Genomic DNA, 57671 nt, shown 5'->3' with positions numbered 1-57671 from the left:
CGGTCGCCATGATCCCATTCCTGCTTGCATCGATCCTGTTCTCGTTTTTCGGCCTGCAGCGCCGGAAATGGCAACAAGGCGGACAGGATTGAGGGGAAGGAAACGAACATGAGCATTACCGAACAGACCAATCCGCATGTACTGACCGACGACGCGCAGGGCATGAGTTATCTCAACCGGCTGCCGCGGCGCATCGTCGTTTTGTACCTGCCGCTTGCGGTATTCGTCTTCGTGCTGCTGTTCCCGTTCTACTGGATGGCGATCACCGCGGTGAAGCCAAACTCGCAGCTCACCGACTACAGCAATTTCAGCCCGTTCTGGGTGGTTCAGCCGACGCTCGACCACATCAAGTATCTTCTGTTCGAGACGTCCTATCCGGGCTGGCTATGGAACACACTGGTCGTTGCGGTTTGCGCGACGGCATTGTCCCTTGTGGCATCGGTCCTCGCCGCCTACGCCATCGAACGGGTGCGGTTCTCCGGGTCCCGCCCCGTCGGACTGTTGATCTTCCTCGCCTATCTCGTACCGCCCTCCATCCTTTTCATCCCGCTGGCGGTGATCGTCTTCAAGTTCGGTATCTATGACACCAAACTGGCGCTGATCTTCACCTACCCGACCTTCCTCATTCCCTTCTGCACATGGCTGCTGATGGGCTATTTCCGCTCGATCCCGTTCGAGCTTGAGGAAAGCGCGCTGGTGGACGGCGCATCGCGGTGGCAGATTCTCGTGAAGGTCATATTGCCGCTGGCGGTACCCGGACTGATCTCGGCAGGTATTTTTGCCTTCACTTTGTCCTGGAATGAGTTCATCTATGCGCTCACCTTCATCCAGTCTTCGGAGAACAAGACTGTTCCGGTCGGCGTCCTGACGGAACTGGTGCGAGGCGATGTTTTCGAGTGGGGCTCGTTGATGGCAGGTGCACTTTTCGGTTCACTGCCGGTGGTTATTCTCTACTCTTTCTTTGTCGACTACTACGTTTCTTCCATGACCGGCGCGGTCAAGGAATGATGGATACCCAGGAGTTCCTCTAAAATGACAAACAGCAATTCCCCGAAAAAGCTTCGCTCGCAGGAATGGTTCGACAATCCTGACAATCCGGGGATGACGGCGCTCTATCTGGAGCGCTATCTCAACTATGGCCTGACGCGTGGCGAGCTCCAGTCGGGCAAGCCGATCATCGGCATCGCGCAGACTGGCTCGGACCTGTCGCCCTGCAACCGCCATCACATAGAACTGGCAAAGCGCGTACGCGATGGCATCATCGCGGCCGGTGGCATTCCGTTCGAGTTTCCGGTGCATCCCATCCAGGAAACCGGGAAGCGTCCGGGTGCGGCGCTCGACCGCAATCTCGCCTATCTCGGACTTGTTGAAGTCTTGTTCGGCTATCCGCTGGACGGCGTCGTGCTGACCATTGGTTGCGACAAGACCACGCCCGCCATGCTGATGGGCGCCGCCACGGTCAATATACCGGCGATCGCGCTTTCCGTCGGTCCGATGCTCAATGGCTGGCACCGCGGCGAACGCACCGGCTCCGGCACCATCGTCTGGAAGTCGCGCGAGAAATTGACATCCGGCGAAATAAACTACGACGAGTTCATGGACATCGTCGCTTCGTCGGCTCCTTCGGTTGGCTATTGCAACACGATGGGCACGGCGACCACCATGAATTCGCTGGCCGAGGCCCTTGGCATGGAATTGCCGGGCGGCGCGGCTATCCCGGCCCCTTACCGCGAACGCGGGCAGATTGCCTATGATACCGGCAAGCGAATCGTCGATATGGTTCGCGAGGATCTGAAGCCATCTGATATCATGACGCGCGCCGCTTTCGAGAATGCCATCGTCATCAATTCGGCCATCGGCGGTTCCACCAATGCACCCATCCATCTGAACGCCATCGCCCGCCACCTCGACATTCCTCTGGATAATGATGACTGGCAGGCGATCGGCCATGACGTGCCGCTGCTGGTCAATCTCCAGCCGGCCGGTGAATATCTCGGCGAGGACTACCATCGTGCTGGCGGCGTACCCGCTGTTGTCGCCGAACTCATGAAGGCACGGAAGCTGCCGCATCCGGGCGCATTGACCGTAAATGGCAAGAGCATCGGCACCAACTGCGAAAATGCAGAAAATCTCAACACCGAGGTCATCAAGACCTATGATGCTCCATTGAAGAAAAAGGCCGGTTTCATCAACCTGAAGGGCAACCTCTTCGACAGCGCCATCATGAAAACCAGCGTCATCTCGGAAGAGTTCCGCGAACGATATCTTTCCAATCCGGATGATCCCGAAGCATTCGAGGGAATAGCCGAGGTTTTCGACGGACCGGAAGATTATCATCACAGGATCGACGATCCAAAGCTTGAACTCAACGAGAACAGCATTCTGATCATGCGCGGCACCGGCCCCGTGGGCTATCCGGGAGCGGCGGAAGTCGTCAACATGCAGCCTCCGGCCTACCTCTTGAAGAAGGGTGTCCATGCACTGCCTTGCCTCGGCGACGGTCGTCAATCGGGAACGTCCGGCTCACCCTCCATACTCAACGCCTCGCCGGAAGCGGCCGTCAATGGAGGTCTGGCACTCGTGCGATCTGGCGATCACTTGCGCATCGATCTCAACAAGGGCACGGCCAATATCCTCATTGACGATGAGGAATTGCAAAAGCGCAAGAACGACCTGATCGCGGCAGGCGGATACAAGTATCCCGCAAGCCAGACGCCGTGGCAGGAAATCCAGCGCGGCATGGTCGGTCAGCTCGACGAGGGCATGGTTCTGAAGCCAGCCGTGAAGTATCAGCGCGTCGCCCAGACCAAGGGCCTGCCCCGCGACAACCACTAGGCGGGAGACCTGGAGAAGATGGCTAATTCGATAAGGCGCTATGAGGGGCGGCACGCGGTTATCACCGGTGGCGCCTCCGGTATCGGGTTGAAGACTGCGCAGAGAATCGTGTCGGAGGGTGGCACGGTTTCCCTTTGGGATGTCGATGCCGACAAGATCGAAGCGGCACGGGCGACACTCGGAGCAGCGTCGTCGCATGGCATAGGGCTCGATGTCTCGGATCCGGAGCAGGTTGAAAAGGCAGCGCAGGAGACTGCGGAGAAGTATGGGAAGATCGACGTCCTGGTGTGTTCGGCCGGCATCACCGGCCCGAACGCCAAGGTTGCCGATTATCCGGTCGACCAGTGGAAGCGCGTCTTCGACATCAATATCCACGGGCTCTTCTTCTGCAACCGTTTCGTGGTGCCGGTCATGCAGCAGAACGGCTACGGCCGTATCGTAAATGTCGCGTCGATCGCGGGCAAGGAAGGCAACCCCAATGCATCTGCCTATAGCGCATCGAAGGCGGCGGTCATTGGCCTGACGAAATCTCTCGGCAAGGAGCTCGTGAGCGACGGTATCACCGTTAATGCGATTACGCCTGCCACGGTGGATACGCCCATCCTGCAACAGCTCAAGCCTGAATTCATCGACTATATGCTGTCGAAAATTCCCATGCAGCGCTTCGGCAAGGTCGAAGAGCTGGCATCGTTGATCACCTGGATCGCCAGCGAGGAATGCTCGTTCACCACGGGTGCCGTCTTCGACATTTCCGGTGGCCGCGCCACCTATTAGTCTCTCCAACCAAGAAAAGGTTATCCCATGAAACTCTTGCGCTATGGTCCTGTTGGTCAGGAAAAGCCCGGCCTTGTCGACAAGGATGGCAAGGTGCGCGATCTCTCTGCACATGTCAGCGACATCGCAGGCGCTGCGATTTCTCCCGACGGACTGAAGAAGCTCGCAGCCATCGATCCGCAATCATTGCCGGTCGTCGAGGTCGAGCGATATGGCCCCTGCGTGGCCGGAACGGGCAAGTTCATCTGCATTGGCCTCAATTATTCCGACCATGCCGCTGAAACAGGGGCAACGGTGCCGCCGGAGCCGATCATCTTCATGAAGGCGACGTCCGCGATCGTTGGGCCTAACGACGATGTCGAGATTCCGCGCGGCTCGCTCAAGACGGACTGGGAAGTCGAACTCGGCGTCGTCATCGGCAAACATGCTAAATATGTCAGCGAGGATGAAGCTCTCGACCATGTTGCCGGTTACTGCCTGATCAATGACGTATCGGAGCGGGCGTTCCAGGCAGAACGCCAGGGTCAGTGGACCAAGGGCAAGAGCGCCGATACATTCGGCCCCACGGGCCCCTGGCTGGTCACGAAGGACGAGGTCGCTGACCCGCAGAACCTGAAAATGTGGCTCGAGGTCAACGGTCACCGCTATCAGAACGGCTCGTCCGCAACGATGGTCTACGGCGTCAAATACCTTGTGTCCTACCTGTCCCAGTTCATGAGCCTGCATCCCGGCGATATCATCTCGACAGGGACACCTCCGGGCGTCGGACTTGGTCAGAAGCCCAATGTGTTTCTCAAGGAAGGCGATGTCATCACGCTCGGTATCGAGGGACTTGGCGAGCAAAGACAGCATGTTGTGCAGGGGTAAATTGACGGTAGCAGTTCATGCCGACTATCTCTCCCCTTTGTGGCAGAGAAAATGATTTCAGCATCTTAGCACTCGCTAAGTGCTAGAAATCGCCAGAGAGGGGATTTGCAATCATCTTACTACCCCCTCCTCTCTTGGATTTTCTAAGGATTTAGCAAGTGGGCTAAATCCAAGAAACTCCATTCTCCCCCACCAAGGGGGAGATAACCGGAGCCTTCCTCAATAATCCTTCTCGAAGAACAAACCAGCGCCTGAATCGCCATTGGCTCCAACCGCACCCTTGGCTTTCAGGTTCGGCGTGATATCGAGGTTGATCGTACCTCTTGTAGAACCTGCGGCACCTGCCTCGACCCCAAGATAGACATTGTCGCGGATGTAGCGGCCAGCGCGAACGCCCGCATTACCCTGGCTGTCGGTTACGACGTCCAGATCGTCAAGGCCGGTGTTCTTGCGCAAATTTTCCAGCAATGATGAATTCCCCCCTCCGGCAAGTTCGGCAGCGGCGGCAGCAAGCCGGGCGACCTGAAACGCCGACAATTCGCTGATGGAGCGATTGAAGATCAGCCGCGCCATGACTTCGTCCTGCGGCAGTTCGGGCTGCGACGAGAATGTTATCTGGAGGTCGGATACGCGGCCCCGCACCGTGACATTGACGGTAATGTCGGAGCCTTGCGTACTGGCAACGAAATTTATGTCAGGGTCGAGATCGCCCACCAATGTGACCTGGCCCTCGGTGAACGTTATGCGCTGTCCGAGAATTCCAAGCCGCCCGCGGATGAGATCGAAGGCGCCAACGGGCTGGATATTGGTCGCGGGGCCGGTCAACCGGACAGAACCGCCAATCTCTGCATCCAGACCGCGGCCCCTGACGAAAATCCGGTTGGGTGCGGTAACGTTGATATCGAGCCGTACCACGCTTGGACGGGCGGTCGGCGTGGCAACCTGCGGCTGGTCAGCCTTGGCGCGTTTCAAGGTCTGTGCAACTGCCTTGGATGGGTCCTTATGCTTGACATCGATCACGGCGGACGCCCCGCCAAAGCTCTCCGGTACGGTGATCTCCGCCCGGTCGATGTTAACATTGCCCGATATGACTGGATCGCGGGTCAGCGGACCCTTGACGCTGAGCGCGCCGGTGAGAGTTGCTACCACCAGGTTGCCATCGGCATAGCGGGCCCTGTCCAGCCTTATGTCGATATTGGCCGGGAAGTTTGCGGCCGCATCGGTCGAGATTGTTCCGGTCGCGCTGATCGTTCCGCCGGTGGACAGGCTTGCATTGAAGGTCCTGATCGTGACGGTGGTCCCTTCCATGCTGCCAAGCAGGGTGATGCGTTGCAGGCGCAGATTGGCTTGTGGGTCGACGACCTCCGCTCCATTGGCGGAGAACATGCCGCGGATCTGCGGTTGCGCGAAACTGCCCGAAATGGAAGCGGTCAGATCGATGGTGCCCTTGGCCTGGGTGCCTCGATCCGCAAGAAAACGATTGGCCAGCGAAAGGGGAATAGTGCCGGTAACGTCGATGCCGAGGCCCGACCCGGACGCCGGTACAGTGCCGCTTGCCGAAACCGTGAACCCTTGCGGGCCGTCAGCTTTGGCGGAGGAAAGCGTCAGGGTATTGTTGGCAAAGCGGCCGGCCGCGGTCAGCTGCAGCGGAGCCAGCCCCGCCTCCTGCAACGGCCTGGCGGAAAGTCCGGCGCCCTTCAGGTCGAATTCGGCGTTGGGTCTTTGCAGCGTACCAGTGACCCTGCCCCTGCCGGAAATGACACCTGCAAGATTCTGGTTTTTGACGACGCCATTCAGCGCCGTCAGCGGAAAGCTTTTCAGATCGAAATCGACGCCGAGCTCTCCTTGCGCGAGCGGCACCGAACCCCTTGCCGAGGCATCAAGCCCGCCTGCACCGGTCAGATGCGCGTCGACATTCAGCCGGTCCGTGGTGGACGTGCCTTTGGCATCAAGATTGAGCGCGTCGAGCCCGGCTTTCCTAAGTGCGGCGGCAGTGATGCCCCGCGCCTGCACGTCAAAGTTCACGTCGGGTTGCTGCCGTGTCCCGCCAACTTTCGCCGTGCCGTTGATCTCGCCGCCGAGGCCAAGATCCGGTTTGATCGTATTGGCGATATCGAGCGGCAGCTTCTGGATAGCGACCGCAAGGTCGAGGGTTTCGGCCGCCTCACCGCTTACCGTCACCCGCCCCTGGCCGACGTCGAGGACGATGTTGCCCAGGGAAATGTTGCTGCCGGCAACGTTGATGGCGGCGGGCTGGACCAGCCGTGCAGCGAGGGCACCGCGCGTCAGCTCCGCATTGGCGAGCGACAGGAGAAAACCCTTGTCGTTTGGCTGAAGGGCGCCCTGGAGCGATGTCCGGGCGCCATTGTTCAAGCCGGCGTTCAGCTTGAAATTGGTTGTTCTGCCGTCCTTTGTCGCCTGAGCGTCAAGATTGTTGACGATGATGCCTGAAGCCGAAACATCCGAGGCGGTGACGGAACCGTTCGCCGAAGGAACCTTGAAAATATCCTGTGCGGCCAGTTCTATCGCCGCCTTGCCGACGACGATGTCGTTGGCCTTCAGATTGTCGATCTGGCCCTTGATCTCGACATTCTGCTTCTCGTCCGCATGCGACAGGGCGATGGTAGCGTCGGCCTTGCCCGTCGCCTCGACAAGAAACAGCGCGGCCGCTGTCGAGACATCGCTGGAGGCGAGCGTCAGGTTGCCGTTGTAAAGCCCTTGTTTCGACTGGGTAACATCACCGCGCAGTCGTGTCCCGCCTGCGATGAACGAGATATTGGTCAGCCGGTTTTCATCCCGATGCAGCGCAATTTCGCTCGCAAGATCGGCACGGACGCCGTCCAGGAACGCCAGGCCGGAAACCTTGCCTTCGACGATATCCTTGTAGAGCGTACCGTTGAAGGTCAGATCGCCCTCAGTCAGCTTGCGGCCGGCGAGAGACCCCTCCGGCACGCCGGCATCGAAAGCGAGTGCGATGATATTGTCCTGGCCACGCGCACTGCCCTTGACCTTGAGAGCGCCACTGGCTTTTTCCGACAGGAGCGCGAGATCCGTGAGATCGAGGCCGAAATCGAAGTTTGCCGCACCTGTTGCGAAAGTCCCGTTGGCATTGATCAATGTCTGGGGGTTTTCGATCCGGAAGTTCTTGGCGGTCAATCCCGCTTCACCCCGAGCGATTCCGCCGGTGATGCGCGTTTCACCCGCCAATACTTTGTCAGCCGCATCGATACCAAGTGTCATTCCGGTGGCATGGCCATCCAGCATCAGGTCGAAACCGCCGGTAAGCGCCTCGACCAGGCCATTGGCCTTGAGATCGATCGATCCGGCAAGTTCGCGGCCGGCCAAGGCCGAGAAAGGCGCGATGCTCGACGCTTTGACCAGAATGTCGCCGCGATAGGCAAACTTGTCGATCGTCCCGGCCAAGGCTGCACTCAGCCCGTTGGCAGCAACCAGCGCCTGTTTGAGATTGACGGGCGTTCCGGCCTTCCAGTCGCCGTTGACCTTGAGCTGAATGAGTTCTCCGAGAGCCTCGGCGATATCGGCACGTGTTGCGGTAACACCGGCAACTTCGCCATTCACATCGTAAGTCAGCGAGCGCGCCGTCGGATTGTCGATGTTCTCGGCGAGACCTTTGGCGACGAGATTGATGGACTTCGAGGCGAAGCTGTCCGTGGTGAAGTTGGTCACTTCGACCGTGCTAGACCAGTCATTATTGGTACTGGTGCCGAAACCTACCGCCAGCACAGCCTTGTCGACCGTCGTCTGACCGCCCTTGACCGGCAGGATCACCTTCTTGCCGGTCGGATCGGCGATTGTCGCATCGACCTTCAGACGCTTCAGGAAGCCGTCATTGGTCGTTTCGCCATTGGCGTCGAGTGCCAGTGCGTTGCTCTTGATGTTCAAGCGATCGAGCGCCACGCCGCCGGCATCACGCATGACGCCATTGACGATCAGTGTTGTTTCATTGCCGAAGAAGTCGCGGAAAATCGGAGGAATCAGCGTGGCGATTTCACCGTTGAGATTGGTCTTGAAACCGAGCCCGTCGCTCTGCCGGTCGAGTTTCGTATCGCCGGTAAGCACACGCTTGCCTGCCGCATCGAGCGTCAACTGCAGCAGGAGATCGCTGAGAGGACCCGAGCCCTTCAACGCTAGAGCTACCGGCGGTTTGCCTTCGATGTTGAGGAGGTTGGCGACGATGCCGTTCTGCGGTTCATTGAGTGTCAGATCAAGATCGAGCTGCTGGCTTTCATTGGCGTAGGCCGCCCTGATCTGGAACTCGCCGCCCGGTCCATCGAGGCGTTGCACCTGCAGGCTGGAATTCAGCGAACCGCTTTCGAGCGTCAGGTTGCCGGCCAGCGAGATTTCCGATTGCAGGCCGAAAACGCCGTCGCCGAAAGCGATGCGTCCGATGTTCAACTGCTGCAAAATCACGGCGAGCGGCAGTTCGGGCAGGCTGAAACTCCTGGCTTCCGGCGCGGGCAGGCTCTCGTCCGGCAGAGGCTTGCGCAATATGTCGATGCGATCAGCGGCCAGTGTATTGACGTCCAGACGGCCCCGCAGCAGCGCAAGCCGGCTCCAGACGATCCTGGCATTGGTGACGCGCAGCCAGATGCCCTCGCGGTCGGCAATCGTGATCGAGCCAATGGTGGCTTCGGAGGAGAGCACGCCCTGAATGCCGGAGATAACGATCTGCCGATTCGGCGTCGAGAGCTGGTTCTGCACGAAGCTGAGAAAGTATGACTTCTCGACCTCAGCGCTCGCGGATTCGGGAGCCTGCGCCAAGGCGCCTTGCGAGACGATCGGGCTCATGAGGAGCATGAGGAAAAGTGCTGCGATAATCCGGGTCAAAACGCCTGTCCTATGCCAACGTAGAAAGCAAAACTGGGATCGTCGTTCGTACGGTCGAGCGGCACTGCAAAGTCGAGCCGTATCGGACCGAGACCCGTATTATAGCGCACCCCGGCGCCAACGCCGAGCCGCATCTGATCGGCGAAATCAGGAAAGGACTCCTCGCCGACATAGCCCGCGTCGACAAAGCCGACGACGCCGATCGTGTCGGTCATGCGAATGCGCGCTTCCACCGAGCTTTCGACAAGGGAGCGGCCGCCAATCACATAGGTATCGCCGTCGCGTTCGACATTGACGCCGACATTGCGATAGGCATAGCCACGGATCGAGCCGCCGCCACCGGCGAAGAACAGCTGGTCCGGCGGCAATTCCGAAACCTCTGCGCCGACGATGGAGCCAAGCTTCAGACGGCCGGCCAGGATGAAGCGGTTGTCGGCGTCGAAACTGTAATAGGTACGGCCCTCCGCGGTGAACTTGGTGGCGAAATTGCCGTATTCGAACTCGTAGAAGGGCGAAAGCAGACCTTCGAGGAAATAGCCCTGCGAGGGATCGACCTTGCTTTCGCGGCTGTCATAGGTGAGGCCGCCAAGGAGCCCGGCCGTGAGAAAATCGCGTTCGCCGAAAAAGTCGTCGTCGAAACGCGACTTGGAGACAAACACGCTGAGCTTTCCGGTCAGTTCGTCGCTGAAAATCTGGGTAAAGCCGGCTTCGGCGGTCACAGACGTTTGCGTATAGGCGTCGAGAACCTCGCGCCTGCCGATGAGCGATGAGATGAAATCCGTATCGGGCGTATAGACACCGGGCTTCGTGAAAGTAACGCCAAGCGTGTAATTGTAATCCTGAGGACTATAGGATTGCGCGCCGATGCCGCCGACCTTGGCATCGAATCGCAGCCGTTCCGCTCGCCCGAAAAGATTGCGATGCAGCCAGTAAGCGTCCAGACCGGCGCCATCGAGCGTTGAATAGGAACCGCCAAGACCGAAGCGCCGCAGCTTCTGTTCCTGTACTGCGATGGTGATGGGCAAAAGGCCATCATTCGTGATCGCGTCGGCTTCCTCGATACGCGCCGAACGGAACACTTCCAGCCGCGACAGGCGCTTCTTGGCGCGCTCGATCTCATCGGGGTCGTATTCGACGCCGGGTTGCAGACCGGTGATGAAGGCGACAAACTCCGGGTCCATGCGCTCGGTACCCGAGACCTGAATTGGTCCGAATGCCGCGCGTCGATCAGGATCAACGTCAATCGTTGCGTCGACCCTGTTATTATCATGGTCGGCCACAACATTACGCGAGACGATCCTGGCTTTCGGATGACCTTGTTCGCGCCACGCATCGATGGCAAGCCGCTCTGCCTTGATAATCGACGTCGACCGCGCGATGTCGCCCGGCGCAAAGCCTTCAGCCTCCGGCCGGTCAACCATGTCTTTCCGGTCGAGCGTCGGCGGGGCCATGTTCTCGACGCGGGCCGTAGCAAACAGGAACTGCGGTCCGGGATCGACGGAAATCGTCACCGGAGCGGGGTTTGGCAATTCCGCGTCAGGTGGAATATCGCTGGCTTCGCGCCCGTCCACCTTGATGCTGATCGTACCGCCATAACGGCCATCCGCATAAAGCGCGCCCAGAATCCGGCGATAATCACCTCGCGCCTTGGCGAGCAGCCCGGCGGCCCCCGAAGCAGGCTTGTCCTTGTCGGCGATCAGGCCGGAGGCGCCTTCGACGAGCTCTTTCGTCTCTTTGTTGTCGTCCGCTGATATCTCGACTGTATATTTATGGGGATCGGCGATCACCGCATCCGCATCTGCATCTTTTCTCTCACCCCATAGATGAATGCCGAAAAGATCAAAAGCATGGGCAGGCGACACGAGCGCCGTGCAAGCCAGAAGTGCTGCACCAAACAAACTGGCCTGTGGGCGTCTAAAGTCCATCAACCAGCAAAATCCTCAACTCAAAAACACACAAGTACACGCAGAAAACGGCATTCATAGACTGCGATCGTTAAAATTCGCCTCCCGAGCTTAAGAAAACGATAACATGCTGATCTATGGAGGCCAACCCGCATGGACGCTTTAGAGCCAGGCAAAGCCCACGTTGTGGCAGGACGGCCACAAAAGCAGATTAAAACCTTATCATCAACCTGCTCCCGGTGTCAGTCTGAATTCACGCGCAATTGCACTGCGGAGGCAACCTATCTAGGTTATGACGATGAGGCCTGTCGTCCCGGAGTGAATTTGATGAAACCCGTATTCCTGCAGCTGCAATGCTTTCCCGGCAAGACCTACGAGGTGGCCGCTGCGCTATTCGAACGAGAAATCGTCTCGGAGTTGTATTCGACCAGCGGCGACTACGATCTTTTGATGAAGATCTACATTCCCGAAGAACAAGACGTCGGCAAATTCATCAACGATAATGTGCTCGATATACCGGGCATTGCCCGCTCGCTGACGACAATGACGTTTACCGCCTTTTAGGCGAGACACTACGTCCCGTTTTATGCAGTGGTGATATTCACTATGTAATCAGTGCAAAGATAATGCCCCGGCGGGGTAACAAATCTCCATTCTTTTGCCATGGAAGTGGTTTTTCTAGTAAGATACTTTCCCAGGCAATTTACCATCAGGATTTACGCAGATGCCGCCCTATCGTTCACGCACAACCACACATGGCCGCAACATGGCAGGAGCCCGTGGGCTCTGGCGCGCTACAGGCATGAAGGACGAAGATTTCGGCAAGCCGATTATTGCGGTGGTAAACTCGTTTACACAATTCGTACCCGGTCACGTGCATCTGAAGGATCTGGGCCAGCTCGTTGCCCGTGAAATCGAAAGCGCCGGCGGTGTTGCCAAGGAATTCAACACTATCGCCGTCGATGACGGCATCGCCATGGGCCACGACGGGATGCTCTATTCGCTCCCGAGCCGCGAGATCATCGCCGACAGCGTCGAATACATGGTCAACGCACATTGCGCCGATGCGATGGTCTGCATCTCCAATTGTGACAAGATTACCCCCGGCATGTTGATGGCAGCACTGCGCCTGAACATTCCCGTCGTATTCGTTTCCGGCGGGCCGATGGAGGCTGGCAAGGTCGTTTGGGATGACAAGGAAAAGAAGCTCGACCTTGTGGACGCCATGGTTGCTGCCGCCGACGACCGCATCTCCGATGCCGAGGTAACGGCCATCGAGCGCTCCGCCTGCCCCACCTGCGGGTCCTGCTCCGGCATGTTCACGGCAAATTCCATGAACTGCCTGACCGAAGCACTTGGCCTTTCACTTCCGGGCAACGGCTCCACGCTCGCAACCCACGCCGACCGCCGCCGCCTCTTCGTCGAGGCTGGTCATCTGGTTGTTGATCTTGCACGCCGCTACTACGAACAGGACGATGAGACTGCACTGCCGCGCTCCATCGCTTCGTTCGCGGCTTTCGAGAACGCCATGACGCTGGATATCGCGATGGGCGGCTCAACCAACACCGTGCTGCATCTGCTTGCGGCTGCGCATGAGGGCGAGGTCGACTTCACCATGGCGGATATCGACCGCCTCTCCCGCCGTGTTCCGGTTCTCTGCAAGGTCGCACCGGCAGTCGCCAACGTGCACATGGAAGACGTGCATCATGCCGGCGGTGTCATGGGAATCCTTGGCGAACTCGATCGCGCCGGTCTGCTCGATACTTCGGTCTATTCAGTGCACGCCGCCACTCTCGGCGCGGCGCTCGATCGTTGGGACGTCGTTCGCAGCAAGAACAAGTCCGTGCATGATTTCTTCATGGCTGCACCGGGCGGAGTGCCGACGCAGGTCGCCTTCAGCCAGGAACGCCGCTTTGCCGATGTCGACCTTGACCGCGAAACGGGTGTTATCCGCAATGTGGAACATGCCTATTCCAAGGATGGCGGGCTGGCCGTGCTTTACGGCAATCTTGCCGAGGATGGCTGCATCGTCAAAACAGCAGGCGTGGATGACTCGATCCTGAAGTTTTCGGGCCCCGCGCGCATCTTCGAAAGCCAGGACAGCGCAGTTCTTGGTATTCTGAACGGTGGCGTCAAGCCGGGAGATATCGTGTTGATCCGCTACGAAGGACCGCGCGGCGGTCCTGGCATGCAGGAGATGCTGTACCCGACCAGCTATCTGAAGTCCAAGGGTCTCGGCAAAGCCTGCGCGCTGATCACTGACGGACGCTTCTCAGGCGGCTCGTCAGGCCTGTCCATTGGCCACGTTTCCCCGGAAGCGGCTGAAGGCGGGTTGATCGGGCTGGTTCACGAAGGCGATATCATCGACATCGACATTCCGAACCGCAAAATCCACCTTGCAGTCGATGATGCAGTTATCGCCGATCGCCGCGCGCATATGGAAGCCAAAGGCACTGCCGCCTGGAAGCCCGAGGAAAAGCGCAAGCGCAAGGTAACGACTGCGTTGCGGGCCTATGGCGCGATGGCAACCAGTGCCGCACGCGGTGCCGTCAGGCAAATCCCGGATCATTGGGAGTAATATAGTATAGCACTACCATTGCGCGTGGTCCGACAGGCTCAGCCTTGTCGAACCACGCACATAAGATGCAGCCTCCTAGAAGCTGCACCCGAAGCTATTACTTCGCGGCGTCCGTGACTTTCGTCGTCCAGGCGCCCTCAGGTTTTTTGGTGATGACCGGATCCGAACCGCCGCCAAGCAATGTCTCGACCGTGCGCTCCGCAGCTGCCACGTCGAGCACGCCGTCGGAACCCTCCGTCAGCTTGTTGATTTCGGCAACCATGCGTTTCTGGTGCTTTTCCGTCTGGGCGCCGCTGGCATCATTGTCGAGCACGATCGTCGCGGCCTCATCCGGATTGGCGCGCGCGTATTCCCACCCCTTCATGGAAGCCTTGACGAACTTCGCGAGCTTTTCGACCATTTTCGGATCATCAAGGCTCTTCTGCAAGACATAGAGACCATCCTCCAGCGTTGCCACCTTCTCGTCCTCGTATTTGAACGTCACCAACTGATCCGCGGGAATGCCCGCATCGATCACCTGCCAATATTCGTTGTAGGTCATGGTGGAAATGCAATCGGCCTGCTTCTGGATCAGGGGATCGACGTTGAAGCCCTGTTTCAGAACGGTCACGCCATCGGGCCCGCCATCAGTCTTGAGGCCGAGGTGATTCATCCATGACAGGAATGGATATTCATTGCCGCCGAACCAGACGCCAAGCGTCTTGCCCTTGAAATCTTCCGGTTTCGTGATGCCGGTTTCCTTGCGGCAGGTGAGCATCATGCCCGAACGCTTGAACGGTTGAGCGATATTGACGAGGGGCAGGCCCTTTTCACGTGTCGCGAGCGCCGAGGGCATCCAGTCGACAACGACATCCGCGCCGCCGCCAGCAATTACCTGTGGCGGGGCAACATCGGGCCCGCCCGGCTTGATCTCGACATCGAGTCCGGCTTCCTCATAGAACCCCTTGTCCTTCGCCACGTAATAGCCGGCAAACTGGCCCTGCGTGACCCATTTCAGCTGAAGTACCAGCTTGTCCGCGGCAAGAGCGGAACCTGCCGTCAGTGTCACGGCCAAACCGGCCACGAGTGCAATCATATTCTTCATGTTTCAGTTCTCCTCTGTTCTTTTTCAAGTTCTATAGGACGGATGCCAGAAGGTGACCGCACGCTCGACGAGTGTGATCAGCCCATAGGATAGAGAGCCTGCAAGAGCAGCGACGAATATCTCCGCCCAGACCATATCGACATTCATGCGGCCGACTTCCGCTGAGATGCGAAAGCCCATGCCCACAATCGGCGAGCCAAAGAATTCGGCAACGATCGCACCGATGAGCGCCAGGGTCGAATTGATTTTCAACGCGTTGAAAATGAAGGGCATCGCCGCCGGCAAACGCAGCTTCAACAGGGTCTGGCCATAGGTGGAGCCATAGGTGCGCATGAGATCGCGTTCCATGGCGCCAGATGCGGCAAGCCCGGCAACCGTGTTCACGAGCATCGGGAAGAAGGTCATGATGACGACGACGGCGGCTTTCGACTCCCAATAGGAGCCAAACCACATGACCATGATCGGCGCGATGCCGACGACGGGCAACGCCGCAACGAGATTACCGATCGGCAGAAGACCCTTGCGCAGGAAGGGCACGCGATCGACGACGATCGCTGCGAGGAAGCCCGAACCGCAACCGATGGCGTAGCCTGCAATGGCAGCCTTCAGGAAAGTCTGCTGGAAGTCTGCCCAGAGCGTCGGTACGGAGGCAGCGATACGTGCTGCGATCATGGATGGGGGCGGCAGAAGGATCGAGGGAACGCCAAATCCGCGAACGACAATCTCCCAAAGGATCAGCAACCATGCGCCAAACAAAACGGGAAGCGCAAGATTTACCGTTCGCTGTACGATGGCAGATTGCGGCCGCAGCTCCGCCAGTCTCTGTACGGCCAGCCATGCCAGCAACCATGCAGTGATGACCATGCACCAGTAGCCGATCGCGGGAGGTGACATGGCAAAGGAACCAAGCAAACGGATCAGATAGAAAGCTGCCGCATGAACCAGTATCAGCAGCGCGACCAGCGAACTTGTTGAAGCGGAAGCGAACAGCGCCAGCGCAGAAGCCGCAAACAGCAGAGCGGGAGCTGCAAAAAAGGAAAAGCCCGGCGCGTCCGCGCCTGTTGGCAGCACCAGGGACGCCGCCGCGAGCAGGAACGCACCTATGGCGAGCGGCGAGCGCCTCATGTCCGCACGCCCATTCGCCGATTGACGAACGTTGCAATCACTCCGATCAAGCTGACGAGAATCGCCGCCATCAGGGCTGCGGCGATCAATGCTGCCCAGATCTGCACAGTCTGCCCGTAGTAGGAGCCCGCGAGAAGCCGCGCGCCGATGCCCGCAACGGCGCCGGTGGGCAATTCGCCGACAATGGCGCCGACGAGGCTGATGGCGACAGCGATTTTCATCGAGGTGAACAGGTACGGCATCGATGCCGGCCAACGCAGCTTCCAGAAGACCTGCGCCTTGGAGGCATTATAGGTGCGCATGAGATCAAGGTGCATGATCTCCGGAGAGCGCAGGCCTTTCACCATGCCGACGGCAACGGGGAAGAATGACAAGTATGTCGATATCATCGCCTTGGGCAGCAGGCCCGTTATATTGACGGCATTGAGCACGACGATGATCATGGGCGCGATAGCGAGGATCGGTACGGTCTGGGACGTGATGATCCATGGCATCAGGCTCTTGTCGAGCGTTCGCGAATGGACGATGGCGACGGCCAGAAGAATGCCGAGAAGCGTGCCGAGCCCAAAGCCGAGCAGCGTCGAAGAGAGTGTTACCCAGCCGTGGTAGACAAGGCTCCGCTTGGAGGTTGGGCTGATCTCGAAAACGGTCTTGCGTATTTCCGCCGCCACCTGATGGGGTGCGGGAAGCACCGGGCGCTCCTGGCGCATCGTGTTGGCGATAAGCTGGCTTGTCGAAATCTCCGCATTTGCCCGGGCCGCCTGATCGCGCTCGAAGGGCGCATTGAGGATGACAGCGAAGGCGTACCAGAGCGCGATGATCGCCAACAAAACCGTGCCGACAGGAATGACCCTGTCGTAGAGGACCTTACGCATAAAGCCCCCTCATTATAGATGTGCCTCGTCATAGGAGTGACCGTGGCGGAGACCCTCGCGGACCCGATGGGCGATCTCAAGAAATTTGGGAGACTCGCGAATGTCGAGCGTACGCTCGGAGCCGAGATTGCAGTCGATTACTTCATGGATGCGGCCCGGCCGGGGGCTCATCACCACGATCTTCGTTGACAGGAAAACAGCCTCGGGGATGGAATGGGTAACGAAGACCACGGTCTTCTGCGTCTTTGCCCAGAGTTTCAACAGTTCCTCGTTGAGATGGTCGCGGACAATCTCATCGAGTGCGCCAAACGGCTCATCCATCAAGAGCAGGTGGGGATCAAACGATAGCGCGCGGGCTATGGAGGCGCGCTGCTGCATGCCGCCCGATAATTGCCAGGGAAATTTCTTCTCGAAACCGGTCAGGTTCACCAACTCGAGGTTCCTGGCGATACGGTCCTTGCGCTCTTCCCTGGCAATCCCCATCACTTCGAGCGGCAAGGAAACATTTCCGCCGATCGTGCGCCAGGGATAGAGGGCCGCCGCCTGAAACACGTAGCCATAGGCGCGCTTTTGCCGTGCCTCGGAGGGCGTCATGCCATTGACCGAGATCGAACCCGACGTTGGCTGTTCAAGATCGGCTATTACCCGGAGCAACGTGGTCTTCCCACAACCCGACGGGCCGATAAAGGAAACAAACTCGCCGGCATTGACCACAAGATCGATGTTCGACAAGGCGTTGACCGCGCCGTCATTGGTCTGGAAGACCAGCGACAGGTCTTTGACGTCAATGACGTTTTTGGCCGCTTGTGGCATCGAGTTCGCCTTGGGTCGGAGCGTGACGACTGACATGGGGTCTATACGCCTGCCGGAATGTTCTTCGGATCGCGTTCCACCTTACGCGGAGCCGTCAATTCCTTCCAAGTGGAAAGTGCGCGGTTTGCGGACGGATTGGCTTCGCGCTCAACGAAACGGCCGCTCCCGGTCGACGCCAGCACTTCACCATCCTTAAAGGCGACTTGCCCTCGCGAAAGCGTCATACGCGGCAGGCCGGTTACCTCGAACCCTTCAAAGACGTTGTAATCGATTGCCGACTTCTGCGTCTTCGCCGAAATGACCTTTTTCGCGTTGGGATCCCATATGACGATGTCTGCGTCCGACCCCGGAAGAATAGCGCCTTTCCGAGGATAGATATTGAGAATTTGTGCAATATTGGTCGACGTCACGGCCACGAACTCGTTAGGTGTCAGCCGACCGGTAAGAACGCCTTTTGTCCACAGGACGGGCATGCGGTCTTCAAGCCCGCCGGTTCCGTTCGGAATCCGGGTGAAATCGCCGACACCGAAGCGCTTCTGCTCGGTGGTGAAAGCGCAGTGATCCGTGGCAACGACCTGAAGGCTCCCTGTGGCCAGACCCGCCCACAATCCATTCTGGTTGATCTTGTCGCGGAAGGGCGGCGACATGACGCGCCTCGCTGCATAGTCCCAATCTTCGTTTTTGTACTCGCTCTCGTCCAGAACGAGATGCTGAATCAGTGGCTCGCCATAGACGCGCATGCCCTTGGCCCGGGCGCGGCGAATGGCTTCGTGCGATTGCTCGCAGGACACATGCACGATGTAGAGCGGTACTCCCGCCTGATCGGCGATCATGATAGCGCGATTGGCGGCCTCACCCTCCACCTCCGGCGGGCGCGAGTAGGCGTGCGCCTCAGGTCCATTATTTCCTTCGGCGAGCAGCTTTTGCTGCAGATGCGCGACAACATCGCCATTCTCCGCGTGCACGAGCGGCATTGCGCCAATTTCTCCGCAACGCAGGAAAGAGGCGAACATCTCGTCATCGTCCACCATCAGCGCGCCCTTGTAAGCCATGAAATGCTTGAAGGTATTGATGCCCCGCTCGACCACTTTGGGCATCTCATCGAACACCTGCTTGTTCCAGGCGGTGATAGCCATGTGGAAAGAGTAGTCCGTGCGCGCCTTGCCGGCTTTCTGGAACCAGTCCTGCAAGGCGGCAAGCAGGCCATCCTGACCCGGCAGAACAAAATCCACCACCATGGTCGTGCCGCCAGCCAAGGCTGCGGCGGTGCCGGTATCGAAATCGTCCGTGGAGTGCGTGCCCATGAAGGGCATTTCGAGGTGCGTATGCGGATCGATCCCTCCCGGCATCACATAACAGCCGCTTGCATCGATGATTTCGTCGCCCGAAAGATTTGCTCCGATAGCGGCGATGGTGTCGCCGTCGATCAGGATATCCGCCCTATAGGTGCGGTCGGCGGCGATTATTGTACCGCCCTTGATCACTTTCGTAGCCATTTGTCCGTTCCCCTTATTGGTTTTTTGCCGAACAGGTTGCTGTATTTTGAGTTAGCGGATCAGGGCTGAATCTCCGCCTTCTCCAGGACCGCGTGCATCAGTACATCGGTGCCGGCAGTCGCCCATTCCTTTGAGATTTCTTCATCTTCGTTATGGCTGAGCCCGCCGACGCACGGGCACATGACCATTGCCGTCGGCGCCACGCGGTTGATCCAGCAGGCGTCATGCCCGGCGCCTGACACGATGTTGCGATGACTGTAGCCGAGCCGCTCCGCCGCATTGCGCACCGCGGTTACGCAGCCTTCGTCGAAGGTCACCGGATCGAAATGGCCCGCCTCCTCGATCAGGATTTCAAGGCCAAGTTCCTTGGCAATCCTTGACGCATTTGCCTCGATCTCCGCCTTCATGGCGGTCAGCGTCGAAAGATCGGGCGAGCGGATATCGACCGTGAACACGACCTTACCCGGGATGACATTCCGAGAGTTTGGATAGACATCTACATGGCCGATCGCTCCGACTGCACCAGGCTGATGTGCCATGGCGACAGTGTGGACGAGTTCGGTGATGCGGGCCATGCCAAGGCCCGCATTCCTGCGCATCGGCATCGGTGTCGAGCCCGTATGGCTTTCCTTGCCGGTCAACGTGATCTGCAGCCACCAGAGGCCCTGACCATGGGTAACAACGCCGATATCCTTGCCCTCGGCTTCGAGGATCGGGCCTTGCTCGATATGCAGCTCGAACAGTGCATGCATCTTGCGGGCGCCAACTTTTTCGTCGCCCTTCCAGCCAATTCGATCGAGCTCATCACCGAACTTCTTGCCCTTGGCGTCTTCACGATTGTACGCCCAGTCCTGATCGTGGATACCCGCGAAAACACCGGAGGCCAGCATGGCGGGAGCAAAACGCGTGCCCTCCTCATTGGTCCAGTTGACGACCACGATCGGGTGCCTGGTTTTGATATTGAGATCGTTGAGGGTGCGGATCAGCTCGAGCCCGCCAAGCACGCCAAGCACGCCGTCATATTTTCCGCCCGTTGGCTGGGTATCAAGGTGACTGCCGACATAGACCGGCAGCGCATCGGGATCGGTCCCTGGCCGAGTGAAGAACATGCTGCCCATGGTGTCGACGCCCATGGAAAGGCCTGCCTTCTCGCACCAGGTCTGGAACAGGCGGCGGCCTGTGCCATCTTCATCCGTCAATGTCTGGCGGTTATTGCCGCCGCGCAAACCGGGTCCGATCTTTGCCATCTCCATCAGGCTGTCCCAGAGACGGTCGCCGTTGATTCTGAGATTTCCTGTAAGCGCCATGCCTAGAGCCTCAATCGAGATTTTTCAGAACGTCGGCCAGCGTGTCGAAAAGATGCTCGATCTGCCCCTTGCTGATGATCAGTGGCGGGGACAGCGCGATAATATCGCCGGTGGTACGGATCAGCACGCCCTTTTCATAGGCTTTGAGGAATGCCTGGAAAGCCCGTTTGGTGGGCGCACCTTCGATCGGCTCAAGCTCGATTGCGCCGATCAGCCCGAGATTTCGAATGTCGATGACATGCGGCAGTCCCTTCAATGCATGCAGCGCCTCCTCCCAGTAACCCGATATCTCGGATGCGCGGGTCAAGAGCCCTTCTTCTTCATACGTATCGAGCGTCGCAAGCGCCGCTGCACAGGCAACAGGATGGCCGGAATAGGTGTAGCCGTGGAAAAGCTCGATCATGTTTTCCGCGCCCGTCATGAAAGTCTCGTAGATCTGCTTCGACGCGAAAACCGCACCCATGGGGATAACGCCGCTGGTGATGCCCTTGGCAGTGGTGACGAGATCGGGAACCACGCCGAAATAATCGACGGCAAACGGCGTGCCTAGACGGCCGAAACCGGTGATGACTTCATCGAAAATCAACAGGATGTCATGCTTGGTGCATATCTCGCGCAGGCGCTTCAAATAGCCCTTCGGCGGAATGAGAACACCGGTCGATCCGGCGACCGGCTCGACGATAACCGCCGCAATGTTGGAGGCATCGTGCAGCGCGACCACCTTTTCAAGGTCATCGGCAAATTCGGCGCCATATTCCGGTTCACCGCGCGTGTAAGCATTTCGTGCAAGATCGTGCGTGTGACGGATATGATCGATGCCGCTGAGGGCATTGCCGAAGGTCTTGCGATTGCCGGAAATGCCGCCAACCGAAATTCCGCCGAAACCGACGCCGTGATAGCCGCGCTCACGGCCGATCAGCTTGACCTTGGTGCCATTGCCCTTGGCGCGATGATAGGCGAGCGCGATCTTGAGCGCGGTATCGACCGACTCAGAGCCGGAATTGGTGAAGAACACATGGTCGAGGGGCGATGGCAGCATGGCGGCAAGGCGGGCGGCAAGCTCGAACGCTTTTGGATGGCCCATCTGGAACGCCGGCGCATAATCGAGCTCAGCAACCTGCTTCTGCACGGCCTCGACGATCCTGGGGCGACCATGACCGGCATTGCAGCACCAAAGACCCGCCGTTCCGTCCAGGATTTCGCGGCCGTCATGGGATTTGTAGTGCATGTCCTTGGCGCTTACCAATAGCCGGGGATTTTCCTTGAACTGGCGGTTTGCCGTAAATGGCATCCAGAACGCGTCAAGATTATTGGTCCCGTATGCCGCTTTAGACATTTGTGAAGCCTCCGAAGCGCGGATGTTACCGCTTGTTTTGTGTTCCCGAATGATTGAACTTGCAGCACAATCAAAAACTTGACTACTTGGTCAAAATGCAGGCTAGAAGAGCATAGGAAGACGGTCAAGCGCTTTATAAGTCTTTAGAGCAGTTCCAGGATGCGACGAAAAGGCCCGTCCGGGCAAATGATAGGGAAACGCGGTGCATGGCGAGGGCGGGCAAGGACAAACTGAAGGAAGCGCCGGAAAAAACGACGCGGATACAGGAAATCAATCGCCGTCTTATCCTCGACGCGGCTCTCGACATTTTCTCCACCTATGGCTTTCGCGGCACGACGATCGACCAGATCGCCGAGCGAGCCGGCATGTCCAAGCCGAACCTTCTTTACTATTTTCCGCGCAAGCAGAACATTTATGTGACGCTGCTCGAGGAGACGCTGGCGGAATGGCTTGCACCACTCGCCGAGATCGATGCCGAGGGAGACCCGATCGAACAATTGCGCAAATACATCACGTTGAAGATCAACATGTCCGAGACTCACCCGGAAGCCTCGCGATTGTTCGCCAACGAGGTTTTGCATGGCGCACCGGCCATCAGTGATTTTCTCACCAAGCACCTGAAGCCCCTGGTGGACGAAAAAGCCGCAGTCATTCGCCGCTGGGTGGGCGAGGGCAAGCTCGCACCGGTCGACCCTTATCATCTCATCTTCATGATCTGGGCGACCACCCAGCACTATGCGGATTTCGACGTGCAGGTGCGCGCAATCATGGGCAGTCAGGTCGGCCGCCCCGGTTTCAAAGAACAGACGGCCCAGGCAGTGCTGAGCATAATCCTCAATGGAATCAGGCCACGAGGCTGACGCGGGCGCCGGGGAGCGGACCAGCGACGCAGCCCGCCTTGGCATTTACGGCCAAGCTGGGCTAAACGTTGAGGTACTCCACGTGCAGAACGAATAATTCGAGGCATATATGACCGATCACGGTCAAAAAAACCGACCCGATCCTGACAAACTTCTGGAGCTTGCCGCCCGTGAAACCCGAGGCAAGCTGACTGTCTTCCTGGGCGCAGCTCCCGGCGTCGGCAAGACTTACGCCATGTTGCTGCGAGCGCGTCGCCTCAAGGAGGATGGCGCTGACATCGTTGTCGGTCTCGTCGAAACCCACGGCCGAATCGAGACCGCGGAATTGCTCGATGGCCTGGAGAGCATACCCCGCAAGCAGGTTCGCTATCGCGGCAAGGTGCTGGAAGAATTCGACATTGACGCTTCTATCGCCCGCAAGCCGAAAATCCTTGTGGTGGACGAGCTTGCCCACAGTAATGTGCCCGGCAGCCGCCATCCGAAACGGTACCAGGATATCGAGGAACTGCTCTGGCAGGGCATCGACGTTTGGACGGCAATGAACGTCCAGCACCTCGAAAGCCTTTCGGACGTCGTTACCAGCATTACCGGCGTGACTGTTCGCGAGATCGTGCCGGATGTCGTGCTGAAGCGTGCCGACGACGTCCTGCTCGTCGATTTGTCTCCGGCAGAGTTGATCATGCGCCTGAAGGAAGGAAAGGTCTATCTTCCCGGCAATGCCGAGCGCGCCGCGGCAGGCTTCTTCAAGCCCGCCAATCTGACCGCGCTGCGCGAGCTGGCGCTACGCCGCACGGCAGACCGCGTCGACGATCAGATGATCGACCTGTTGCGGGAAAACTCCATCGAAGGACCATGGGCAACAGGCGAAAGGCTGCTGGTCTGCGTTGGTCCGGACGACCTCTCTGAAAAGGTCGTGCGCACGGCCAGCCGCCTGGCATCAGGCCTCAACGCCCGCTGGCTCGTGGTATCGCTGACCGAGACCGACGACGCGGGCGAGGCGACGGGCAAGCGCCTCGATGAACTCCTCGGTTTGGCCGAACGGCTTGGTGCCGAAACACGCCGCGTGATTGCCGAAGATTTCGTCGAGGAAATCTTTCGTATAGCCCGGCGCGAAAACGTCACCCAGATCGTTGTCGGTCGCCCTAGGTCCGCGCGTTGGGCCAATCCGTTCCGACGCTCCCTGCCGAACGAAATCATCAAACGTTTCACCGATATCGGCGTTCACATCGTGACCGGTGAGGAACGGGGTATCTCCTATGCGGCGCCCTCCATGCGCCAGCGCAGCGGGCCCGAACTTGCCAAGGCGATCGCGGTTCCCATTGCGGCGACGGTCGTGACGACATTGCTCGGTCTCGCCGCAAGCGACATCGTTCATGCGCAAAATCTTTCCATGCTGTTCCTGGTCGCGGTCATCCTCTCCGGGATGATATGCGGCCGGCTTTCAGCGGTGATCGCAGCAGGTCTTTCGTTTGTCTTCTACAATTTCTTCTTTCTCGAACCGCTGCACGACCTGAGTATCGCAAAACCACACCAACTATTCTCGCTGATCATCTTCCTTGCCGTTGCGCTGATGATTGGCGACCTTGCAGGGCGCCTGCGCGATCAGGTCGCCCAGTCCCGGAACCAGGCGAAGAACACGCAGGCGCTCTATGAGTTTTCGCGCAAGCTCTCGGGCACGGCGCGCCTTGACGATGTTCTCATTTCCTCGGCATCCCATCTCCATTCAACCTTTGGCTCCGGGGTCGTCATTCTGATGCCCGATGACAACGACCTGTCGCTACAAGCCGCATGGCCGCCAGACCTGACGCTGGACGGCACCGATATGACGGCTGCACGCTGGGCGTACGAAAAGAACGAGCGCGCCGGTGCCGATACCGCGACATTGCCGCAGATCGGCTGGCAGTTCTTGCCAATTCACACGTCCAACGGGGTATCCGGGGTGCTCGGCCTTTCCATGGATGATCAACCGGGCCTGAGTGAGAACGACGATCGGATGGTGACCGCAATCCTCGATCAGACAGCGATCGCGATCGATCGGGCGCAACTCGTACGGGAAAACGCCAAAACGGCTGCGTTGCAAGAAAGCGAAAAACTCCATACGGCGCTTTTTTCATCGCTGTCGCATGATCTGAAAACACCCTTGGCATCCATCACCGGCGCCGTCACAACTTTGCGTGAGCTGGGGAGCCGCATCAAGGCCCATACACGCGACGACCTTCTGCTCGCAATCGAAGAGGAGGCCGCGCGGCTGACGCGTTTCGTCGCCAATCTTTTCGACATGACCCGCATCGAGGCGGGAACGCTCAAGGCAAAGAAACTTCCCGTGGACGCCGCAGAAGTGATCGCCTCGTCCATAGAGCGAATGAAAAAGCTCAAGCCGGGGATTGTCATTGAAACCAGCATTGCTTCTGACCTGCCGATGGTAAACGGCGATGCTTCATTGCTCGGCCAGACAATGTTCAACCTCCTGGACAATGCCGCCAAATATGCTGGCGACGGGCCGATCGCCGTCTATGCGAAACAGGACGGCGAGGAAGTTGCCATCAGCGTAACCGATCAGGGCAAAGGGATCCCGCCCAAGGACCTGGACAAAATCTTCGACAAGTTCTACCGGCGCGTGAAGAGCGACGGCCGTGCGCCGGGTACCGGGCTGGGGCTTTCGATCTCCCGTGGCTTCATCGAATCGATGGGTGGTACGATCAAGGCGGAGAGCCCCGCGATCCGCAAGCGGGGAACACGGTTCATTGTGCGGCTGCCTGTCGCGGGCCCGGAAAGGGCAGCGGTCGCATGAACCAGCATCGCATCCTCGTCGTGGACGATGAACCGCAGATACAGCGGTTCCTCAACCCCGCCCTGGCGGCATCCGGCTATGAGGTCATCGCGGCATCAACCGGGGCCGAGGCCGAGCGCCTGGCGGCCACGAGCGCACCGGATCTGATCATTCTTGACCTCGGCCTTCCGGACAAGGACGGCAAGGAAGTCATCGAGACCGTGCGCGCCTTTTCCGACGTGCCCATCATCATTCTTTCGGCTCGGGACCGGGAGGCCGAGAAGATCGCATCTCTGGATCTCGGCGCCAATGATTATGTCGAGAAGCCATTCGGTATCGGAGAACTGCTGGCGCGCATACGGACGGCCCTACGCCAGCAGGCCGCGGGCACCAGCGTGCCGTCACGATTTGAGGCCAAAGGGCTCGTTGTCGACATGGTCAAGCGGCTCGTCAGCCGTAATGGCGAGGAAGTGCATCTGACCCGCAAGGAATATCAACTGCTCGTACACCTGGTACTCCACGCTGGTATGGTACTGACGCATCGCCAGCTCCTCGCCTCCGTATGGGGCGCTGCGCACGTGCATGACCTGCAGTATCTGCGCGTGTTTGTCGGCCAGCTGCGGGCCAAGATCGAGGACGACGCCAATAGTCCGCAGTTTATCCGCACGGAAGCCGGAGTCGGCTACCGGTTTATCGCGGAGTGAAACGGGCCGGCTGAAGCTCACCCTTGCGTTGAATTATACGCGCCACCATCGAGCAACAGGTTCTGGCCGACGATGAAACCTGAATACTGGCTGCACAGGAAAGCCGCGGCTGCGCCGAATTCTTCGGCCGTGCCATAGCGGCCGGTCGGGTTTTCCGCATAGGCTTCGGCGCGGGCCTCCTCTATGGTGATGCCCCTTGCCTGCGCTGTGCGCTCCAAGAAGCCTTTGGTCCGGTCCGTGTCATGCGATCCAGGAAGGATATTGTTGATGATGACGCCGTGCTTCGCCACTTGCCGGGCGGTGCCGGCGACGAACCCGGTAAGGCCATTGCGGGCCGCGTTGGAAAGTCCAAGTGAAGCGATCGGCGACTTTACCGAACCGGACGTGATATTCAGTACTCGTCCCCATTTCCGCTCTATCATTCCCGGCAGGATCGCATTCATCAAAAGGATGGGTGTCAGCATGTTGTTGTTGATCGCCTTCAGCCATTCCTCCTCGCCCCAATCGGACCAATTGCCGGCTGGCGGACCACCCGCATTGTTGACGAGGATATCGGGCTCCGGCTCTGCCTTCAGGAGTGCCTTGCGTCCTGCGTCCGTAGTCACGTCCTCGGCAACGATCTGGACCTTGACGCCATATTTGGCGGCAATCTCATCGGCTGTCGTACGCAGCGTCGCTTCGGTTCGCGCATTCAGCGTCAGGTCCACACCGGCTTCCGCCAGTTTTTCCGCAACGCCACGCCCGAGTCCCTTCGAACTCGCGCAGACAATGGCGCGCCTGCCTTTTAAACCAAGATCCATGTTGTCCTCTCCGGTTGTTTGATCCCTTATCGACAATTCGAGCGCGTTTTGACAAGCTCGGCTTCAAAACTATCTGGATTTGGGAAACGCAAGAGATGACCACATTTGGCGCAACTGTTCTCTGGACACGGCCGCAGGGTGCAATCTTCACAGACAATAAATACAGCCGTGCGCATGTCTGGCAATTCGATGGCGGCGCGGAAGTCCCTGCCTCATCTTCCCCGCACATTGTGCGCCTGCCCTATTCCACGGCCGAGAACGTGGATCCGGAGGAGGCTTTTGTCGCATCGATCTCGAGCTGCCACATGCTGTTTTTTCTGAACGGCGCCGCCAGGAAAGGTTTCGTCGTCGACGAATATCGCGATATGGCGGAAGGCGAACTCGCCAAAAATGACAAGGGGAAGCTTTACGTCAGCCGGGTCACGCTCAGGCCGAATGTGACCTATGCAAGCGCCGCGCCAGATGCGGAGACCGAGCAGCACTTGCACCATGACGCGCACGAGCAATGTTTCATTGCCAATTCCGTGGTTACTCATATATCGGTTCAGCCTGTCTGAGCTTCACCAAAGGGGAGACAGCATGACTCAATTGAAGATCGGCGACGCCATCAACACCACCTGCCCATGGTCGGGCGATCCAATACAGGAGGATAGCCTGACGCTCTATAACGGCGCAGTCGTCGGGTTCTGCAACCCGGGCTGTCGCGACAAGTTCGAGAAAGCCGTCAATCACTTCGATGCGGCGCTGCAACGCCGCAGCTACGACAGCGTGTAAAAACTCTTTTCCGCACTTCGAAGCTGGTAGAGTTCTGCTCCGGTATGTGGCGTATGCCGATCAGGGGCCTTCACCCGATCCCGTGACCACGGTTTCGGCCGGTGCCTTCATCCGTCCCTCACGCTTCAACTGCTGTTCGCGGAAGAAGATGAACAGTCCAGAGGCGACGATAAAGCCCGAACCAACCAGCATCGACACGCGCGGCACGTCTCCAAACACCAGCCACCCGAAGAGGATCGCCCAGAAGAGCAGAGTATATTGCAGGGGCGCGACGGTTGCAGCGTCGGCGAGCTTCAATGCGCGGTTGACGAGAACATGCGCGAGCATGGCTACAACGCCAAGCAATGCCAACAGGAAGACGTCGCGCAGGCTGACCGGCGTCCACTCGAAAGTGACGGCAACCAACCCGGCAAGCCCAGCGCCAATGATTTGCCAGAAGACCAGCGTCGTGTCCGGCGTGCCGCGGAGCGAACGGCCAAGCAGCAGCATGAAGGCAAAGAACATGCTGCCCAGTATGGAGATGATCGCCTGTGGCGTCAGCGCCTGCGACGAGGGCTCAAGCGCAATCACCACGCCTATGAAGCCGACGATGATGGCCGTCCAGCGCCTCCAGCCCACGGGCTCCTTCAACACGAAAGGCGAGACCGCCGCCACATAGATGGGTGCGGCAAGCCAATAGGTCATGACATCGGCCAACGGCAGATAGACAACAGCGAAATAGAAGGCAAAGACTTCTGCCGTGGAAAGAACTACGCGCGCAGCCTGCAGCCACGGGCGATCCACCTGAATGATTTTTGCCGGGCCACTAAACCAGAGAAACGGCGCGAGCACGACGAGCGCTGCGACGCTGCGGATGAAAACCACCTGTCCCACGGAATAGGTGGAGACGAGCCATTTCCCCATGACGTCGTTGAGCGAGAACATGAGCATGCCGAGAAGCATGAGCAGCACGCCGCTGCGCGCGGCTGACGAGATGGACGCGCTGGCAAAGCGCGCCGGGGCAGTAATCATCGGATCGTTTCCTGAATCGAAAGGTTTTTCGATTGCTTTGGGCTATTTCTTGCCGCCAATCCAGCCAAAAAGCGCGGCTGTCGAAAAAGTTCAGGAAGCGAAGAGGGTTTGCAACTGCTTGGCGCATGCCCGCAGCGGTTCAGCACTCTGGCTGGCCTTGGCCATGGCCATGGCGCCGGAGTAGCTCGCGACCACCAATGTCGCGAGATCATGTGACCGCGATGCATCGAGATCCGGTCTGTCGGCCCGCAACCGGGACGAGAGTGCCGCCCGCCAGCGGTCGAAGACTGCGTTCACCGCCTCGCGAAAGTCCGCGTCTGCCAGCGATAGCTCCAATGCCAGGTTATTGAGAGGGCAGCCCGACACGGCCCGATTACGTTCAAGCACATCGGCAACGCCATTGAATACCGTGCGAATACCCGCGGCCGCCGACGGAGCGGTGGCGATGGGCTGGATTGCGGTCTCGTCTACCTCCCTGGCCACACGTTCGGCGATGACAGCAAGACCAAGTGCCTTCTTTGTCGCAAAATGATGGTGCAGTGCGCCCCCGGTGGTGGCTGCACCACGAACGACGTCGTGCACGCTTGTTGCGTTATATCCGTTTCGTTGGAAAAGATCGGCGGCAACGTCGAGAATTCGCGCACGCATGCCTTGCGGATTATTGATGCGTTTCGGCCGTTCGGCGGTTTCCTGCTTCATGATGAACCTCCCGGTGAACAATAACGCATTGACAAAACAGGACAACCGGTTTTAGTTTAGTAAACAGGATGACCTGTTTGTTTTTCCGGGAGGAGAATTAACGTGACCGTCTTGGAACCTGCGCCTATATCGATGGGCGACGTCCACAGCCCCATCATTGAGCTCCGCCGCTACACGCTGCATCCTGGGCGGCGAGACGACCTGATTTCGCTGTTCGAAACCCATTTTCTTGAAGGTCAGGAAACATGCGGGATGACGATCGTCGGCCAGTTTCGGGACGCCGATGACCCCGATGCGTTCGTCTGGTTGCGGGGATTCTCCGGCATGGAGGCACGCCGCCAAGCGCTGACAGCATTCTACGACGGCCCGGTCTGGAGAGCTCACCGCAATGCGGCCAACGCCACGATGATCGACTCCGATGATGTTCTTCTGCTGCATCCCGCCCGTGCGGCCAGTGGCTTTACGCTCCCTCGAGACCGCGGCGACCTTGCCTTGGGCAGTTTACCGCATTCCATCATCGAGACCGTGACCTATCGGCTTCAGGCTCCTGCCGAAGCGGGATTCCTGGACTTCCATGAGGAAGTCCTTGCACCGCTTCTGCGCGCCGCCGGAAACCACACGATTGCGACATTCGCTTCCGAGCACAGCCCCAATACATTCACGCGCCTGCCGATACGCGAGGGCGAGAATGTCGTTATCGTCTTCTCGCGATTCGAGTCACTTCACGCACAATCGGCATTCGCCCGAGCGTTGCGTGATAACCCTGCCTGGCGGGCAGAATTGCCGCGGCTGGAGACCTATGTCCTGGCGCATCCGATCGTCGCCCGGCTCTCTCCCACGACAAGATCATTGTTACGCTAGGAACAGGCATCTCCAAAAAACTTGAGATCAGGGGTTTGCATCTGGGTGGAATTCAACTATATGACGACCCGCACCGGCCAATGCTGCCAGCTTTTTGGGGAATAGGTTAACGGTAGACCCACGGACTCTGACTCCGTTAGTCCTGGTTCGAATCCAGGTTCCCCAGCCACTTCGATTTTTCTCACGAAGTCTGTACTCAGCAAGCCTGATAAGACAATCCATTGTCAGGCGCCATTCCGGCGCGGATCCCCGGTCAAGCGGCGCTTATCCTGTTGCCCCGGTTTCCAGGCCGACACACAATCGAAGATCCATCTGCTCTCGACAGTGCCTACTCGGCAGCGATTGCCGCTTTCATAGGCGATTCCCCAATCGTTTCCCGCTCGTCGTTTTTCTTCGCCGGACTGATGCGAAACCATGCTGCGTAAAGAGCGGGAAGAAAGAGGAGGATCATCACGGTACCTACGGCTGTTCCGCCAATCAGCGTGTATGCCATCGATCCCCAGAACACCGAATGGGTAAGTGGAATGAAGGCCAGGACGGCCGCAAGTGCAGTCAAGATGACAGGTCGCGTCCGCTGCACCGTTGCCTCGATGACCGCGTGGTAGTCGTCGAGACCGGCTGCCTGATTCTCCTTGATCTGTTCCGTCAGAATCAAGGTGTTACGCATCAGGATTCCAGCCAGTCCGATCAACCCGAGGATGGCGTTGAAGCCAAAGGGCTGATTGAAAAGAAGAAGCACCGGCACCACGCCGGCGAGGCCCAGCGGCGCCGTCATCATGACCATGGTCATGGTTGAAAGGCTACGGACCTGGAGGATGATAACGAACAACATGGCGGCGATCATCACCGGGAAAATCTTGACGAGGGCAGCGTTGGCCTTGAGCGACTCCTCGATATTTCCACCCATCTCGATGCGATAGCCCGCGGGAAGCGAGGCGATCAGCGGCTGAAGCGCCTTCAGAACCTTTTGGGAGACTTCGGGTGGTTGCGCCTTTTCATTGATGTCCGAACGGATCGTGACAACCGGTGTCCGGTCGCGGCGCTTCATGACGGGCCCTTCCAACCTGATTTCGGAACGGCCGATCTGATCGAGCGGGATTTGCCGGCCATTCCTGCTCATCAGCGAAAAGTCTGCCAGTCTTGAAGGATCAAGCCGGTTCTCACCGGCACTGCGACCGACGACCGGCACATTGCGGATATCTTCGCGTATCTGCGTAATGGGGATACCCGTCAACAACAGTTGCATCTGCTGGGAAGCTTCCACCGGCGAAAGGCCGATACCGTTGAGGCGGTCCTGGTCAGGGGTGAAACGAAGGACCGGCGTTCGATTGCCCCAGTCACGGTTCGCCTGGCGGACGTCCGGCACGCCTTTCATGATATCGAGAGCCTTCCGTGAGATTTCGTATAATTCGCCGGAATCAGGGCCCATGATCCGAAACTCGACAGGAAACGGAGTGTAGGGGCCAAACACAAGCTGCGTGACCCGAACATAGGCTTCTGGGACCAATCCGTCCGAAACGGCAGCTCGAAGGCGCTGTTTCAAGGCTTCGCGCGCGGTGGCATCAGGTGTGAGTACGACAATCTTGGCAAAAGCGGGATCTGGCAATTCCGGCGCCATGGCAAAAAAGAAGCGAGGAGCACCTTGGCCGACATAGCTCGTGACGGTTGTCGCCTCGGGCTGGTGTTGAAGCCAGCTTTCGACCTTCTCGACCGCGACCGTCGTCGTCCCGATGCTCGTGCCTTGGGGCATGCGGACCTCGACCAGAACCTCCGGGCGATCCGACGTCGGGAAGAATTGTTGTTTGACGCCTGCCATCCCGGCCACGGAAACGGCCATAGCGATGCCGACCAAAGCGCATGTCATGAACTTGTGGCGAACTGCAAGTTCGATGAGCGCACGCAGACGGCGGTAGTTGGGAGTATCGTAAATGGCTTGATGGCCACCTTCGACTGCCTTGATCTCAGGCAGCATCCTGACGCCCAGATACGGCGTGAAGATCACCGCGACGACCCAGGAGACAATCAGGGCGAAACCCACGACCCAGAAGATATTCCCCGCATATTCACCCGCGGTGGACCGCGCGAAGCCAACCGGCATCAGGCCGATTATCGTTACGAGAGTTCCCGACAGCATCGGCGCTGCCGTATGGCTCCATGCGTATGCGGCCGCCTTGATGCGGTCCATTCCTTCTTCCATCTTCACGACCATCACCTCGATGGCGATGATGGCGTCATCAACGAGAAGTCCCAGCGCCAGAATCAGCGCGCCCAGTGTGATCCGATCGAAGAACCTGCCGGTTTCCAGCATTATGAGGAAGACGACGGCAAGCGTGAGCGGAACCGCGAGGGCAACCACGATTCCCACCCGCCAACCAAGACTGATGAGACTGACGAGCAATACGACCCCGAGGGCCATGGCGAATTTCATCATGAACTCGCCAACGGCAGCTTCGATGTTCACCGCCTGATCGCTGACCTTCGCGAGCGTCATGCCCAGCGGGAGGTTTCGAGCGATTGCGGCAGACCTTTCCTCGAGTGCCTTGCCGAGTTCGAGACCATTCCAGCCCTGCTGCATGACTGCGCCCAGCATGATGGCCGGATCACCCTCATGGCGGATGAGGTAGGTAGCAGGGTCTTCATAGCCGCGCCGCACTTCTGCCAAATCCGAAAGCTTCAACGTGCGTCCACCAGCGACGATGGGTGTATCGGCGATCGCCTGGACGCCAGCATATGCACCATCGAAGCGCATGAATACCTGAGGCCCCTTTGTGTCGATCGAGCCCGCGGGGGTGACCGTGTTTTGCCTCTGCAAAGCGGCAGCGATGTCCTGTACCGAGATTCCAAGGGTAGTCAGCTTCGCATAGGAGAATTCGACGAAGATCTGTTCAGGACGCTCTCCGAGAATATTGATCTTCTTGATGCCCGGTACGTGCAGAAGATCCTGCCGGATCAGTTCGGCCTGCCGCGCGAGCTCGCGCATAGGCATTCCCTTGGCCTTCAACGCATAAAGAGCGAAGCTCACGTCGGAATACTCGTCGTTGACAAAAGGTCCGAGAACACCTTTCGGCAGGTTGCGAGCCTCGTCTCCAAGCTTTTTGCGGGCCTGGTAGAACTCCTCCTCCACCTCATCAGGCGGCATACTATCCTTCAAAGTGACGGTCAAAAACGCATAGCCCGGCCGTGTGGTCGTCTCGACACGATCGTAATAGGTCAGTTCCTGGAGCCGCTTCTCAAGTGGCTCGGCGACAAGATCCTGCATCTCGCGCGCTGTTGCCCCCGGCCAGACAGCTGTCACTGTCATAGTCTTGATGGTGAAGGAGGGATCCTCTGCGCGTCCGAGTTTGACGAAGGCGTAGATGCCCGCGGCGGCCAGAAGGAGGATGAAGAACAAGGTGACGGCCCGCTCGCGGACGGCCAGAGCTGAAAGGTTGAGATTCACTGGTTCGCCGCTCCGGTTAGTTCCGCCTTGGTCCGGACGCTCGCGCCGTCGACGAGCAGGTGGGCCCCGAGCGCGACGACCGGCTCGCCTGCCTTCAGGCTTGAAACCACTGCGTCCGCCTCGCCGATGCGTTCGATCTTCACCGGCCTGAAGTGGACACGCGATGAATTCTCTTCGAACACCCACACGCCGGTTCGACTGCCGTCATCCAGCACTGCGCCAATCGGGATGAGTGCAAGCAACTGAGTGTTTTTGTTTGGAACACTTATCGTCACTGTCGCGCCAAGCGGAGCCGAAGCCGCCGCCCCCTCCAGAAGCCAGCGTGCCTCGTAAGTGCGCGTCTGAGGGTCTGCAGCGTCTGACATCTGGCGAAGCTGTGCCCGTCCTTCCTCCGCCTCATTTCCGTACACCCTGGCGCGCGCCACTTCGCCGATCTCCAGCCGAAGCGATTCAGGCAGCCAGACGAGTGCTTCCCGGGCCCCGGCCTTGGCAAGTCTGACTACCGTCTGTCCCGCTGCAACCACTTGTCCAGGCTCGCCGAGAGTCTCAACCACTGTTCCATCTGTGTCAGCGACCAAGAGCGAATAAGTGGCCTCATTCTCGGCCACCCGCGCGTCGGCTTCGGCCGCAGCAAGTTGTGCGGCAGCTGTGTCGAGCGCCGTCCTTGCCTGCTCATAACGTTGGGGAGAGGCGGCCAAGCCATTCTTTACGAGGGCGGCGTAGCGCCGCTCGTCGGCCTCGGCTTGCGTGAACACCGCCCGCGCAGCGGTGGCTGCATTGCGTTTCGCCGTGAGCCCAAGGCGCAGGTCAGTCTCATCGATACGCATCAATGGCTCGCCACCTTTGACCTTCTCCCCAGCGTCCACGTAACGCTCGATGATCTTTCCAGGCACACGAAACCCGAGATCGCTCTGTACCTGTGCCGCGATGGTCCCCGTGAAGGTCCGCTCCGCTGCCTCGGAGGCCTTTGCCCTCACAATCTTGACAAGCGGCGGGGTCATGCGGGGATCCGCGGCTTCCGCGGTCTTTCCGAATGGCTCGGCAACAAACGCGACTATCGCAACGCCGGCTGCCGCCAGAAAGGCAATGAATGAGAAAAGAAACTTGCGAGACATCTTCAATTACCTTCTTGACGGGCGCAGCGTTCAAATTAGATTGCGATCTAACTCTAAATGATATATAGATGTCAAATGAAATCTAAAAGGAGATTACAATGCGTGTGAGCCGTGCCCAAGCGGAAGCAAATCGCGAGGCGGTGATAAATGTCGCAAGCCAGCTCTTCCGGGAGCATGGTTTCGACGGCATCGGGCTGAAGGATTTGATGAAAGGTGCCGGCCTAACGAAGGGCGGATTCTACAAGCAGTTCGAATCGAAAGACGATCTGGCGGCGCAGGCATCAAAGCGGGCGATGGAGAGTGCAACCCGCAGATGGTCGACAGCAGCTGAGAATAGTGCTGATCCGCTTGAAGCGGTCGTCGCGTTCTACCTGTCAGAGGGCCACCGGCAGGAAAGGAGCGACGGGTGCCCGCTGGTGGCACTTGGATCCGACGCCGCACGTCAAAGCGAAGAGGTACGGGCCCCGTTTCAAGAGGGAATCGAGGCTCATCTGCAGATCCTCGACGAACTGATGGCAGAGCCAGAGGGCGTGGAGCCTCGTCATAAGGCGATGGCCATATTGTCGCTCATGGTGGGCGCAGTGACTATCTCTCGTGTTCTGTCAGACGGCGCTATGTCGCAGGATGTTCTCGAAGCGGCTGCCGATGAGGTCCGGCGTATCGCGCGTTCCCCCGATGTACAGTGACATTCCATTGCCTTGTCTAGATAGCCCGCCGTGGCTTTCGTTGTCATCTGACGCCAAAAGCGTTACACGGGCACGAGTAATCCTCAAGCCGAATTCGCGGTCCCGGCGGTTCCGGTTGCCCGAAGAAGATGGTGCCCATGACAAGTCTGAAGTTTGGAACGAGCGGGCTTCGCGGCCTTGTAACAGATCTGCCTGATTCAGTTTGCCACGCCTATACGGTGGCGTTTCTCAAACATATGCAAAGCGCTCACCGGATTTCTGCCGGTGGTCCTTTGCTCGTCGGATACGATCTGCGATCGAGCAGTCCCCGGATGGCAGCTGCATGCATAGCTGCGGCACGAAAATTCGGCATGGATGTCGAGAACTGCGGCCCGGTTGCCACACCGGCGCTGGCATACCGCGCAATGAGCGCCAAGGTTGCGGCAATCATGGTCACGGGCAGCCATATTCCGGCAGATCGCAACGGTCTCAAGTTTTACCGCCCGGACGGCGAAATCGACAAGAGCGACGAGGCTGGCATCCTTTCGACCCTCGACCTTGAAGCAGCAGCGCCCCCGCTTTCGAGCGAGCCCCTAGCGATTTCGCCCGATGCGCTGGAAAACTACACCAGCCGGTGTCTCTCGCTTTTGAAGTCCGGGAGCCTGTCCGGTCGGCGAATCGGCGTTTATCAACACAGCTCGGTTGCGCGCGACTTGATCGTGGCCGTGCTGCAGGAACTGGGTGCCGACGCCGTTGCCCTCGCCCGTTCAGAGGTCTTTGTGCCGGTGGATACCGAAGCTCTACGTGCGGAAGACATGCAATTCGCGGATGCGGCTGTCAAAAAATACAAGCTGGACGCCCTCGTCTCGACGGATGGAGATGCAGACCGGCCTCTTATAGCCGATGAACAGGGTGTGTTCCTGCGCGGGGACAGCGTCGGGCTTCTGACCGCTTGTTTTCTGCAAGCGGACGCGGTCGTCACCCCCGTTACATCCAACACGGCGATCGAGCTCAGCGGTCTGTTTGCAAAGGTCTACCGCACCCGCGTCGGTTCGCCATACGTCATCGAGGGCATGGAGCAGGCGCGCCAGGATGGGTACGATCGCATTGTTGGCTTCGAGGCCAATGGCGGTGTTCTGTTAGGTTCTCCCGTTTCAACAAATGCAGGACTGGTGGATGCCTTGCCGACCCGCGACGCCATGCTTCCCATTCTGGCTGTTCTCGGAATGGCTGCCGAGCAAGGTGTCCCGCTGTCCGAACTCCTCCAGACCATGCCCGAGCGCTTTACGCGCAGTGGTCGAATCGAGCATGTCGACGCCAACCGAAGCGGACCTTTTCTACGAAGCCTGCTCGACGAAAGCCTCAGAGAACGCTTCTTTGCGGATCTCGGCGCGATCAGGGAGAACGATGCCATTGACGGTGTCCGGATTGTGCTTTCGTCCGGCGAGGTGATCCACTATCGCGCATCGGGCAATGCGCCGGAGTTGCGCTGCTACGCAGAAGCGGCAGCGGGAGAACGGGCCGACGAACTTTTGCAGTGGGGCTTGAGCCGCGCCGAAAAGGCCCTCAACGAAGCTTGAATTTCAGAATATCTTCATCGAATGCTGCCTGAAGAAGATCGCGGCAGAGCGCATGAACTGCCAGATGTGCCAGAGCCCCTTGTCAGCGGCTCGCCCGCCCTCGTGCACTATCCGAACTGACGGCACATAGGCGATGCGCGCGATCTCACCAGTACGCAGGGAGATGTCGAAATCTTCGAAATAGAGCAGGTAACGCGAATCAAAGCCCTGAAGCTTTTCAAAAACTTCGCCACGAAACAACATGAAGCACCCGCTGACAATGGGGGGATCCCATGCAATCGCGTTTGCGGGCTGGTCGCGCATCTCATACCTGTCGAGCCGCTTCCTGAACGATGATTTGAGCCAAGCCGGCGCAAATCCGCGCAGAAAAAGGTCAAACAGCGTCGGGTATCTCTTGCACAAATATTGCTTGCTGCCGTCGGGGTTGAATGCCTGTGGCGTAAGCAGGGCGCAATCGTCATTGTCCCGCATGAAAGCGAGTGCCTGCTCCAGCGCATCCGCCTCCATTTCCACGTCCGGATTGAGCACGAGGTGATACTTGCCGACATTCCCGAGAACAAGATTGTTCGCCCTGGCGAACCCGACATTGCCCTGTCCCGAAATAATCTCGCAGGGAAATTCACCTAATACTTCCTGCAACCAGGTATGGTCTGCATTGCCTGGCGAATTATCGACGATGGTGAGCTTTACAAGCTGCGGCGGCAGGGAGTCGAGCGCCTGCCTCAGACTTTTCAGTGTTCTTATCACTGTTAGCCTGTCGGGTTTGAAGACGACGACGCAAGCCGTGAGTTCCATATTGACGGGTTCAGGCATTGCCGGCCTTTTTTCCCATCTTGCCGATGAATCCGTGGAAGACACCCATCGTCATCATTTTTGCGTGCTGGAGCCGGGGAACAGTCATCAGACTGTAGAATGCAAATTTCAGCAGGAGACGGGATCCGTCTATCACCTTCCAGTTCAAACGCAACCACGGCTGGCGGTAGAGCCAGATGGCATTTCTGAAATGGTAATAATGCCGAATCGGACTGTGCACGGGGATCTGCCTGCCACGGAATAACACCGGTTCATCGCCCAGGTCGTGCCGCATGAGCGCGGCGCAAACGCCAAAGGAGCTATAGCCTTTCTGCTGCGCCCTCAGCCCCCATTCGATATCCACATAGTCGATGAACAATTCCTCGCGCATTCCGCCCACGTCATCGAGCGCTGACATCGGTATGAGACAGCCCGAAGCGATGAGATAATCGACGTCCACGACGGCATCCGCCCTCGTGCAGGCTTGGCGCTCCAGACGTAAACCCCGCGTCCGGATGAATGGCGGCGGATTATTCTGCCTTACGTCTGAATAGCGCGGTCCGACACATGCCAGCTTCACACCATTGGTGATTTTCGTTCTTGCAGCCGATAGCAATTTAGCCACCATGTCCGGCGCAGGTAGACTATCCTGATCGAGAAGGAGAATGAAGGTCGCGCCGCGCGCCCGAGCCTCTGCTATGCCGCGATTTTGTGCCTTGGCGATACCGAAATTATCACCGAGTCTCACGAGATCGACCTGAATATCCTGTTCGACCAGCCACGCTGCAATGTCGGCCGTCGAGCCATTATCGATGATGAACACCTGCTCCACTTGTGGAATAATCGCATCGAGAAGCAGTCTCAGGGCGGCGAAGCCGGGATTATACGTAACGATGATAGCGCTGACCGCCGATCGGGTTTCAAGCTGCATTTCAGGATCCATGGCCGCCATCAAATGCAATCGCGCGTACAAATGAGCGAATTCTTCCCGGAACAGACGCGACTGAACCCTGGGCGTAGTTGACTTGATCAACCATTGCCGCCAAATGTCTGCCATAAAGATGAGGGAACCGCATTTCGCGCTTGTGCTGAAATCAGCTTCGTTTGTCCAGTAGATTATTTTCTGGGATATTTTGTATGTTTGGCAAGGATGAGATTGAATGAAGGGGATTATACTTGCAGGTGGAAGCGGTACGCGCCTCTATCCATTGACTATCGCCGTATCGAAGCAAATGCTTCCCATTTACGACAAGCCGATGATCTATTACCCGCTGAGCGTCCTGATGCTGGCGGGGATACGCGAAATTCTGGTCATCTCGACGCCCCACGATTTGCCGCTCTTCCAGAAATTGCTTGGAGACGGCAGCGAATTCGGCGTGAAGTTTTCCTATGCCGAGCAACCAAGTCCGAATGGCCTCGCCGAAGCTTTCATCATCGGGCGCAAGTTCATCGGTGACGACAGTGTTGCCATGATTCTTGGCGACAATATCTATTTCGGCGATCGTCTCTCCGACCTCTGCCAGGCGGCAGCATCCGGCAAGAAAGGCGGCACCGTATTCGCCTACCATGTGGAGGATCCGCAACGATATGGTGTGGTCGAGTTCGACAAATCGACTGGCCGCGCAATATCGATCGAGGAGAAACCTGCCAAGCCAAAGTCCAGCTGGGCTGTTACCGGCCTTTACTTCTACGACAATGAAGTCGTCGATATAGCCCGGTCCATCAAACCCTCGCACCGCGGCGAACTCGAGATTACCAGCGTCAACAACATCTATCTCGAGCGCGGCGATCTGCTGGTTCAGCGATTGGGACGCGGCTATGCATGGCTCGATACGGGGACGCATGACAGTCTGCACGAGGCTTCGTCATTCGTGCGGACGATCGAGCACCGGCAAGGGATAAAGATCGCCTGTCCCGAAGAAATCGGCCTCGAATGGGGCTGGCTGAATGCACAACAGGTGCTTGCGCGGGCGGAGAAGATGGGCAGGACCGATTATGCCGATTACCTGCGCCGGCGCGCCGCTGAGGTAGCAAACGATGAGTAACGTCATTTCACTCGCTCTGGATGGCGTCGTTGAGATCCGGCCACGCAAGTTCGGCGACGACAGGGGCTTTTTCTCGGAGACGTACAATGCAAAGGCTCTGGCCGACGCAGGTATCAATCTCCAATTCGTCCAGGACAACCACTCTCTTTCGGCTGCCAAGGGGGTTTTGCGCGGCCTGCACTACCAATTGCCGCCACGCGCCCAGGACAAGCTCGTTCGGGTGGTGAGCGGTTCCATACTCGACGTCGTCGTCGATATACGGAGGGCTTCGCCTACGTTCAGGAAATGGATCGCACTTGAGGTGTCGGCTGCGAAATGGAACCAGATTCTCGTTCCAAAAGGTTTCGCGCACGGTTTTCTGACCTTGGAGGAAAACACCGAAGTGATCTACAAGGTTACCGACTATTATTCACCCGAGCACGACCGCAGCATCCGGTTCGACGATCCGTCCATAGGTATCGAATGGCCTTTCGCATCCCCTGCTGTTCAGCTTTCTGACAAGGACCGGAACGCGCCTTCGCTGGACGATGCCGATCTATTTCCCTGAGGAGCCACCCTGTTGATGAAAATACTCGTTACCGGCGGAGCAGGCTTTATTGGATCCGCGGTTTGCCGCCATCTTGCCGGCAACCCGAAGAACCACGTCGTCAATGTCGACAAACTTACCTATGCAGGTAATCTTGCTTCACTGCGCCAGTTGGAGAACCATCCGAATTATAGTTTCTTCGAAACGGATATCTGCGACGAAACCACTATCCTCGGCATCCTGCGCAGTGAAAAGGTCGATGCAATAATGCATCTGGCGGCGGAAAGTCATGTCGACCGGTCAATCGACGGTCCGGCTGCCTTCATCGAAACCAACATTATCGGCACGTTTCGGATGCTCAACGCTGCCTTGACCTATTGGCGGGAAATGCCGGAGCCGAACAAATCGAACTTTCGCTTTCACCACATTTCGACAGACGAGGTTTTTGGCGACCTGCCCTTCGACAGTGGCATCTTCACCGAGGATACTCCCTACGCGCCATCCTCGCCCTATTCAGCATCGAAAGCTGCTTCCGACCATCTGGTCAGGGCATGGCACGAGACTTATGGTCTGCCTGTCGTTCTTTCGAACTGTTCCAACAATTATGGTCCTTTTCATTTTCCGGAAAAGCTGATCCCGCTGGTCATCCTCAATGCGCTGGATCAGAAACCGCTTCCCGTTTACGGTGCCGGTGCAAACGTGCGTGACTGGCTGTATGTAGAAGATCATGCCAGGGCATTGGAACTGGTGGTCACCAAGGGCAAACCCGGCGAAAGCTACAATATCGGCGGGCGGGCAGAGCGTACCAATCTCAGTGTCGTCGAGACGATCTGCGATATACTGGACAACAAGCGGCCCAGAAGCGGCGGCAAACGTTACCGCGACCTCATCACCTTTGTCACCGACCGGCCGGGCCACGACCGCCGTTATGCCATCGACGCCTCCAAGATAGAACGCGAGCTCGGCTGGAAGCCGGCAGAGACGTTCGAGACTGGACTTGAGCGAACCATCCAGTGGTATCTCGACAATGAATGGTGGTGGCAGCCGATCCGGGGCGAACGTTACGCCGGTGAGCGACTTGGGGCAGCGACCAAGGGAGCATCATGAGGATTGCGGTTACCGGCCGGGAGGGACAGGTTGTGCGCAGCCTCGTCGAACGCGCGGCACGGCATCCGTCGGTTCACGTCGTCGCTCTCGGGCGCCCGCAGCTGGATCTGACCCGGCCCGGAACGATTGCCGAGACCATTCGGGCCGCCAAGCCTGATCTCGTCGTTTCTGCAGCCGCCTATACCGCGGTGGACCGGGCAGAGGACGAGCCGGACCTTGCATTCGCCATCAACGTAACAGGCGCAGGGGCGATAGCAGAGGCTGCCGCGACGATTGGCGTGCCAGTGCTTCATTTGTCCACCGACTATGTTTTTTCTGGAGAGGGGGAACAGCCCTATACCGAAAAAGACCGTACAGGACCGCGCAGCGTCTATGGTCAGTCCAAACTTGACGGGGAGTTGGCCGTAGCGGCTGCGAACGCACGGCATCTCGTCTTGCGTACCGCCTGGGTCTACAGCCCGTTTGGCGGGAACTTCGTCAAGACGATGCTCGGATTGGCCGAAAGCCGCGACGTTGTTTCCGTGGTGTCGGACCAATGGGGAAATCCAACGTCTGCGTTCGATATTGCGGACGGCATTTTGCAAGTCGCCGAAAGATTGCGAATGGACGCGACGTTCGATGCGTATGGCACCTATCATCTGGCCGGTACGGGAGATACCAGCTGGAGTTCTTTCGCGCGGGAAATCTTTGCGCAAAGCCGCCGGAACGGTGGGCCTTACGCGCAGGTCAGGGACATCCTGACAGCGGAATATCCGACGAGGGCAACGCGCCCACTAAACTCCAGACTGGCCACCGAGAAGTTCTTCGACGTGTTCGGCTGGCGGGCGCCCCATTGGCAACCATCACTCGTACCGGTGATCGGTATGTTAACCGGCAGACACTAGGCGATAACGCTCAACGCGAGCCGCTACGTCGCAGCGGGGACAGTTCGACGGTAATCGGCTGTCGCATGGTTTTATCGGGAACCAAAGAGGATTGCTGCGGTTGGGTTGCCTCACCAAGAGGAGACTCCAATATGTTTATGCGCGTGAACAAACTACAGATCGATCTCCCGGCACCTAAAAAGATGGATCCCAACGCCGGTGCTGCATTGCAGGAACTGCTGGGAGGCAAGTATGGCGAGATGTCGACGCTGAACAACTACATGTTCCAGAGCTTCAACTTCCGCAGCAAGGAGAAACTGCGTCCATTCTACAGTCTCGTGGCTTCGATCACGGCCGAGGAACTGGGTCATGTGGAACTCGTCAGCAATGGCGTGACAATGCTCAACAACGGGCCCGACAGCGATGCGGATGAAGAAGACGGCGGTGATATCTCGGATGCTCCGTTCGAAGACATGACCGACATCAGGCTGGCCGCAGCATTCCTGTCGAACGGTGGCGGCGCCACTCCATCGAACAGCGGAGGGATCCCCTGGAACAACGACTTCGTAACAACGACCGGCAACGTCGTCATGGATCTTTTGCACAATTTCCACCTGGAGTGCGGTGCCCGCCTACATAAACTTCGCGTTTATGAAACGCTTTCGGATCCGACGGGAAGAGAAGTTTGCGGGTACCTACTTGTTCGGGGATCGGTTCACGCCCACGCATATGCATTGGCCCTCAAGAAAATTACCGGCGTCGACATAGAGAAGATGCTGCCGACACCGAATATCCCCTTGGCCAAAATCCCGGAATGTCAAAAATATCTCGATGAGGGATCGCACCGCCGGTTATATACGTTCAGCCCCGAGGATTACACCGAGATGGCCGGCATATGGGGCAATGGAGAAATGGCCCTTCCCACCGATCCACCTGGCGAACTCGAAGTCGTGGACGGCATGCCCGAGGGTGGAAAAATTCACCAGTTGACTGGAGTACCCTCCGCTTTCACGCCCGATTACGCCCCCGAAGAGATGTTCGAGATAGGTGTGAAACTCTATAAGGCGAGCAGGTGAGTTTCCGTAACCGCGGCGCCGTCGAAGTGGCGCGCTGTTTCTGATTTAGGCACGGAGAAGAAATGGTGGAGCCAAGCGGGATCGAACCGCTGACCTCTTGCATGCCATGCAAGCGCTCTCCCAGCTGAGCTATGGCCCCATCTCAGTGGCTTTGATGCCGCACCGGTTGCACCGGCCAAGTGTTCAGGCGAGATCTGGAAGCTCGCCTGCTTTCGAGAAGATGGCGGTACTTATCGCCCGCCGTCCCGAAGATCAAGTCCTGTTCGCCGGATATTTTTGGTGAACAGGAATAAACAAAATCAATTCTCGTCGTCGTCACCGATACCGCCGCCAAGGATATCGGTGACGTCGTCATCTTCATCTTCCTCGTCAGTGGCGAGGAAGGTGTCGTCATCGTCGGCGTCTTCGACCTCCACATCGTCGTCGCCGATATCCGGAACATCATCGCCTTCGGCGTCAGCCTCTTCGAGCGCCACGAATTCCGGCTTCTCCAGAGCAACATCGAGCTCTTCCGTCTCGACCTCTTCTTCTTCCTCGCGCGCTGACGCTGCAGTCGAATCAAAGTAGCTGAGCGGATATGTCTTTCCCGTATAGGGCGAAACGATCGGATCCCGATTGAGATCGTAGAATTTCTGCCCGGTCTCCGGGTCAATTCGCTTGGTGCCAAGTTTTGGATTTGCCACGTTTTGCCTCGTCTTCTGGCTGCGCTTGCATTCGACTACATTGGGGCCTGTCATGACCCAACGCTTATGTCAGCGCTCATCAAAATGGATTTGCGGTCCCATAAACGCAATTCGGCGCATTTGTCAAAGCGAAAAAATGCTTGTGCCAGTCATTGAATTTGCAAGATGACCATGAGGTGAAGCTGTGTTAGGAGGGTGCCCGCATCCCGATGACCTCCTTTTACCGCGATTGACCCTGTTCATGTCTCACTCCGCACTGCCAAAGCCCGCCACTTCCCGCCGCTCAAAGGCTCTCTCCGGCGATGTCCGTATTCCCGGCGACAAATCGATCTCGCACCGTTCTTTCATGTTTGGCGGGCTCGCTTCCGGCGAAACACGCATCACGGGACTGCTTGAGGGTGAGGATGTGATCAATACCGGACGCGCCATGCAGGCCATGGGTGCGAAAATCGCCAAGGAAGGCGACATCTGGATCATCCAGGGAACTGGTAATGGTTGCCTGTTGCAACCTGAGTCCCCGCTTGATTTCGGCAATGCGGGCACAGGCGCACGCCTGACCATGGGTCTGGTCGGCACATATGCCATGGAGACCAGGTTCGTCGGCGACGCTTCACTTTCTAAACGGCCGATGGGGCGGGTGCTTGATCCCTTGCGCCAAATGGGCGTTCAGGTATCCGCGGCTGAGGGTGACCGAATGCCATTGACCCTCCGCGGCCCGAAGGTCGCCGCTCCGATCACGTACCGGGTACCTATGGCGTCGGCCCAGGTCAAATCTGCCGTACTGCTCGCGGGTCTCAACACGCCAGGCATCACGACCGTGATCGAGCCGGTTATGACGCGCGACCACACAGAAAAGATGCTGGCAGGTTTTGGCGCTAATCTATCCGTCGAGACCGACAGGGAAGGCGTGCGGCATATCCGCATCGAAGGCCAGGGCAAGCTGACCGGCCAGACAATCGACGTGCCGGGCGATCCCTCCTCCACTGCCTTTCCGTTGGTTGCGGCCATCATCGTACCGGGCTCCGACATCACAATCCGGAACGTGCTGATGAACCCCACCCGCACCGGACTTATCCTGACTTTGCAGGAAATGGGAGCCAACATAGAGATCGTCGATGAGCGCCTCGCCGGTGGTGAGGATGTTGCCGACCTGCGCGTTCAGGCCTCTGAGCTCAAGGGTGTGAACGTGCCCGCAGATCGTGCGCCCTCGATGATCGACGAATATCCGGTTCTGGCGGTCGCAGCCTGCTTTGCCACCGGCGAAACGGTGATGAATGGACTTGAGGAATTACGGGTGAAGGAGTCCGACCGGCTTGCGGCGGTTGCCGCCGGCCTGAAGGCCAACGGTGTCGACTGTACCGAAGGGCATGACAGGTTGAGCGTACGCGGGCGGCCGGATGGCAAGGGAATCGGAGGCGGCAGGGTTGAAACCCATCTCGATCACCGGATCGCCATGAGCTTTCTTGTGCTCGGCCTCGCCGCGGACAAGGCCGTTACCATTGACGATGCGGCCATGATCGCCACCAGCTTCCCGGAGTTCATGGGCATGATGACCGGAATGGGCGCAGAAATTGCCGAATTCGATAGTCCAGTAGCATAACGGCACGGGAAGTCAGCGATGACCGAGCTCATGTCGCGTCTTACCGTCTATCTCCTCTATGTCATGTCTAGCGTTCCCTTCGTGGTCTGGGCGGCGAGAAGTGCCTGTGCCGGGACTGTTGCCAGCGAGGCTGAAAAGCCTTGGCCGGGGGTCAGCAGATCGATTTTTTGCGTCGTTCTTCCTTTGCTTCTCATCTTCCTCTATGCGTGGAATGCAAGCATCGGCGAGCGGGCGCCGTTGCAATTTCTTCTCCTGCCGCCCGCAATTGGATCGATGGCCGGTTACGGCATAGGTTTTGTCATAGGCAAGAGGACCAAACATTAATGTTCCGTCTGCTGGCGTCATTTGCTGTCGTTGCCATTCCCTATGCCATTGAACGCTTTGGCTTACGCGTTCGCTTTGGTCTGTTTGCCCTGCTGTTCTGGCTGTTCATTTGCCAATTCGTACTGATCCTTGCTGTTGACACGCTGCTGCAGGATTTTGCTGCGTCTTTGCCAGAATGGCTGGAGCAAGCAATAACGACAGTGGGCAGTTACGTTATAATCACCTTCGGCATCACACCGCTCATCACGCTGGTTCTGGCGGCCGCCTATCTTATCTTCGCTCTCGGCCAGTGGGCCTTCGGCAGGGATGAAAAAGACCGGCCGACGCCTCAAACGCACTTTACCATTGCCATCGACGGTCCGGCGGCATCGGGCAAAGGCACGCTCGCGCGGCGAATCGCTGAGGCATATGGATTTCATCATCTCGATACGGGCCTGACCTACCGGGCTGTAGCCAAGGCCCTCATGGACCAGAACATGCCACTCGACGATGAATTTCTGGCGGAAAAAGCTGCGAGGACAATCGACCTGACGAAACTCGATCGTTCGGTGCTGTCCGCCCACGACGTAGGCGAGGCAGCATCAAAGGTGGCGGTAATGCCGGCTGTGCGCCGCGCGCTGGTTGCCATGCAGCACAGCTTCGCCGAGCGCCCGCCAGGCGCCGTATTGGATGGACGCGACATCGGTACGGTGGTTTGTCCCGACGCGCCGGTGAAACTCTACATCACCGCATCGCCGGAAGCGCGCGCGCAGCGCCGCTATGCAGAGATCAAATCGGGAGGCGGCAGTGCCAAATATGACGAGATTCTGGAGGATCTTACCCGGCGCGACGCCCGTGATATGGGGCGCACCGATTCGCCATTGAAGCCTGCGGCCGACGCGCACTTGCTAGATACGACGGAAATGGATATAGAGACCGCGTTTCTTAGCGCCAAAACCCTGATCGATCAGGCCCTCGCAAAGAACAAGCATTAGACTAGCCGCAAAATACGTTTGCAGTCAGCCCTCGCACCGGATTGCTCCCTAAAGGGGGCGGGTTGGCACGCAGACGATCCGTAACACGAACCACCGGTGCTGTGTCCGATGAATTTTCCGGACACCCAGGAGTATGTATGTCTGAAGCCAATCCAACGCGTGAAGATTTCGAAGCTCTTCTCGCCGAGTCCTTTGCCACCAATGACCTTGCTGAAGGTTACGTAGTAAAAGGCCGTATCGTCGCCATCGAAAAAGACATGGCGATCATCGACGCCGGCCTCAAGGTCGAAGGTCGTGTTCCGCTGAAGGAATTCGGCGCGAAAGCCAAGGACGGGTCGCTCAAGCCGGGCGATATCGTTGAAGTTTATGTCGAGCGCATCGAAAATGCCCTCGGCGAAGCAGTTCTGTCGCGCGAAAAAGCACGTCGCGAAGAAAGCTGGGTCCGTCTCGAAGAGAAGTTCAACCGCGGCGAACGCGTCGATGGTGTGATCTTCAATCAGGTCAAGGGTGGTTTCACTGTCGACCTCGACGGCGCCGTAGCCTTCCTGCCGCGCTCGCAGGTCGACATCCGTCCGATCCGCGACGTTACCCCGTTGATGCACAATCCGCAGCCCTTTGAAATCCTCAAGATGGACAAGCGTCGCGGCAACATCGTTGTCTCGCGCCGTACCGTTCTTGAAGAGAGCCGTGCGGAACAGCGCTCCGAAATCGTCCAGAACCTCGAAGAGGGTCAGGTCGTTGAAGGCGTTGTCAAGAACATCACCGATTACGGTGCGTTCGTTGATCTCGGCGGCATCGATGGTCTTCTGCATGTGACCGACATGGCTTGGCGCCGCGTCAACCATCCTTCGGAAATCCTGTCCATTGGCCAGACTGTCAAGGTCCAGATCATTCGTATCAACCAGGAAACCCATCGTATTTCTCTCGGCATGAAGCAGCTCGAGAGCGATCCTTGGGATGGTATCGGTGCGAAATACCCAATCGGCAAAAAGATCACCGGTACCGTTACGAACATCACCGACTACGGTGCATTCGTCGAGATCGAGCCGGGCATCGAAGGCCTTATTCACGTTTCCGAAATGTCCTGGACAAAGAAGAACGTGCATCCGGGCAAGCTGCTCTCGACCACGCAGGAAGTTGAAGTCGTTGTGCTCGAAGTCGATCCGGTCAAGCGCCGCATCTCGCTGGGCCTCAAGCAGACCCTCGACAATCCATGGACAACCTTTGCGGACAAGTTCCCAGTGGGGACGATCGTCGAAGGCGAAGTCAAGAACAAGACCGAGTTCGGCCTGTTCATTGGTCTCGATGGCGATGTGGATGGCATGGTTCACCTCTCCGACCTCGACTGGAACCGTCCCGGCGAGCAGGTCATCGAAGAGTACAACAAGGGTGACGTCGTCAAGGCGCAGGTTCTTGACGTCGACGTCGAGAAAGAGCGTATCTCCCTCGGCATCAAGCAGTTGACGGGCGACAAGGTCGGCGAAGCCGCAACTTCGGGTGAACTGCGCAAGAACGCCGTTGTTACCGTTGAAGTTACGGGCATTACCGATGGCGGTCTAGAAGTGCGCCTGGTCGATCACGACCTGGACAGCTTCATTCGCCGCGCTGACTTGTCCCGCGACCGCGACGAACAGCGTCCGGAACGCTTTACGGTTGGTCAGAAGGTTGACGCCCGCGTCATCGCCTTCGACAAGAAGACCCGCAAGCTGCAGGTCTCGATCAAGGCGCTGGAAATCGCCGAAGAGAAGGAAGCTGTTGCCCAGTACGGTTCAACCGACAGCGGTGCATCACTCGGGGACATCCTGGGTGCCGCTCTGAAGAGCCGCGAAAAGAACTAAGCTATTCTTTTCAGTTCAGCGACATAGAAACCCGCCGGTGCAAACCGGCGGGTTTTTTCATGTAAACGGCTCCGATGGCCGGAAAAAGGATTGGGAGGTCCAAAACGCTCCGCTTATCGCCGTCGAAGCGCTTGCTACTTTTCACCAGATTAGCGCGTGCTAGTTGGAGTGGATTAAATAATTTCTTGACGCATGACATGCACACTGTAAATTTTTCAACCATTAAGAGCGGGTGTATATCAATCGGGTGATGTATTGCGCGAGCGCAGTTTTCAGCAATGATTGCGATAATCCCTGCAAATTTCTTAGCCGGACAACAGATTCCGGTTGGGTGCAGGGTGGCCATAAAGGAATGCAGCTGTGAAACAGCCGATCAAGACCATGGAAGACTTCTCCACCTTTGTCGGGTTGTCGAGACCAACCGTGTCGAAATATTTCAACGACCCCAATTCGGTCCGCAAGAAGACCAGAGAAATCATTGAAGCTGCCGTCAAACAATCGGGTTTCCGGCCAAACATATTCGCGGTCAATCTCAACCGCCGTCGAACCAACATCCTTGGCCTAATCGTTCCCAACTCAACCGATCCGTTTTACATGGCGCTGACGCGGCGTATCGAGGGTATCGCGGAACAGTCGGGCTATCTTGCTTTCGTTTTGAGTTCCGACGGTAAGCCAGAGCTTGAGGAACGCGCCATCGAAACGTTCAAGTCCATGAACGTCGCCGGTGCTATCATTGGACCTCTCGGTGTGCAGTCGCATCATGAGAAACTTGCCAGGCTGGGCGAGTCGATACCCCTGATCTATATCGACTCGCCGCTCGACGCGACGTCGCCATTTGTCGGTACCAACAACCGGCAAAGCTTCAAACTGATAGTCGACTATCTGACCCGGTCTGGCGATCAGCCATGCTACTTCGGCATGACATTGGTAAACAGCAATGCACTCGAACGCCGCGAGGGCTACGTCGAGGCCATGCAGAACCTCAACCTCGAACCCCGCTTCGTCGTGCATGAAGCCAATGCCAACTGGGAATTTGAGAAATTTGCCTTCGATGCAACCGCACAGATACTGCGAGACGGTGGTTTTCCAACCAAGACGGTACTCTGCGCCAATGACCGGATAGCCTATGGCGTTCTCGCCGCGGCCTTTCAGGCGGGATTGAAAGTGGGGCGGGGGGAAGGCTACGATCTGCGGGTCGCTGGCCATGACGATCAACCATTGTCGCGGTACATGTGCCCGCCATTGACGACGGTTGCACAGAACTACAACGAAATTGGACGATTGGCGATCAAGCTCCTCTTTGACAAGCTGGGTGAAAGCGATGGAACGAAGTCTGAACTGCCGGCAGACCAGCGCATCCTCCTTAACGGGGAGATCATGTTGCGCAGGTCAGCCTGATCGCAACACATCGGATGACTAAAAGATCAGACTCTCACGGCCTGTTCTATGCGGTCTTCTGCGCCGAAAACTTCCAGATATCGCCTGATCTGGCGAGGATCGCCCGTCGCCTTCTTTGGATTGTCCGAAAGCTTCACCGCTGGCCGCCCATTGGCCCGGCTGACCTTGCACACGAGTGAAATCGCACTGAGCTGATCATTGAACCGCGGGGCGCAGTCCTCGAAATCATTGGTCAGATTGGTTCCCCAACCGAAACTCATGCGCACCCTTCCGTCAAAGTGACGATAGGTTGCCTCGATCGTGTCGACATCCAGTCCATCAGAAAATACGAGCAACTTCTCGCGTGGATCCTTGCCCTTGGAGCGCCACCAGGCGAGAATCTTCTCTCCGCCCTCGATCGGAGGGGCGCTGTCCGGACGAAAACCCGTCCAATCCGCTACCCAATCCGGCGCATCGCGCAAGAATGCCGTGGTTCCGAATGCATCGGGCAAGACGATCAGCAAGTTACCGCCATAGTAACGATTCCAGTCCTGAAGGACCTTGTAAGGCGATTGCCGCAATTCTGTCTCGGTAGTGCTTAGTGCAGCAAGAACCATCGGCAATTCATGCGCATTCGTGCCAAGCGCTTCCAGATCATTGTCCATCGCCATAAGCACATTGCTCGTGCCTGTGAAAGCTTCGCCAATGCCTTCCTTCAGCGCCTCCACACACCATCGCTGCCAGAGAAACGAGTGACGGCGGCGTGTGCCAAAATCGGAAATCCTGATCTCGGGCAATGCACGAAGCCGCTCTACCTTCGACCACATCTTGGCCTTGGCCCGGGCATAAAGAACGTCGAGCTCGAAACGCCCCATCCGTTTCATGGCCGCGCGGGACCGCAACTCGTTGATAATGGTCAGCGCCGGAATTTCCCACATGGTCGTGTACATCCATGGCCCGTGGAAGTTCAGCTCATACTGGCCGTTCTGCTTCGTCAGCTCGTATTCAGGCAATTGGAAATTCGACAGCCACTCAAGGAAATCCGGCTCGAAAATCTGGCGTTTTCCATAGAAGGTATTACCGCCGAGCCAAATCATTTCCTTCTTGGAAAAGCGAATGGTGCGCGCGTGATCGAGTTGTTCGCGCAGTTCCTCTTCGTCGATTTCCTCGGCCAGGCGCACACGCGTGGTCCGATTGATCAGCGTGAATGTCGCATCGACCTTAGAGTAAACGCCCCAAATCATCTGCAGCATCAAAAGCTTGTAGAAATCCGTGTCGAGCAGGCTGCGGACAATCGGATCGAGCTTGAACGTGTGGTTGAACACCCGCCTTGCAATATCGGTCTTGGTCGCCATTGACTGCCTTCTTCGCGAAATCCCCGCCCGCCATGTTGCACGGCAGGGCCGAGCCTTCAAGAGAGCACCGCAAATCCCCCCGCACCAGGCGGCAGCGATAGATGGCGGTGCCGGCCAAATATCTGTAACGTAACGGAATTGTCATCGCAGGTTAAACAAAAGGCCATTATTCTCAGTTACAAACAACCGTTCGCACCAGATGGTGCGTTGATATATGATTGGTGGTGCTGGCTCTGCCTTGTGCGGAACCGGCATTTCGGAGTGGTATATGCGTCTCGGAAAACAGCTTGTTACTGCTTTGCTCATCCTGGCTGTTGCCGGAGCTGGCTGGCTGTATTTCTTTCCACGCTCCAAAGCGGGAATTGACCGCACCCCGACAGCGGCGACCGAACCTGCCGTGGGACAGCGGCGCGGTGGGCAGGCCTTGCCGCTCGTTGTTGTGCGCGCGGCTTCCGAGGCCAAGATAAACGACAAATTGTCGGCCATTGGTACGGGAAAGGCCAAGAGCTCTGTTGCAGTCACGCCTTTCACAGCGGGGCGACTCACCGACATCCTGGTTACTTCAGGCACCAAGGTAAAAGCCGGAGATGTGATTGCGCGGCTCGATTCCGAAGCTGAGATCATTCTCGTCGACAAGGCACGCGTTGCACTTAGTGACGCTCAGACGAAACTCAAGCGGGCAGAAAGCCTGCGTTCAAGCAACACGGTCTCCGCAGTCCAGCTTTCGGAAGCAGCGTTGGCGGTAGACAATGCCGCCCTCAATGTTCGCGAGGCGGAACTCGCTCTCGATCGCCGCGCCATCAAAGCTCCTATTGGCGGAATTGTCGGCATACTGCCGATCAATGCCGGCAATTACGTAACCATCTCGACGACAATCGCAACAATTGACGACCGTTCTGACCTCCTTGTCGACTTCTGGGTGCCCGAGCGGTTCGCGCCATCGATTACCGTCGATTTGCCGGTGACTGCGACCTCCATCGCCCGCCCGGGCGAAACGTTCAAGGGAACGATAAGCGCAATCGACAATCGTGTTGATCCGACCAGCCGTACGCTCCACGTTCAGGCGAAGATCATGAATCCGAATGATGCCTTGCGTGAGGGAATGGCTTTCCAGATGTCGGTCGCCTTTCCTGGCGACACATACCCGACCGTCGATCCGCTTGCGGTACAATGGGGCACGGATGGCGCCTATGTCTGGAGGATCGCAGACAACAAAGCCACACGCGTTCCGGTTCGAATCGTCCAGCGCAACACGGCTTCCGTGCTGGTCGACGCCGACATAAAGCCGGGCGACCAGATCGTTGCCGAGGGAGTGCAGTCAGTTCGTCAGGACGGCACCGTCCAGATAAAGGGTCAGCCGTCGCCGCAGGCAAATACCGAAGCTGGGCCGACGGCCTCGGTAGGCGAGCGGGGCTGAGGTAACCTGTGACCACGTCGAACGGACAGAACGATTCCACTTTTACCGCGCTCTTCATTCGCCGCCCGATCATGGCCCTGGTGCTCAATGCACTGATTGTGGTGGCCGGTCTCGCCGCGTGGTACGGGGTCGATGTCCGCGAATTGCCCGACGTGGACCGGCCCGTCGTGACTGTTTCGACTGTGTTCGAATCGGCTGCCGCCGAGACTGTCGACCGTGAGCTTACATCGGCCATCGAGGGGGCGGTTTCGCGCGTATCGGGCGTCAAGTCCATCTCATCGAGTTCCTCCTTCGGCAATAGCCGCGTGACCGTCGAATTCAACGACGGCGTGGATCTCAATGTTGCCGCCGCCGACATGCGAGACGCCATCAGCCGCATCACCAACACCTTGCCAGACGAAGCCGATCCGCCGCAGATCGTCAAGGCAGATGCCAATTCGGATGCGGTCATGCGTCTTGCCGTAACCTCGGACACGATGGCGGTCGAAGACATGACCGTGCTCGTGGAGGACCAGATCGAGGATGTTCTGGCTTCTGTACCGGGCGTCGCGGACGTTCAGGTCAATGGCAGTCGCAGCAAGATTTTCCGTATCGATATCGATCAGGGCAAGGTTGCCAGCCTTGGCATGAATGTTGCGGATATTCGCAACGCGTTGACCACAATGGCTTTCGATACTCCAGCCGGACAGCTCAACAGCAATGATCAGAGCATCGTCGTGCGCGCGACGGCGCCTGTGACGACGCCGGAAGAGTTCGAAAACATCATCATCAAGGGCCAGACGAGAATTCGCGACGTGGCCACCGTAACCATGGGTCCCGATATCGGTACCTCGACATTGCGCGCCAACGGCAAGACAGGCATTGGACTTGGTATCATCCGCCAGGCGCAATCCAACACGCTCGACATTTCGAAGGGGGTTCGCGCGGCTGTTGCCCAGTTGCAGCAAACCCTGCCGGAGGGCGTCGACATTCGTGTGACCAGCGACGATGCCGACTTCGTCAACGGTGCAGTGCATGAGGTGGAGATCGCCCTCGGCGTTTCCGTGTTCATCATAATCCTGATCATCTATCTGTTCCTCTGGGACATTCGCGCCACGCTCATTCCCGCCGTGAGCATGCCTGTCGCGCTGATAGGCACGATTTCCGCTATCTATCTCGCCGGATTTTCGATCAACATCCTGACTCTGCTCGCCCTTGTTCTGGCCACTGGCCTCGTCGTAGACGATGCAATCGTTGTGCTCGAAAATATTGTTCGCCGGCGCAACCAGGGCATGGGCCCGCGCGCAGCGTCAGTTCTGGGCACGCAGGAAGTGTTCTTTGCGGTGGTTGCCACGACGGTGACGCTCGCAGCGGTGTTCGTCCCGCTGTCCTTCCTGCCCGGCCAAACCGGAGGGCTCTTTCGCGAGTTTGGTTTCGTTCTGGCGATCTGCGTTCTGTTGTCGGCTGTCGTGGCGCTGACGCTTTGCCCGATGCTGGCGTCTCGCTTACTCAGCGCCAGTGAGGCAAAACACCAGGATGTCACCCACGCACCAGGACGGGTTGCTCGTATCGGCGGGTGGTTCGGGGGACTCTATAAACGGATGTTGCGCGCCTGCCTTTCTGCACCGTGGATTGTCGTACTGATCTCGATCCTGTTTGCCGGTATCGCATTCGGTGCATTTTCAATGATCAAACAGGAACTGACGCCCACGGAAGACCGCGCCTCGGCTTTCCTGCGCATCACTGCACCACAGGGCGTAAGCCTCGAATATCTCAATGATGAGATGCGCCAGATAGAGGCCTTGATCCAGCCACTGCGCGATTCAGGGGAAATCCAGAACACATTTTCCATCGCGGGCCAGAACGGCAATACCAACCGCGGCTTCATGGTTCTCAGCCTTGCTGGCTGGAAAGACAGGTCACGGAGCCAGCAGGAGATCATCACTGACGTCTCCAAGCGCGTGCGCAGTATCCCGGGCATTCAGGTATTTGCGGCGCAACCGAATTCTCTTGGTATCCGCGGTGCCGGCAACGGTCTGCAGTTTGCGGTTGTGGGTACAAGCTACGCGGAACTCGGTACGACTGCCGCCAAGATCGTAACCGAGCTTGAAAAGGACAGTCGCTTTGACCGCCCACGCTTGACCAACGAGCCAACGCAGCCGCAACTGGCCGTGTCAATCGACCGCGAGCGAGCATCCGACCTCGGTATCGACATCACCGGCCTCGCCGAAGCCCTGCAATCGGTACTCGATGGATATAAGATCGGCTCCGTCTATATCGAAGATCGCAGTTTCGACGTGAAACTGGTGTCGACCACCAATCCCATAAATGATCCCACCGACCTTGAGAACGTCTTTCTGCGGACAGGGGACGGCCGCTTCGTTCCCATGTCGACCATCGCCAAGCTTACCGAAGTTGCTGTGCCACCGGCGCTGACGCGCGAGCAGCAGATGCGTTCCGTCGCCATCACCTCCGGTCTCAGCCCGGACTTCGCGCTGGGAGACGCGTTCAAGGACGTGCAGGAGATCGCAGCACCGCTATTGCCCGCCGGATATCGAATCATACCCCTGGCCGAGGCTGCGACGCTGGGTGAAAACTCATCCAGCATGATCACGACGTTCAGCTTTGCCATCCTGATCATTCTTCTGGTTCTCGCGGCCCAATTTGAAAGCTTCATCAGTGCGGTTACCGTAATGGCGACGGTGCCACTCGGTCTTGCCTGTGCAATTTTCGCCATGTTGATGACCGGGACCAGCATGAATGTGTATAGCCAAATCGGGCTGGTACTACTGGTTGGCATCATGGCGAAGAACGGCATTCTTATCGTAGAATTCGCCAATCATTTACGTGACCAAGGCAGGACAGTACGCGAGGCGATCGAGGAGGCCTCGAACATTCGCCTTCGTCCTGTGGTGATGACCATGCTCTGCGCGATTCTTGGCGGTGTACCGCTGGTACTTGCGAGTGGCGCCGGCGCAGAGGCGCGCATCGCACTCGGCTGGGTCATCGTCGGCGGACTCGGCATGGCAACCGCTTCGACGCTTTTCCTGACGCCAGTTGCCTACCTGTTGCTTGCAGGCTTTTCCAAGCCCAAAGCCGAGGAGGAAGCGCGGCTCAACCGTGAACTTCTGGAAGTCGCCTCACAACCACCGCTGGCAGCGGAATAGCACGATTTCGATAATTTATGAGGCACTCAGTTGCGTTAGATTGTGCTTATCGGGCTGATTTCCGATTTTCTTTGACTATCGTATTATTGACGTTGTTTTCTCGGACCTATAGCAAAAACCCTGCGGTTTCCTTGGGAGGAACCCCAAACTTTTTTTACAGTCCGCGCCATCGTACGAGCAATCGTGCGAGCCGTTTGGCTGCCTACTGCATGCGCACAATTTTTTAGAAACGCATTTTTTATTCATACTCAGGAGGAATCATGGCTTCGTTTCGGATGCTGTTGGGAGCCTTGGCATGTTGTTTCATGCTGGCCGCCTGCAATGACTCAAACAAAACGGCAGGTGCGGACGACGGGTCCGGAACTTTTGTCTCGTGCGCAGGCACCCTTGTGGATGGCAAATGCGTCATCACGCCGGAAGTCGTTATCGACAAGTGCGAGCAGGGCAGCTTGATCGATGGGAAGTGTGTTGTCACGCCCGTCGCCACCACCGTATGCCAGTCGGGCACCCTCGTTGATGGCAAATGCATCATCACGCCGGATGTGGCTCTGGTATGCCAAACCGGCACCCTTGACGGCGGCAAGTGCGTTGTCAAACCGAGCGTGATTACCGGCGCGTGCGAGGGCGGCACTCCCGAAGGCGGCGAGTGCATCATCAAACCCGTTGTGGTTGCCCGTTGCGATACAGGGACGCTCGAAGGTGACAAATGCGTGATCAAGCCCGATGTACTTGCCCGATGCGAGACAGGTACCCTTGAGGACGGCAAATGCGTCGTCAAACCGAAGGTGGTGACTAGCGCGTGTGAGAAGGGCATTCGTGTTGGCAACGAGTGCGTCGTCACCCCAGTTGTGGTTACGCGGTGTGAATCGGGCACGCTCGTCGGTGACGAGTGCGTCGAAGTCAAGGCGCCTCCCGTTGCCGATCCCGTCAATCTTGATGGTGGCATTAAAACGCTCAGCTGGAATGGCAGCAGCGCTGCGATAGAGACTGCCGATTCAGCGTCGACGCTGCGCACCTACAAGCTGACCAGCACTCAAGACCAGCGGAAAGAAGGCAAAGGTAAACAACTCCAAATTACAGAACAGCCAGACGCTCCGACAATCCGCACCGGCAGCCAGATGTTCGATGGGCTGTTTGCCATGGCGATGCAGGAAGCCAGGGAACTGACCGTGACCTCCGTCAAGGATCGCGCGTACAATAACGGCAATGCCATACCTTGTGGCGGTAGCATTGGCTGCTACCAGACAGGAGACGAGTGGACCTATGTCTGGACGCGCGATACAGCCTATGCCGTTGATCTTGGTCTTGCGCAGATCAATCCGCAGGTTGCCAAGAACAGCCTGCTGTTCAAATTGTCCAAGCGGCGCAGTGCAACGCAGATACTCGGTGCCGAAACAACGGAAATCGTTCAGGACACCGGCAGTGGTG

46 protein-coding genes and 2 tRNA genes (2 of these 48 cut by a window edge) are annotated in these 57671 nt (G+C 58.0%); 29 read left to right on the top strand and 19 right to left on the bottom strand.

The window, feature by feature from the left end:
• The 5 genes in view from CU100_RS02475 to CU100_RS02455 are tightly spaced (at most 27 nt apart) and all read left to right on the top strand, a layout consistent with a single transcriptional unit that may run on beyond the window.
• Positions 1 to 92, top strand: the end of a protein-coding gene (locus CU100_RS02475; RefSeq protein WP_407070306.1) for a carbohydrate ABC transporter permease. 760 nt of this gene lie to the left of the window's left edge; the window shows 92 of its 852 coding nt (coding positions 761-852); its start codon lies off the left edge, out of view; it ends in the stop codon at positions 90 to 92.
• A 16-nt stretch (positions 93 to 108) separates the two neighbouring features.
• Positions 109 to 1008 carry a carbohydrate ABC transporter permease gene (locus CU100_RS02470; RefSeq protein WP_106714959.1) on the top strand — a complete coding sequence of 300 codons (900 nt, stop codon included), beginning with the start codon at positions 109 to 111 and terminating at the stop codon, positions 1006 to 1008.
• 24 nt (positions 1009 to 1032) lie between these two features.
• On the top strand, positions 1033 to 2835 hold the full coding sequence (locus tag CU100_RS02465; protein ID WP_106714958.1) for an IlvD/Edd family dehydratase: 1803 nt from the start codon (positions 1033 to 1035) through the stop codon (positions 2833 to 2835).
• Between the two features lie 18 nt (positions 2836 to 2853).
• Complete coding sequence (locus CU100_RS02460) at positions 2854 to 3609, top strand: SDR family NAD(P)-dependent oxidoreductase (protein ID WP_106714957.1); 756 nt, start codon at positions 2854 to 2856, stop codon at positions 3607 to 3609.
• Positions 3610 to 3636: 27 nt separating this feature from the next.
• Entirely contained in the window at positions 3637 to 4476 is an 840-nt protein-coding gene (locus CU100_RS02455; RefSeq protein WP_106714956.1) for a fumarylacetoacetate hydrolase family protein, read from the top strand.
• Between the two features lie 219 nt (positions 4477 to 4695).
• On the opposite strand, the gene CU100_RS02450 is transcribed toward CU100_RS02455, so the two are convergent.
• On the bottom strand, positions 4696 to 9324 hold the full coding sequence (locus CU100_RS02450) for a translocation/assembly module TamB domain-containing protein (protein ID WP_245418901.1): 4629 nt from the start codon (positions 9322 to 9324) through the stop codon (positions 4696 to 4698).
• Positions 9321 to 11249, bottom strand: a complete 1929-nt coding sequence (locus CU100_RS02445) for an autotransporter assembly complex protein TamA (protein ID WP_106714955.1) — start codon at positions 11247 to 11249, stop codon at positions 9321 to 9323. Before CU100_RS02445 ends, CU100_RS02450 begins: the two co-directional genes overlap by 4 nt.
• A gap of 306 nt (positions 11250 to 11555) precedes the next feature.
• Between CU100_RS02445 and CU100_RS02440 the strand changes: the two genes are divergently transcribed.
• Together CU100_RS02440 and ilvD are read left to right on the top strand one after the other, a co-directional pair.
• Positions 11556 to 11792 (top strand): Lrp/AsnC family transcriptional regulator, encoded by a 237-nt coding sequence (locus CU100_RS02440; RefSeq protein WP_106714954.1) that lies wholly within the window; start codon positions 11556 to 11558, stop codon positions 11790 to 11792.
• A gap of 160 nt (positions 11793 to 11952) precedes the next feature.
• Positions 11953 to 13806 (top strand): dihydroxy-acid dehydratase, encoded by a 1854-nt coding sequence (gene ilvD / locus CU100_RS02435; RefSeq protein ID WP_106714953.1) that lies wholly within the window; start codon positions 11953 to 11955, stop codon positions 13804 to 13806.
• 97 nt (positions 13807 to 13903) lie between these two features.
• Here the strand turns inward: ilvD and CU100_RS02430 are convergent, their stop codons facing one another.
• Genes CU100_RS02430 through CU100_RS02400 form a run of 7 tightly spaced genes read right to left on the bottom strand, consistent with a single transcriptional unit; the run spans position 13904 to position 21842 of the window.
• On the bottom strand, positions 13904 to 14890 hold the full coding sequence (locus CU100_RS02430; protein WP_106714952.1) for an ABC transporter substrate-binding protein: 987 nt from the start codon (positions 14888 to 14890) through the stop codon (positions 13904 to 13906).
• A gap of 24 nt (positions 14891 to 14914) precedes the next feature.
• Positions 14915 to 16015, bottom strand: coding sequence for an ABC transporter permease (locus tag CU100_RS02425; protein WP_106714951.1), 1101 nt, complete (start codon positions 16013 to 16015; stop codon positions 14915 to 14917).
• Positions 16012 to 16890, bottom strand: a complete 879-nt coding sequence (locus CU100_RS02420; protein ID WP_106714950.1) for an ABC transporter permease — start codon at positions 16888 to 16890, stop codon at positions 16012 to 16014. Before CU100_RS02420 ends, CU100_RS02425 begins: the two co-directional genes overlap by 4 nt.
• A gap of 12 nt (positions 16891 to 16902) precedes the next feature.
• Positions 16903 to 17739, bottom strand: a complete 837-nt coding sequence (locus CU100_RS02415; RefSeq protein WP_106714949.1) for an ABC transporter ATP-binding protein — start codon at positions 17737 to 17739, stop codon at positions 16903 to 16905.
• A gap of 5 nt (positions 17740 to 17744) precedes the next feature.
• Positions 17745 to 19199 (bottom strand): dihydropyrimidinase, encoded by a 1455-nt coding sequence (gene hydA, locus CU100_RS02410; protein ID WP_106714948.1) that lies wholly within the window; start codon positions 19197 to 19199, stop codon positions 17745 to 17747.
• 59 nt (positions 19200 to 19258) lie between these two features.
• Positions 19259 to 20506, bottom strand: coding sequence for a Zn-dependent hydrolase (locus CU100_RS02405; protein WP_106714947.1), 1248 nt, complete (start codon positions 20504 to 20506; stop codon positions 19259 to 19261).
• A 10-nt stretch (positions 20507 to 20516) separates the two neighbouring features.
• A complete protein-coding gene (locus tag CU100_RS02400) occupies positions 20517 to 21842 on the bottom strand; it encodes an aspartate aminotransferase family protein (RefSeq protein ID WP_106714946.1) in 1326 nt (441 codons plus the stop codon).
• Positions 21843 to 22048: 206 nt separating this feature from the next.
• Between CU100_RS02400 and rutR the strand changes: the two genes are divergently transcribed.
• The 3 genes from rutR (at position 22049) to CU100_RS02385 (ending at position 26176) form a co-directional block, all read left to right on the top strand.
• Complete coding sequence (gene rutR / locus CU100_RS02395; protein ID WP_106714945.1) at positions 22049 to 22702, top strand: HTH-type transcriptional regulator RutR; 654 nt, start codon at positions 22049 to 22051, stop codon at positions 22700 to 22702.
• Positions 22703 to 22811: 109 nt separating this feature from the next.
• Positions 22812 to 25493, top strand: coding sequence for a sensor histidine kinase (locus CU100_RS02390; RefSeq protein ID WP_106714944.1), 2682 nt, complete (start codon positions 22812 to 22814; stop codon positions 25491 to 25493).
• Positions 25490 to 26176, top strand: coding sequence for a response regulator (locus CU100_RS02385; protein ID WP_106714943.1), 687 nt, complete (start codon positions 25490 to 25492; stop codon positions 26174 to 26176). Before CU100_RS02390 ends, CU100_RS02385 begins: the two co-directional genes overlap by 4 nt.
• 17 nt (positions 26177 to 26193) lie before the next feature.
• Here CU100_RS02385 and CU100_RS02380 read toward each other — a convergent pair whose 3' ends face one another.
• On the bottom strand, positions 26194 to 26976 hold the full coding sequence (locus CU100_RS02380) for an SDR family oxidoreductase (protein ID WP_106714942.1): 783 nt from the start codon (positions 26974 to 26976) through the stop codon (positions 26194 to 26196).
• 95 nt (positions 26977 to 27071) lie between these two features.
• Between CU100_RS02380 and CU100_RS02375 the strand changes: the two genes are divergently transcribed.
• Complete coding sequence (locus CU100_RS02375; protein WP_106714941.1) at positions 27072 to 27533, top strand: OsmC family protein; 462 nt, start codon at positions 27072 to 27074, stop codon at positions 27531 to 27533.
• Between the two features lie 22 nt (positions 27534 to 27555).
• A complete protein-coding gene (locus CU100_RS02370; RefSeq protein ID WP_106714940.1) occupies positions 27556 to 27750 on the top strand; it encodes a glutathione S-transferase in 195 nt (64 codons plus the stop codon).
• 60 nt (positions 27751 to 27810) lie between these two features.
• Here the strand turns inward: CU100_RS02370 and CU100_RS02365 are convergent, their stop codons facing one another.
• A complete protein-coding gene (locus CU100_RS02365) occupies positions 27811 to 28761 on the bottom strand; it encodes a DMT family transporter (protein ID WP_106714939.1) in 951 nt (316 codons plus the stop codon).
• A 90-nt stretch (positions 28762 to 28851) separates the two neighbouring features.
• Positions 28852 to 29460 carry a TetR/AcrR family transcriptional regulator gene (locus CU100_RS02360; protein WP_106714938.1) on the bottom strand — a complete coding sequence of 203 codons (609 nt, stop codon included), beginning with the start codon at positions 29458 to 29460 and terminating at the stop codon, positions 28852 to 28854.
• A 102-nt stretch (positions 29461 to 29562) separates the two neighbouring features.
• Here CU100_RS02360 and CU100_RS02355 point away from each other — a divergent pair, with 102 nt between their 5' ends.
• Both CU100_RS02355 and CU100_RS02350 read left to right on the top strand, forming a co-directional pair.
• Positions 29563 to 30321, top strand: a complete 759-nt coding sequence (locus CU100_RS02355; protein ID WP_245418900.1) for an NIPSNAP family protein — start codon at positions 29563 to 29565, stop codon at positions 30319 to 30321.
• 95 nt (positions 30322 to 30416) lie between these two features.
• Positions 30417 to 30490, top strand: a tRNA-Gln gene (locus CU100_RS02350).
• A gap of 159 nt (positions 30491 to 30649) precedes the next feature.
• Here the strand turns inward: CU100_RS02350 and CU100_RS02345 are convergent.
• Both CU100_RS02345 and CU100_RS02340 read right to left on the bottom strand, forming a co-directional pair.
• Positions 30650 to 33760: an efflux RND transporter permease subunit gene (locus CU100_RS02345; protein WP_106714937.1), complete on the bottom strand. Its 3111-nt coding sequence runs from the start codon at positions 33758 to 33760 to the stop codon at positions 30650 to 30652.
• On the bottom strand, positions 33757 to 34875 hold the full coding sequence (locus CU100_RS02340; RefSeq protein WP_106714936.1) for an efflux RND transporter periplasmic adaptor subunit: 1119 nt from the start codon (positions 34873 to 34875) through the stop codon (positions 33757 to 33759). Before CU100_RS02340 ends, CU100_RS02345 begins: the two co-directional genes overlap by 4 nt.
• A 98-nt stretch (positions 34876 to 34973) precedes the next feature.
• On the opposite strand from CU100_RS02340, the gene CU100_RS02335 reads away from it, so the two are divergent.
• Both CU100_RS02335 and CU100_RS02330 read left to right on the top strand, forming a co-directional pair.
• Entirely contained in the window at positions 34974 to 35561 is a 588-nt protein-coding gene (locus CU100_RS02335; protein ID WP_106714935.1) for a TetR/AcrR family transcriptional regulator, read from the top strand.
• Between the two features lie 131 nt (positions 35562 to 35692).
• Complete coding sequence (locus CU100_RS02330) at positions 35693 to 37120, top strand: phosphomannomutase (protein ID WP_210204080.1); 1428 nt, start codon at positions 35693 to 35695, stop codon at positions 37118 to 37120.
• Positions 37121 to 37123: 3 nt separating this feature from the next.
• Here CU100_RS02330 and CU100_RS02325 read toward each other — a convergent pair whose 3' ends face one another.
• Positions 37124 to 37933, bottom strand: coding sequence for a glycosyltransferase (locus CU100_RS02325; protein ID WP_106714934.1), 810 nt, complete (start codon positions 37931 to 37933; stop codon positions 37124 to 37126).
• Positions 37926 to 38843, bottom strand: a complete 918-nt coding sequence (locus CU100_RS02320; RefSeq protein ID WP_106715946.1) for a glycosyltransferase family 2 protein — start codon at positions 38841 to 38843, stop codon at positions 37926 to 37928. Before CU100_RS02320 ends, CU100_RS02325 begins: the two co-directional genes overlap by 8 nt.
• A 229-nt stretch (positions 38844 to 39072) precedes the next feature.
• Here CU100_RS02320 and rfbA point away from each other — a divergent pair, with 229 nt between their 5' ends.
• The 5 genes from rfbA (at position 39073) to CU100_RS02295 (ending at position 43529) form a co-directional block, all read left to right on the top strand.
• Positions 39073 to 39957 (top strand): glucose-1-phosphate thymidylyltransferase RfbA, encoded by an 885-nt coding sequence (rfbA, locus tag CU100_RS02315; RefSeq protein WP_106714933.1) that lies wholly within the window; start codon positions 39073 to 39075, stop codon positions 39955 to 39957.
• Positions 39950 to 40504 (top strand): dTDP-4-dehydrorhamnose 3,5-epimerase, encoded by a 555-nt coding sequence (gene rfbC, locus CU100_RS02310; protein ID WP_106714932.1) that lies wholly within the window; start codon positions 39950 to 39952, stop codon positions 40502 to 40504. Before rfbA ends, rfbC begins: the two co-directional genes overlap by 8 nt.
• Positions 40505 to 40519: 15 nt before the next feature.
• Entirely contained in the window at positions 40520 to 41590 is a 1071-nt protein-coding gene (rfbB, locus tag CU100_RS02305; protein WP_106714931.1) for a dTDP-glucose 4,6-dehydratase, read from the top strand.
• Positions 41587 to 42474 (top strand): dTDP-4-dehydrorhamnose reductase, encoded by an 888-nt coding sequence (rfbD, locus tag CU100_RS02300; RefSeq protein WP_106714930.1) that lies wholly within the window; start codon positions 41587 to 41589, stop codon positions 42472 to 42474. Before rfbB ends, rfbD begins: the two co-directional genes overlap by 4 nt.
• A 131-nt stretch (positions 42475 to 42605) precedes the next feature.
• The gene (locus CU100_RS02295; RefSeq protein ID WP_106714929.1) at positions 42606 to 43529 is read left to right on the top strand and encodes a manganese catalase family protein; all 924 of its coding nucleotides are present in this window, start codon (positions 42606 to 42608) and stop codon (positions 43527 to 43529) included.
• A gap of 63 nt (positions 43530 to 43592) precedes the next feature.
• On the opposite strand, the gene CU100_RS02290 is transcribed toward CU100_RS02295, so the two are convergent.
• Both CU100_RS02290 and CU100_RS02285 read right to left on the bottom strand, forming a co-directional pair.
• Positions 43593 to 43668, bottom strand: a tRNA-Ala gene (locus CU100_RS02290).
• Between the two features lie 160 nt (positions 43669 to 43828).
• Entirely contained in the window at positions 43829 to 44212 is a 384-nt protein-coding gene (locus tag CU100_RS02285; protein ID WP_106715945.1) for a TIGR02300 family protein, read from the bottom strand.
• A 241-nt stretch (positions 44213 to 44453) separates the two neighbouring features.
• On the opposite strand from CU100_RS02285, the gene aroA reads away from it, so the two are divergent.
• The 5 genes from aroA (at position 44454) to CU100_RS02255 (ending at position 50346) form a co-directional block, all read left to right on the top strand.
• Positions 44454 to 45812: a 3-phosphoshikimate 1-carboxyvinyltransferase gene (aroA, locus tag CU100_RS02280; protein ID WP_106715944.1), complete on the top strand. Its 1359-nt coding sequence runs from the start codon at positions 44454 to 44456 to the stop codon at positions 45810 to 45812.
• Positions 45813 to 45830: 18 nt separating this feature from the next.
• Positions 45831 to 46136: a hypothetical protein gene (locus tag CU100_RS02275; protein WP_106714928.1), complete on the top strand. Its 306-nt coding sequence runs from the start codon at positions 45831 to 45833 to the stop codon at positions 46134 to 46136.
• 344 nt (positions 46137 to 46480) lie between these two features.
• Positions 46481 to 47110, top strand: coding sequence for a (d)CMP kinase (gene cmk / locus CU100_RS27125; RefSeq protein WP_245418947.1), 630 nt, complete (start codon positions 46481 to 46483; stop codon positions 47108 to 47110).
• A gap of 137 nt (positions 47111 to 47247) precedes the next feature.
• The gene (rpsA, locus tag CU100_RS02265) at positions 47248 to 48948 is read left to right on the top strand and encodes a 30S ribosomal protein S1 (protein WP_106714926.1); all 1701 of its coding nucleotides are present in this window, start codon (positions 47248 to 47250) and stop codon (positions 48946 to 48948) included.
• A 381-nt stretch (positions 48949 to 49329) separates the two neighbouring features.
• Positions 49330 to 50346, top strand: coding sequence for a LacI family DNA-binding transcriptional regulator (locus CU100_RS02255; RefSeq protein WP_170113759.1), 1017 nt, complete (start codon positions 49330 to 49332; stop codon positions 50344 to 50346).
• Between the two features lie 26 nt (positions 50347 to 50372).
• Here the strand turns inward: CU100_RS02255 and pncB are convergent, their stop codons facing one another.
• A complete protein-coding gene (gene pncB / locus CU100_RS02250; RefSeq protein ID WP_106714923.1) occupies positions 50373 to 51680 on the bottom strand; it encodes a nicotinate phosphoribosyltransferase in 1308 nt (435 codons plus the stop codon).
• Between the two features lie 268 nt (positions 51681 to 51948).
• Between pncB and CU100_RS02245 the strand changes: the two genes are divergently transcribed.
• The 3 genes from CU100_RS02245 to CU100_RS02235 all read left to right on the top strand — a co-directional run.
• A complete protein-coding gene (locus CU100_RS02245) occupies positions 51949 to 53097 on the top strand; it encodes an efflux RND transporter periplasmic adaptor subunit (RefSeq protein WP_106714922.1) in 1149 nt (382 codons plus the stop codon).
• A 71-nt stretch (positions 53098 to 53168) separates the two neighbouring features.
• The gene (locus CU100_RS02240; protein ID WP_210280647.1) at positions 53169 to 56243 is read left to right on the top strand and encodes an efflux RND transporter permease subunit; all 3075 of its coding nucleotides are present in this window, start codon (positions 53169 to 53171) and stop codon (positions 56241 to 56243) included.
• A gap of 260 nt (positions 56244 to 56503) precedes the next feature.
• Positions 56504 to 57671: the 5' portion of an alpha-L-rhamnosidase-related protein gene (locus CU100_RS02235; protein WP_106714920.1), read on the top strand. It continues 1991 nt past the right edge of the window; 1168 of the gene's 3159 nt are visible here — the first part of the coding sequence; it begins with the start codon at positions 56504 to 56506; its stop codon lies beyond the right edge, outside the window.

It is taken from the genome of Phyllobacterium endophyticum (assembly GCF_003010935.1).
GTDB classification, from domain to species: Bacteria; Pseudomonadota; Alphaproteobacteria; order Rhizobiales; family Rhizobiaceae; genus Phyllobacterium; species Phyllobacterium endophyticum.
The sequence above is the reverse complement of the archived record's forward strand: the minus strand, read 5'-3'. Positions and strand labels throughout refer to the sequence as shown.

Excerpts from the sequence above, each read along its gene's own strand:
- CU100_RS02470 (WP_106714959.1), top strand. The coding sequence starts at position 109 with ATGAGCATTACCGAACAGACCAATCCGCATGTACTGACCGACGACGCG.
- CU100_RS02465 (WP_106714958.1), top strand. The coding sequence starts at position 1,033 with ATGACAAACAGCAATTCCCCGAAAAAGCTTCGCTCGCAGGAATGGTTC.
- CU100_RS02460 (WP_106714957.1), top strand. The coding sequence starts at position 2,854 with ATGGCTAATTCGATAAGGCGCTATGAGGGGCGGCACGCGGTTATCACC.
- CU100_RS02455 (WP_106714956.1), top strand. The coding sequence starts at position 3,637 with ATGAAACTCTTGCGCTATGGTCCTGTTGGTCAGGAAAAGCCCGGCCTT.
- CU100_RS02445 (WP_106714955.1), bottom strand. The coding sequence starts at position 11,249 with ATGGACTTTAGACGCCCACAGGCCAGTTTGTTTGGTGCAGCACTTCTG.
- CU100_RS02440 (WP_106714954.1), top strand. The coding sequence starts at position 11,556 with ATGAAACCCGTATTCCTGCAGCTGCAATGCTTTCCCGGCAAGACCTAC.
- ilvD (WP_106714953.1), top strand. The coding sequence starts at position 11,953 with ATGCCGCCCTATCGTTCACGCACAACCACACATGGCCGCAACATGGCA.
- CU100_RS02430 (WP_106714952.1), bottom strand. The coding sequence starts at position 14,890 with ATGAAGAATATGATTGCACTCGTGGCCGGTTTGGCCGTGACACTGACG.
- CU100_RS02425 (WP_106714951.1), bottom strand. The coding sequence starts at position 16,015 with ATGAGGCGCTCGCCGCTCGCCATAGGTGCGTTCCTGCTCGCGGCGGCG.
- CU100_RS02420 (WP_106714950.1), bottom strand. The coding sequence starts at position 16,890 with ATGCGTAAGGTCCTCTACGACAGGGTCATTCCTGTCGGCACGGTTTTG.
- CU100_RS02415 (WP_106714949.1), bottom strand. The coding sequence starts at position 17,739 with ATGTCAGTCGTCACGCTCCGACCCAAGGCGAACTCGATGCCACAAGCG.
- hydA (WP_106714948.1), bottom strand. The coding sequence starts at position 19,199 with ATGGCTACGAAAGTGATCAAGGGCGGTACAATAATCGCCGCCGACCGC.
- CU100_RS02405 (WP_106714947.1), bottom strand. The coding sequence starts at position 20,506 with ATGGCGCTTACAGGAAATCTCAGAATCAACGGCGACCGTCTCTGGGAC.
- CU100_RS02400 (WP_106714946.1), bottom strand. The coding sequence starts at position 21,842 with ATGTCTAAAGCGGCATACGGGACCAATAATCTTGACGCGTTCTGGATG.
- rutR (WP_106714945.1), top strand. The coding sequence starts at position 22,049 with ATGGCGAGGGCGGGCAAGGACAAACTGAAGGAAGCGCCGGAAAAAACG.
- CU100_RS02390 (WP_106714944.1), top strand. The coding sequence starts at position 22,812 with ATGACCGATCACGGTCAAAAAAACCGACCCGATCCTGACAAACTTCTG.
- CU100_RS02385 (WP_106714943.1), top strand. The coding sequence starts at position 25,490 with ATGAACCAGCATCGCATCCTCGTCGTGGACGATGAACCGCAGATACAG.
- CU100_RS02380 (WP_106714942.1), bottom strand. The coding sequence starts at position 26,976 with ATGGATCTTGGTTTAAAAGGCAGGCGCGCCATTGTCTGCGCGAGTTCG.
- CU100_RS02375 (WP_106714941.1), top strand. The coding sequence starts at position 27,072 with ATGACCACATTTGGCGCAACTGTTCTCTGGACACGGCCGCAGGGTGCA.
- CU100_RS02370 (WP_106714940.1), top strand. The coding sequence starts at position 27,556 with ATGACTCAATTGAAGATCGGCGACGCCATCAACACCACCTGCCCATGG.
- CU100_RS02365 (WP_106714939.1), bottom strand. The coding sequence starts at position 28,761 with ATGATTACTGCCCCGGCGCGCTTTGCCAGCGCGTCCATCTCGTCAGCC.
- CU100_RS02360 (WP_106714938.1), bottom strand. The coding sequence starts at position 29,460 with ATGAAGCAGGAAACCGCCGAACGGCCGAAACGCATCAATAATCCGCAA.
- CU100_RS02340 (WP_106714936.1), bottom strand. The coding sequence starts at position 34,875 with ATGTCTCGCAAGTTTCTTTTCTCATTCATTGCCTTTCTGGCGGCAGCC.
- CU100_RS02335 (WP_106714935.1), top strand. The coding sequence starts at position 34,974 with ATGCGTGTGAGCCGTGCCCAAGCGGAAGCAAATCGCGAGGCGGTGATA.
- CU100_RS02325 (WP_106714934.1), bottom strand. The coding sequence starts at position 37,933 with ATGCCTGAACCCGTCAATATGGAACTCACGGCTTGCGTCGTCGTCTTC.
- CU100_RS02320 (WP_106715946.1), bottom strand. The coding sequence starts at position 38,843 with ATGCAGCTTGAAACCCGATCGGCGGTCAGCGCTATCATCGTTACGTAT.
- rfbA (WP_106714933.1), top strand. The coding sequence starts at position 39,073 with ATGAAGGGGATTATACTTGCAGGTGGAAGCGGTACGCGCCTCTATCCA.
- rfbC (WP_106714932.1), top strand. The coding sequence starts at position 39,950 with ATGAGTAACGTCATTTCACTCGCTCTGGATGGCGTCGTTGAGATCCGG.
- rfbB (WP_106714931.1), top strand. The coding sequence starts at position 40,520 with ATGAAAATACTCGTTACCGGCGGAGCAGGCTTTATTGGATCCGCGGTT.
- rfbD (WP_106714930.1), top strand. The coding sequence starts at position 41,587 with ATGAGGATTGCGGTTACCGGCCGGGAGGGACAGGTTGTGCGCAGCCTC.
- CU100_RS02295 (WP_106714929.1), top strand. The coding sequence starts at position 42,606 with ATGTTTATGCGCGTGAACAAACTACAGATCGATCTCCCGGCACCTAAA.
- aroA (WP_106715944.1), top strand. The coding sequence starts at position 44,454 with ATGTCTCACTCCGCACTGCCAAAGCCCGCCACTTCCCGCCGCTCAAAG.
- CU100_RS02275 (WP_106714928.1), top strand. The coding sequence starts at position 45,831 with ATGACCGAGCTCATGTCGCGTCTTACCGTCTATCTCCTCTATGTCATG.
- rpsA (WP_106714926.1), top strand. The coding sequence starts at position 47,248 with ATGTCTGAAGCCAATCCAACGCGTGAAGATTTCGAAGCTCTTCTCGCC.
- CU100_RS02255 (WP_170113759.1), top strand. The coding sequence starts at position 49,330 with ATGGAAGACTTCTCCACCTTTGTCGGGTTGTCGAGACCAACCGTGTCG.
- pncB (WP_106714923.1), bottom strand. The coding sequence starts at position 51,680 with ATGGCGACCAAGACCGATATTGCAAGGCGGGTGTTCAACCACACGTTC.
- CU100_RS02245 (WP_106714922.1), top strand. The coding sequence starts at position 51,949 with ATGCGTCTCGGAAAACAGCTTGTTACTGCTTTGCTCATCCTGGCTGTT.
- CU100_RS02240 (WP_210280647.1), top strand. The coding sequence starts at position 53,169 with ATGGCCCTGGTGCTCAATGCACTGATTGTGGTGGCCGGTCTCGCCGCG.